Raw genomic sequence first — 57,671 nt, 5'->3', positions numbered from 1 at the left:
GTTGGAGAAAGTCTTATTCAACAAATGATTTTGGATGAGGAGGAACGGTTCCGCGTCACTCTCGATTCGGGTATGAAAGTTCTGGAATCCAAACTGCAATCGGTTCCCGAAGGCGGTGTATTGCCTGGTGAAGAAGCTTTTTTGCTCTATGACACCTATGGGTTCCCCTTGGATTTGACGGTTGACGCGGCTCTTGAGCGCGGAATTACCGTAGATCACACGGGGTTTGATGCGGCCATGAAGGAACAGCGGGAACGAGCTAGACGAGCGAGAAATCGTCGGCAAGATGCAGAACAATTACCCCATCTGGAACCCAACGAATTTGTCGGCTATCACGAGCTGACGAGTCATGATGTTCCTTTGACACATCTCTATATTGGTGCCGATTCGGTCCAGCGCCTTATGACGGGCGAATCGGGATGGGTGTTCACCCCGAAGACACCGTTCTATCCCGAAGGTGGTGGACAAGTCGCCGATACCGGTATAATTCAAGGGCCCCATGGGGTCTTGAAAGTTGAAGATGTTGTGAAATTTCAGGGAGCCATTTGGCATTTTGGCACGGTTATTGAGGGCAGCTTGACGGTTGGGGAGCGTGTCAACCTTTCTGTTGACAAACAACGCCGTGAAGGAGCCATGCGTAACCATACGGGTACCCATCTTCTTCATGCCGCATTAAGAAAAATTTTAGGCACGGGTGTTCACCAGACGGGTTCGCTTGTGGCGCCGGATCGTTTGCGGTTCGACTTTTCCTATCCGAGTCCTTTAACCCGTGAACAAAAAAATGCCATTGAAGATTTGGTCAACGGTTGGATTTTAGAAGATATTCCCGTGCAAGTCCAGGAAATGGGCAAGGACGAGGCCCTTAATCAAGGGGCGTTAGCGTTTTTTGGCGACAAGTACGGGGAAGTGGTTCGAGTAATCACAATTCCCTCCGCGAGCCAAGAACTGTGTGGGGGCACACATTGTAAGCGTACTGGGCAAATTGGATTGTTTGCCATCACCGAAGAAACTTCTGTCGGAACCGGCTCACGTCGTATCGAGGCTGTGACAGGTTTCAATGCGCTGGAAACTTTTCGGGTACAGCGCCAAACCCTGGATCAATTGACCTCGCAGCTGCATTCGGCTCCGGAGGAATTGCCGGATAAGGTCAAGGCCTTACAAGATGTCAATAAGGCATTGGAAACGGAGTTGGCCGAGCTCAAACGGAAAGAACGCTATCAACGGGGGAGCCAATTAGCCCGTGAGGCGGAAACCTATAATGGCTTGAAAGTTATTGTGCACGAAACTGATGCGAATTCTTTAGAAGAGCTGCGAGAAGTGTTAGATGGTGTTAAATCTCAAGTCTCTGGTGCGGTTTTAGCCGCGAAGCATGGTGAGCGGGCTTCATTAGTTGTATATTTAGGGAAAGACTTAGTTGCTCGCGGATTGGATGCGCGGGCTCTGGTGAAAACCTTGGCCCGCCGCATCGATGGGGGTGGCGGAGGCCGTGTCGATCTGGCCCAGGCAGGTGGCAAAGATGTGCGGGGCATTGCCTCGATGTTAGACGAGGCGCGTCATTTGCTATCGGAGAAACTTATGGCGGCTGGATAAGCAAGAGAAAGGACGTGGACTATGGGGCCGACAGATGAGACTCGCAGATTGTGGGGGCATCACGAGGCGGCCAATCAGGCTGACGCAATTTTGCGTGAAGTCTATAGTGCCCTCAAAGATAAAGGATATAATCCCATTAGCCAGCTCGTTGGTTACCTCCTGTCTGGTGATCCTGCATATATCACCAGTCATCAGGGCGCCCGGAATCTTATCCGTCGTGTGGAACGAGACGAGCTGCTAGAAGAACTGTTGCGCCAGTATGTGGCACAAGTCGAGAAGACATCCTAAATGGCTAAACGCATAATGGCATTGGACGTTGGGGATAAATGGATTGGGGTCGCTATCAGTGATGAACTGGGTTTATTGGCTTCGGCTAGACCACCGATAAAAAGGCGTTCCAAATCTTATGATCTTCAGGCCATTTTGGACTTGGTTACGACTTGGGATGTTAAAGAAATTGTGGTAGGGTTACCATTGAACATGAATGCAAGCGTCGGTCCTCAGGCCGAAAAAACTTTAAAGTTTGTTGACGCACTGAAAACTGAGGCCCCTTGCAATGTGATGACGTGGGACGAACGGCTCACCACTCAGCTCGCTGAGCGGTTGTTGATAGAACAAAACGTTCGGCGCGACAAAAGAAAACAGGTGGTGGATGGTCTGGCCGCCGCATTAATCCTGCAGGGGTATCTCGACCATAAACAACACACCAAATCAGGGGAGGACAATCACATGGATGACGACAAAAACTTGATAGGGCATGGGCCTGAGGAAGAAGACGAAATTATTACTTTGACCGATGAGGAAGGACATGAGCACGAGTTTGTAGTGGTCGATGTCATTGAAGTCGAAGAGCAAGATTACGCTATTTTATTGCCCATTGATACGGAAGAAGATGAAGAAGCCGAAGCCGTTATCTTGCGTTTAGAAAAAGATGATGATGGCGACGACATTCTTGTCGATATCGAATCAGAAGAAGAATGGGAAAAAGTTGCGCAAGCGTATGAAGAATTATTGGATGATGAAGAATAAGCATTGTCTGATGGGAGCGGTTTAACGTTGATGACCAGGCGTAAGATGCGGGGCGAGATGGTACATCGCAGCTGGCGACTGGCACAGTGGGTAGGGACGGCTTTTTTAGGAGCCGTCCTTTTCCTGGTATTGTGGATCTGGGCATCCTTACAGCCAGTTAATGCGCACGATCACCAAGCCACTTACGTGAGGATCGTACCAGGACAATCGGCGGCACAGATTGGTTTGGTCCTGTATCAAAAGAAATTGATTCGGTCCGCCTTAGCTTTTCGCCTTTTAACTCGATTCAGTCACCAGGCTCGTTCCTTGCAAAGCGGCGTATACCGGTTGTCTCCTAGCCAAAATCCCCAACAAATGTTGGCGATGATGGAAGAGGGCAAGGTCGTCACGATTCGGGTGAGCATTCCTGAGGGTTTTACCGTTCAGCAAATTGTTCACCGTTTAGTTATGCATCATATTGGAACGACCCAGAAGTTTGCGGCTTTGTTGAAAACACCGTTGCCAGGAATGCCCAAGCCCGCTGCCGGGGTTAAAGATCCTTATGAAGGATATTTATTTCCAGCTACCTACCAATTTCCTTATGGGACAACCGCAAAACAAGCCTTGACCACTATGTGGACAACCTTTACCACGCGGGCCCTGCCTCTTTATAAAAAGAGCCACTCCACGTTATCGTTATCCCAGTGGGTGACGTTGGCCTCGATTGTGCAAGTGGAAGACAAAAATCCGGGTGATGCCAGTAAAATTGCCGGCGTATTCATCAATCGCCTGAAAATCGGCATGCCGCTGCAAAGTGACGCGACAGTCCGTTACGCTATAGGACATCCTATCGCCGGATCGTTGTCCTATGCAAATCTCCAAGTCGTGTCGCCCTATAATACCTATTTGCATAAAGGACTCCCCCCGGGACCCATATCGAATCCCGGAATATTGGCATTAAAGGCTGCTCTTTATCCTGCACGGGTTCCTTATTTATATTTTATTGCATTGCCAAATGGCCACACGTTATTTGCCACAACATATCAACAGCAACTCGCCAACATCCAATACGCCAATCAACATTTTTGACTGGTATAAAATGTGAAAATATGGAAAAACTCCCTGTAGATAGATTCGAAGGGAGTTTTTATTGTGCACTGGACTCGTCGGATGTGGACGACGACCACCTCGGTTATGGCGGTTGTTGGCTTTCTAGCGTTGATATTTAGTCTGCTCTGGCGTCCCTATACGCCCTTGCCCTACAAAACGCAGGCCATTTCACCGCTGCACCCGGCTTTAAATGCCATCATGATGGATACTCAAGGGCATCTATTAACACGGATGGTTAATCAAGAAGCTCTAGTCGTTGTTCCCTCAGCATTACCTTCATGGGCTAAACATGAATTATTGAGTCGGTATCCGGAATTGCAGCATGTAGCAGATGCTTTGTGGAACGGGCAATCCACTTTCTTTCACACGGCACTTGGTTGGCATATTGACGGTTTATACCGCGTTCAAATTCAAGAAATTGAGCCCGTCCCTCAAGTCCCCGTTTCCCTTGTCATGGCCATGGCCCGCGCACACCATGCCTTGACAAATCGCCCCTGGCAGTGGACCGGTCAAGGCTTTCGCGTTCCAAGCAACATAATCCGGGTTACGCCGAGGCTACCTCTTATGCGCGCGCTGGAACCGGTTATTCCCTCAGGCGGCAGCGTTGTCATTCTCAATGGTCAGGGGCAATTGTTAGCTCAAGAATCCAACCCACTGGGCCGTGCTTTGAGTTGGCAGCCTCATCCCTTGGGCAAAACATTGATCCCTGTGTTGTTAGCAATGGCCTTGAACCATCCCCAGCTATTTCGGGGATTAACACCGCAACAAGGCCCTAGGCTTTTGAATATGATTGGCTCGCGCTGGGGAAATATAGGCATTCATCGTGCGCTTTTACAATTAGGATTTGGCCAGTCCTTGACCATTGGCGGCCAGCCAGTCACGAACCCTCCCCTACCTAAGACAACAGTCTCAGTGTTGTCGGAGGGAACAGACTTGTGGGGAACCAGCGATGAAGTGGCCCGGGCTTATTTGTTGCTCGTCGATGAGGGAAAGATGCCTGCCGTAAGTTGGTTTCTTCCGAGGAAAGGACAAGGAGGGTACCTCTCTTTGCACACTCTCGTCTCTTCTTCGATTGTCAGCCAAATTAATGGTGTCTTACCTCAAGAAGACATTGGGATGATCCATTTCAACATTTGGCGGCCCAGCAATCCCATAGCTGTCGCCTATACCTCCTCTGATCATGGGATGGTGATTGTGCTTCAAGGGACCGCGGCAAGTCAAACTGTCGCCATTGTGCAGCAAGCGGCAGCGTGGTTGAGCCAAAACAATCATTAGACGTCTTGTCTTCGTCATCATCCGATTTTAAGGTGCAATATCTGGGGGTGAACACTCCCCTGTAGAAACAAACATCGTTCTTTCCGGGAGGAGCCGTTCGTCCCAAGAGGGAAGATGTTCAGCGCATGCATGCACGTCTTCATCCAAAAGCCTTGGCCATCACCTTGCGGGCAGGACTGGATGAGACCCTAAATCATGTCACGAGCCCCTGATGAATAGAATGACGAACTTAGGGGCCTGCAAAGCTTCTGGGAGTTGCGGTGGAGTTTTGAACCAAGCGCCGACCTTTAGGCTTTGGTAGTTAACAGATGAGTACTTGTCATTTACTCGCAAGTCTTTTACAGTGAGCGTATGAAACGCATTAAGTATCATGCCGTGGTAGATTCGCATCTGCTTGAAATCTTTCAGACAGGTATCCAAACATGGTATCAGCAAGAAGGCCGGGATTTGCCGTGGCGCCATACAACCAATCCGTATCATATTTTGGTGTCAGAGATTTTGCTGCATCAAACCACCGTTAAAACGGTGGAACCAGTGTACCGGCGCTTTTTGGAGCGTTTTCCCACGGTGACGGATTTAGCCAATGCATCGTTAGCTGAGGTCAAGACCATTACCGATCCCTTGGGCTATAAAATCCGTGGACAATGGCTTCATCAAATTGCGCAAGCGGTGGTCAGCCAATTTGATGGGGTATTTCCACGCACATTAGACGAACTATTGAGCCTTCCCGGGATTGGACGCTATACCGCCGGTGCCATTATGTCTTTTGCCTTTGGCTATGATGCTCCCATTTTGGATACCAATGTCAATCGGTTAATTGGACGCTACTTTGCTATTGATTTCAAAGATTCATCAGCCGAAACTAAACACCAGTTGTGGTCAATTGCTGAAGCGATTGTCCCTCCTGGACAGGCTCGAGAATTTAATAATGCGCTCATGGATATGGGCGCCATGGTGTGTACTGCGAGAAAGCCGAAGTGTCTCATCTGCCCAGTCGCGGTAGGATGCGCCATGCTGACTGAACAGACGACACTAGCGGCGGAAGAACGCGTGCAATACCGTCTGCGCACGAAATGACGGGAAACATCCTTTCCATACTCTAATAACATTTGCCCGAATCCTGCGCCCCTTTTACAGGCGTTGTTTTGATTGGTGGGGTGCGTTTTGTGCTGTGGATGGATTTTATAGTGGCCATGCACACTCTTTTTTCGTTCCTCATATGATGGTGGGGCAAGAAGTTCGCGCCATTCAATATGGGGGAGGGTCACATATGGGCATCAGTATCGGTTTGATGGTCTTAATTGCAGCAGCGGCGGCCCAAGGAGCCATTTGGCTCGCCGGATACATCGGGGGTAATGCCTTTCCTCAGCCATTGACGGAAGCGGAAGAAAAAGAGGCACTAGAAGCCATGCAACGCGGAGACCAAGAAGCCAGGAAACGTTTGATTGAGCATAATTTAAGGCTGGTGGCGCATGTAGTAAAAAAATATGCAAATAAAGGCACTGAGTCTGACGACTTAATCAGTATTGGCTCGATTGGGCTGATAAAAGGCATAGATACGTTTAATCAAAGCAAAGGGACAAAATTGGCAACCTATTGCGCTCGGTGCATTGAGAATGAGGTTTTGATGCATCTGCGAAACCAGAAGAAACTTAAAAACGAGGTCAGTATATACAGTCCTATTGGGATTGACCGGGAAGGCAACGAAATTTTGTTGTTAGATGTGTTAGCTGGTGGGGAAGAAGTCCCAGATACGGTGGAAGTCAGCTTGATTATGCGTTCGGTAACAGATTTTGTTGAAAATTTGACCCGAAAAGAACGCATGGTGCTGGATTTGCGGTTTGCTTTAAATGGCCAAGAAAGGCGTTATACGCAGAAAGAAATTGCTGAACGGCTGGGCATTTCGCGCAGTTACGTATCCCGCATCGAAAAAAAAGCGGTCGAGAAAATTTTAGCCGCTTTGAGTCTCCCGTCGTAGATCCCATCGACTACTGCACTTGCCCTGCGCTTATTATGACAACTGGCCAAATTATCGCATGAAAAGGATTTTGTGATTCCCAAAACGCCGGCGAGTCGTGAATTCGACTCGTCGGCATTAGGAGTGAGTATGTTCTAAGCTTACGGTCGTATCAGTATAAAGTTTAAACGGCGGTAAAGCATGGCCATTGAAAATGATGAGCTCATGATCGTCTTTGATACCTGGCTGCTTTTGAATCACATAACGCGACATGTTGAGCCCAGGCGGCAGCCAATAGCTAGCGGTCATCGAGGCGGTTGTGGGCGACTGTTGAGCGGTTAGGCGGACAGGCATAGTAAGGTGATTGCCGAAGACCGTTTTATTGAGGGCGCGATTATTGTAATCCTGGGTGATGGCATTGCCGCCGGTTAAGGAAATTAATTGCGATCCATAAGGCACATAAAACCGCACCCATGATGTATAAGGAACCACTAACCAATTATCAAATATGCCTGTATTAGTCCAGGTGATGGTTGTTGTTTGAAGATACCGGGTCCCGACCTTCTGAATGCGGGATGTGACGTGATAATGCATATAGAAGTTGTCTTTGTGTCCTCCGAGATTTTCGTCGACCACTTCTAGATAGTCAGTGTGGACATGTTTGTCAACAATTCCGGCCCAATTGTGTGCTTTAGCTATATCTTCCACTTGCGGATTATTAAAATAAAAAATGATGTCTTTGTGGTTTAATGACCTAAATACACTATGTATCGTCGCCAATAAAACAGGGACGGGCGAATGAGCGAGTTTGTGAAGCACTTCATGAAACATAATGGCAATGAATTTTTTGCGGGCGGGAATCGGCAGTGGCGACCGTTCAGCCATATATTCCATTTCATAATTGGCGTTGGCTGCGGTGACTTGGAGCGAGTTATAAGTTTTCGGCATGGTTACACCGCCGATGTTTTGTAAAATGGCATCGGCTAACCAGGTGTTGACAAAAATCACGCCGTTTAAATGCGGGGCATGAGGGATGGAATTATAAAATTTATAAATTTGTTGTACACTCGTTGGGACATTGGGAGATGTGTTGGCGTCACGTAAATGCCATATGGGCGAATACAAATAGGTGTGAATAATTAAGGGCGCAGGCGGCCGGTAGCGAATTTGCGATTGCAAATTATAAATATTATGGGAATGTAAGGGTTGAAGATGGCCATTGATAAAAGTGACGTAACTGTAAGCTGTCATAAAGCCGCCAGTGGAGCGAAGTTCGCCCGTGTTTTCATATATGAGAAAATATCGTCTGGTCCCATGAGCCGGCACCATTTTGATAATCATGGGCAGAATCGTTTGAATATCTTGCAGATCGGTTGTTAGCAATTGACTTTCTTGTTGAAAATCATGCCAGCGGTGATGATTAACCAGCCAGTTCGGCATCTGCACTTTTTGAATCCACTGGTTCCACTGGACAAGACTTGGATAAAACAGATTGACGAGGCGATTGACCGTCGGCAATTGTTGAAATAAGACAGCAGCCATTTGCGAATGGGACAATGATGGATCTGCATGGTGGGGTGTCGCAAATCCTAAATGGCCTAGTAAATCATTAATCACGGGCAGCGCACGTTGGGTAGCCGTATCAGCCGTGGTTAAATTATGGCTCGATTGTTCTAAAGCAGTAAGGATAGTGTTGTGCGGATCAAGAGTTTTCCACGGCCAACACGCCCAAATCATGGTGTGATACCATGCGGTCGCGTCATTAAAATAGCTAAGACCTCTATCAATGTCTTCGGTATGATGCGTTTTTAATCCCACTGCTGTATAGAGAGCACCGACAGCAGCCGTCGCTGTGGTTCCAGCTAAGGCAAACAATGGCAATCCAGCAATAACTAAAGCCCCCACACTTCCTACAGCCACACTGATCCAAACAGGGCGTCTAATAAATTTTCCCAAGCCCGTGACAATCATCCTTTCCGTGATCTTTGGTACAAACATTATTTACCGATGCGTTTGATGATTTGGCGACTAATGATTCCCTCAACATGATGGGATCATTACGGGATTTCGTCAATGTCTCGATGATATCGTGATGCATGGAACCCGAACATTTTGGGTATTAGCTCCGTCATTGTTTTGGATAAAAAGCCAAAAACTTGCCGCAACTATTAATAAATCTAACAGATCATTGTAGTATTTCTTAGAACCTCTGCCAAACGCGCATGGTTTGAAGAGAGTTTCGAGGGCTGATGCCTTGGACACCATGGCAGGCCAATAAGTGATGAAAGTGTTGACGATGGAGATGAACTGTTCACATGTCCCATCTGGAAGACGAGCTTTATGATGTTTCACTGGTTGTGAATAATCAACTGCATATCCTGAAAGTTCCTGCAGAAGAACGTCTTCTGACCACATTACGAACCAGACTGCACATTTTTTCCGCACGTTATGGTTGTGGTACGGGACATTGTGGATCTTGTGTCGTGTTAGTTGATCATGAGCCGGTGCCCAGTTGTCTTGTCCTCACTATTCGTCAAAAAAACCGGTCGATTCAAACCGTTGAAGGATTTGAAGATGACGCCTTGATGAATCAGTTAATGGCGGCCTTTAGTGAAGAACACGCCGCTCAATGTGGATATTGCACCCCAGGACTCTTGCTCAGTGCAAAATACTTATTGGAGAGCAAAAAGGATATCACAGATCAAGATCTTCGAGCGGGTCTTTCATCACATATCTGTCGCTGCACAGGATATTACGCACCTTTACGCGCCATTGCGAAAGTGAGGGACAATAATGCGCTGGATTGAGCCTTCCACTATTGAAGAAGTGCAAACATGTTTGGCGCAACATGTTCCTATCATAGGGGGTGGTACATGGCTTCTTCAAGACGGTCATAGTCCTCAAGCTGTGTGTGATTTGACAGCATGGGCGGGGATCTTAGGGATTAAGCGCGATGAACAGAATTGGACTCTTGGCCCTAATATTACGTTAAATGCGTGGCAGCAGGCATTAGGTGTTAACCATCCGATTTCCCAAATCTTGAGTCTGATGGGATCGCCAGCATTTCGCCGGGTTGCTACAGTCATTGGTGTGATTGCCAACCCACAACCCGTAGCGGACTTATATCCCCTCTTGCGCCTATTGCAGTCTTCTGTCCGGTATATTGACACGACCCATGTTGATATCCAAAACGATGTCTTAGATTGGCCAGAAAGCGCTCAAGAGCGTGCCATAGTGGGGGTGAAGGTGCCAGAAATTCCTAAGGATTCCCGCGTTTATTTTCGTAAGTATGCCAAAGGGCGGATGACCCGCCCGCTAATCAACTTCACGGTCATCATGACGCCTCAAGGTTCTCATTGGAAAATCACGTTTATGACCTGCGGATTATCTCCATGGCCGCTACAAGGCTCGGCTTGCGGTACTTTGCGCGAAGTCGATCAAGCTATGAGGCAATGGGTATTAGACCGTGAGGGCGTCAACCGCTTTTATCAGGCTCTCATCCTGAATATGTGGCAAGACATCTATCAACAGTGGTGGAATGAGAATAATAGGGGAATCGCATTATGAGAAAATGGGCTTTGAGCACGAGACCCCGGTTTGCTCCGGATATACTGGATCTGGCCTCTGACGCCTTAGTTTGTGGCGTGATTGAAGCAGCCTCTGCTCCGTGCACGGCACACATACAAAATCTTGATTCGTTAAGACAAATGCCTGGTGTGGTAGCCATTTTGACGGCAGATGATGTGCCCGAACATCCTTTTACGACGGCGGGACAACCCGAGCCGGAGCCGTCCCCTTACGATATGAAGATTTTAAATAGCGTGCTCCGTTATCCAGGAGAGCCCATCGCGCTCATTGCCGCTCGTTCCGAAAAAGACATCAAAGCGGTACAACAATATGCCGATATTGCTTATCAACCTCTTCATGGCCCCTTTCATGAAGCAAATCCTTCGAATGTGATGAGTCAATGGGATCTTCAGAGTGAGCCCTCAAGTGAATCAGGGGGTGAACATTTTCGTACCACGGTTCGGGTGCATCGGGTAAGCCACATGCAATTAGAACCTCATGCCGCTTTGGGTTACTTTGACGAAGAAAATCGGCTGGTTATCGTGACTACCACCCAAGTTCCTTATCATGTTAGGCGGATTGTCGCCCGGGCACTCGGGTGGCCCGTATCGCGTATTGTGGTCCAAGCGACTGATGTCGGTGGGGGATTTGGCGGCAAGCAAGAAGTGATTGTGGAACCATGGGTTGCATTATTAGCTGTGTGGACCAAAAAACCCGTCAAAATGATTTTAAGCCGCCGGCAAGAGTTCACCATCACCCGCACACGGCATGCGGCCACGTTAAACGTGGAGAGCACGTGGAATCATACGACATTACAAAGCATTGATCTGAAAGCTGATGTAGAAACGGGTCCCTACGGATCGCACGGGCCCACTGTGGCCCATAATATGGGTTTAAAGTCGTTGCCCCTTTACCGGGCCACACATTACCACTTTCATGGGCAAGTGCGTTATACCCCAGGACCTGTAGCGGGAGCCTTTCGTGGCTACGGGGGACCCCAAGGAGCTATGGCTGTTGAAACCCATATCAATCAAATAGCCCATGCCAAAGGTTTATCGCCTGCTGCCCTTCGCCATGCTATTTTGGCCAAAAAAGGCGATGCTCTCGATATTTTTGCCTATGATGGGATGGTCAAACGCCAACATCATAGTGACTTGCGGGAACTGTTGGAGATGACCATGGCACGAATTCAATCGGGTCCGCCTGTGGGGGAGAACGAGGGCATTGGTCTAGCCATGAGTATGCAAGCAAGTGGAGTGCCGGGCCAAGAACTGGCTCAAGTGGTGATTCATGTGGATGAGGACGGCAGTTTGGTGGTGAAAACCGGCGCAATGGACATTGGACAGGGGTCTAAGGAAGCTCTCGCTCGCATTATTTACGGGGCATTAGATCTTCCTGTGGATTTTATCCCGATTTATTTTTCCATGGGGAAGACCGCGGATAATGGATTTGATTACGGTACTTATGCTTCGTCGACCACATATGTTACCGGTTATGCGGCCTTTAAAGCGGCGAGGATTGTGCGTCGTAAGATGCTAGCGTTGGCGCGAAGAATGTCACGGGCGTCATCAACTCCTTTAAGTCCTCTTGCCGCGTGTTGGTATCAAGTGGCGCACGCTAGTTTTTACGGGCCTTGGCGACATCCGATTATGGCTCAGGGCATTGCGGCGCCTACGGATTCTCCTGCTCCCTTTGCCATATTGGCCGTTCGTCTCAAAGTCCACGATACGGGTCAATTAGACATTCAACAAATGGTTATGGGTATCGATGTGGGCAAGCCGATCAATCCCATGGGCCTTCAGGGACAAATTGAAGGTGCTGTTGTGCAAGGGCTTGGCTATGCGCTGTGCGAGGAACTGGAATTAGATGATCAGGATGGTCATGTCCGCAATGCGTCACTTTTCGATTATGCATTGATCAGTCCTCAGGATATTCCGCCCTTAGAGATTATTATTGCTGACCATGAAGAACAGACGGTGCCCTTTGGGGGGAAATCCGCAGGTGAGGTGGCCTTAGCTCCTGTCGCTCCCGCCATTGTGGACGGAATTTTTCAGGCTAGAGGCATCTGGATGACTGAGTTACCCATCACGATGGAACGCCTGTGGTACGCCTTACAAGCCCAACATGAGACCATAACCCGTTAGAGTCCTGTCTGACCCATATCGAGGTCTCAAGATGAATACCATGAAGTAGGAATATCCCTAATAACTGGTTTAACCCGTACTGAATTTTTCCATGTCAAGGAGCGATGATGAAATGACAAGCACAGACGAAATTTTGACAATACCGGTAAAAGAGGCGACAGAAGAAGCGGTGGCTCCTTACGGTATGTTATTAGGTGAAGGAGTACATCGTCCAGGACTTCCCATTCCTTTTTATCAAGGCAGCGTGGAGGAAGGAGCCAATTTGGATTTTGTGTGCCGTGGCAAGCCAGTCATTCGTACAGCTCGGATTTCTCGGCGTGATACCGAAGTACTCTGGTTGGAATATCATACCATTTTAACGCAGGTTTTTATTGGACTCGGTTCCGCTCCCTTTGTCATGGTGCTGGGGCGCCCTGAAGAGAATGCTACAGTTCCCAATTTAGCCCAAGTTGAAGCATTTAAATTTCCACCGGGTCACGGAATCATGTTATGGCAACGGGTGTGGCACGATTTTCCCATGGCGATTCATCATCCGGTGACCATTTTTACCATGAATTCGGAGGAAGTGGTGGAAGCCTTGGCATCGCAACCGATTCCAGCAGACATGAACCGGGGTGATGTCTATAAAGTGCATGTCAAGACGCATACCGGCAAACATTTGCGGGTTGATATGTGATGGAAACGCGGATCTTTACGGGTTTTATGAATCATCCCAGCGATTTTTCCGAGCTGGAGGCGGCAATGACCCGCCATGAAATTGATCCATTTCGCATTGTCGCCATTCTGGGAAAAACCGAAGGGAACGGCGGCCGAAATGATTTCAGTCGCGACTTGGCGGTCGAGAAAAGTCGTCATGTTTTGGCCGCTTATTGGCATCAAGAGCCGGCAGTGATAGAAGACAACGTGCTGTTGTCATTTTCCGGAGGCACCGAAGGCGTTACCACACCTCATTACCGGGTCTTTGAGACACAAGGAAGCTTTCCCTCCACGCCATTATATGAGCCAAGGCTGGCCATCGGGCGGGGACGGACACGCCATTTTCGTCCGGATGAGGTGGGGACGATGACGATGGTTGAAGAAACCGCTCATACGATTCGTACGATTATGGAGAAAGCCCGAATTGATCCACACGATGTGCACTTCGTCCATGTGAAAGGGGCCATTCCTTACGAATGGCCGCCGACATCTCCCCGGAACTCCATGGCCTATTCCCGGGGTGCTTCCGCATTGGGAGTGGCTTTAGCCTTAGGCGAAGTCAATTCACAGGATTTGAGTGACGATGTGATTCTTCAGGATTTTGCATTATATAGCCGGTGTGCCAGCACCTCCAGCAAACCCGGATTGCCGTATTCCGATATCATGGTGCTGGGAAATTCGCCATGGTGGAATGGCAATTTGGTCATTGCCCACACCGTAATGCAGGATATTTTAGACGCCCAATCGGTGATTTCGTTGTTCGAGGGATTGGGGATTTCTAGCTCTCAGCTTTGCCAGGGAGACATTACTAAACGGATTCATGGCGTCTTTGCTAAGGCTGAAGCGGATCCGCGCCATAACATTCGAGGGTATCGTCATACTATGTTATCGGATGATGATATTGATGATACGCGTTATGCCCGCTGCGTCGTGAGTTCCATTTTGGCGGCAATTACGGGCAATCCTGCGGTGTACGTGTCAACTCGTGCTGAACATCATGGGCCACTAGGAGGAGGACCCGTGGCAGTGATTCTTTCGATATCCTAAGACAAATACCTACTTACATAGTAGGCATATAACGTACTACCATAAGGGATTTAATAGGGTGAGCGGATATTTTTCATAATCTCAATCAATTTTCCTACGTAAAACCCTTAAGTCCTAAAGACATGAGGTCCAGGGAAATGCCTCGGCGAGGGGATTGGCGCGGACTTTTGCCCCAGATCATTTTGTAGAGATTTCACTAAGTAGGGAAGATAGGGAAGATCGCGTGGGAATTCGCAGTAATCCGGTAGAAGGGGCGAGTTGTGGATGATTAATGATACGTTGCAAGCATTTTTCGATACGTCTTGCATATTAGAACCTGAAGGTCAGGGAGTGCTAAGCGGCACAACCTTTGCCGCCAAAGAGGCGTTTGATGTGAAAGGCTTTATCACCTCGGGCGGCAATCCCGATTGGTACCGGACGCATTCTGCGGCTTCAAAGACAGCTCGGGCGATTACTCAGCTTTTGCAGGCAGGAGCGCGTCTAGTCGGCAAGACCCACACGGATGAATTAATGTATGGATTAAATGGTGAAAATGTTCATTATGGTACCCCAGTTAATCCAAAGGCCCCTGATCGTATTCCGGGAGGATCTTCGAGTGGTTCGGCATCGGCGGTGTCGGGTAAATTAGTCGATTTTGCTATTGGAACGGATACCGGGGGGTCTGTCCGGATTCCGGCCAGTTATACGGGAATTTTTGGATTTCGTCCAACCACGGGCAGGATTTCACTCGAAGGTGTTATCCCTCTTTCTCAAACCTTTGACACGGTGGGATGTTTAGCACCCGATCCTTACCTGCTAGAAAATGTCGCCAATGTCTTGTTGGATCACTCTAAGACGCCATCAGCGCATAATTTTACACGTGCGCTGGTAGCATCTGACGGCATATCTCGTGTGGACCAAGAATTAGTGCCGGAAGTGGAAGCAAAGATTTCGCATATTGCATCGTTTTTTTATACTGTCCGGCGAGAAGTGATTGCAGAACCGGGACTCGATGTCTGGAGTCAAGCCTTTCGTATTATTCAAGGGTATGATATTTGGCAGAATTTTGGTGCCTGGATAACTGAGATTGAGCCTCATTTTGGTCCGGGTTTTCACGAACGGTTTTATTGGACCCGGACAATAACGCGAGAAGAACGCGATAAGTGGGCCCACAAGCAGAAGGAATGGCGGGAAGAACTGTGGAATCGAATGCGCGATGATACGCTCATTATTCTGCCTACAGCACCGGGAATAGCCCCATTAAAAAATACCCCTCTAAATATTCTTAATCCTTTTCGGGACCGTGTTTTGCAACTCACGTGTATTGCAGGGTTAGCGGGATTGCCTCAGGTTTCTATGCCGTTATTGATGATTCACGGAGTTCCTTTTGGCATTTCGGTGATTGCCGGCCCCGGCATGGACGAAGAATTATTGGCATGGGTGAGAGCGTGGGTCGAAGGGGAGGCATAGCATGTTAACATGTATTCGGAAAACCATGGTAGTGACCATGAATGCATCCCGCGATATTTTACCCCAGACCGACCTGTGGATAGAAGACCGGAAGATTGTGGCAATAGGTTCTTATGCACATCATCCCGACCGCGTGATTGACGGAAGGAATATGGTTGCGATCCCTGGATTGGTGCAGCCGCATATTCATTTGTGCCAAACCCTATTTCGCGGTTTGGCGGATGATCTGTCTTTGTTGGATTGGCTGGAACAACGCATCTGGCCCCTTGAAGCGGCTTTAGACGGGGATGCCATGCGGGCCTCGGCGCAATTGGGAATCGCTGAGCTGCTTGCGGGGGGCACGACAACGATTTTAGATATGGGCTCATTGCATCACACAGAACACATTTTAGACACGATGTTAAAGATGGGCATTCGCGGATATTCGGGCAAATGTCTTATGGATCGACCTAATAAATTTTTAATGCAATCTAAAGAGGATGCGATGCAAGAAAGTTATGATTTGGCTCACCGGTGGCATGGACTGGATCAAGGGCGGGTGCGTTATGCGCCCGCGCCGCGGTTTACATTATCGGCTAGCGATGCCTTGTTTGAAGAGGCCCGCACATTGGCCGATGCATTCCATACGGTGTTGCATACTCATGGTGCCGAAACCCGGGATGAAATTACTGAGGGGATAAAGCTTCACCGTCGCCCCCCTATTGCCCATTTATTCGACCAACAAATTCTGTCTCCATCTCTCGTCATTGCCCACGCGGTGTGGATGAATGCCGATGAAGAAGATATGGTGGCTACCTCACAGTCTAAACTGGTGCATTGTCCGTCGTCCAATCTAAAATTGGGGTCAGGATTTGCGCCGACGGTTCGGTGGCGTCAAAAAGAACTGACTTTTGGGATTGCAGCCGATGGAGCACCATGTAACAATCTTCTGGATGGATTTCAAGAAATGCGGACGGCAGCGCTTTTAGCGAAGCCGGTGTTTGGCCCCACCTATCTATCTGCTCCTGAAGTTTTTGCTCATGCCACCATCGAAGGCGCCCGGGTCTTAGGCTTGGAAGATGAAATTGGGTCGCTCGAAGTCGGCAAAGAAGCCGATATTGTCCTCCTTAATTTCCGTGGACCTCATCATCAATTATGGGATATGACACCCATTTACAGTCAGCTCGTTTATCAAACGCGGGCGAGTGATGTCTATCTCACCATGGTCGCGGGGAAAATTGTTTATGAAAATGGCCAGTATCCCTCCTTACGTCTTGATGAAGTCGAGATAGCGGCTAGGGAGGCACTTATCCGCGTGTTGCGGCGTGCTGAAATGGAACCCTTGTTGTCATGGATGACAACATAGCCTAGGGTCTAACTGATTCGCACCATTTTTCTGCAGACGCGGGTGCGGTGGCAATCTTTGTTGATCTCGCTCATTCAAGGCATGGAAAATCCCGCTAAGGTATCCCGCCGCAAACCCCAGGTGAGGGCCAGAGCCAACAGGGCGAGTAGGGCACCACCATAAATGAATAACGGCAAAGCACCGGTTACGGCATCGAGTGCCGCCGTTGCGGCGAATGCTAGGGGCAGTAACCCTCCGCTACCAATCTGAAGGAACGCCGACACCCGGCCCCTCATGTCGGCATTGACGGTGGCAAGAGCTCGCGATCCGATGGCGGTATTGACCAGGGCTGTCGCAATACCTAGGATGAACATTAAGAAGAGGACAAACGCAAACTGATCGACGAGCCCCATCGTCATTTGAATAATACCCATCACCGATGGACCGAACCGGATCATGGAGATGGCCCGTGCGCTGATGGGTTTTACAAGGAAAAGAACCCCTCCAATCCCCATGCCAATGCCCCAAAATGTCATGCCCAAAGCATAGCCACTGGTTCCTTCATGCAGGATTCGAAAGTATGAAGGCAAAAGGACGTCAAGGGGTGCTGAGAGCACATTCGTCGCCAACGCCAGGAATATGAGGGAGGTTAGGGATCGGTGTGAACGGATTACGGCCACGCCTTCCCCGAGCGCAGCCCGGAAGCGGATGGATGACCGGCGTTGTCCGGGTAACCTGACGACCAGGGCACAGGTGCCCGACACGCCGTATAGGCAAGCCGTTCCGAGAAAGGGAAGAAATCCATGGAAGATGACCACAAAGAAGCCGCCAATCATGGGTCCCAGAAAGATCGCAAGACGAGAGATTGATTGATAGATGCCAAGAGCGGTTGATAACTGGCTTGGCGGCACCAGATCAGCCAGAAAACTTGTGGTCGCGGGTGAGTAGAGCCCAGTGATGGCACCCAAAACGGCAGTCATCGCCAATAATACAGGAACCTGTGGGCACAAGATGAGGAGGATCGTCCCAGCCCCCAGGATAGTTGTTCGCGTCAGGTCTAAGAGGCCAAGGATCAATCCTCGTGATGCCCGATCGGCCAATACTCCTCCCAATAACAGTAACATCAGCTGTGCCACCGAATCGACAGACAGCGCCAGGCCGGCAACGGGCGGCCCGCCCAGATGCACGGTCGCGGTCCACGTGATAACCAGCAATAAACTGGTAGAACCAGCGGTGGACATGAGCTTCGACACCAGCATCAGGAATATCCGGCGATTTTTTAAGATGTCCAAGGATGATGTGCTCACCAGTTCCTCCGTTTCCAACGGGCAGTTATCACTGCCGATACCTAGGCCTACGCGACATCTCATAGTGCTGTGATGAAAGTTTGAGCGGCGACAGTATATGACAAACCATGGGTTTAAGAAGGATTAAACTCGTTAAGTTTAGAATATCATCATCACACCATATTTCGAGAAGCTATTCACCAATCAATTAGACCGACCCCTTGGTTCGTTACGGGGACCTAAGAAAAGAATCATTAAGACGGATAAAGGCTCTGTTATGATTGGGAGAAAGAGGGTATATGTCAGGCATCGCGTCAAAGTGAACCCATCTATTGCAGAACCAATTGGGCTGCCAAGAGACAAAAACATGCCAACGATGGATATGACACGTCCACACATGCCGGGATCACTTCGCGTTTGCCGAAGTGATGGGAGGCTGATATCAACAAGTCCGTGGACCGGGATCTCTTGCACGTTGAGACGCATTGGGACGCAATATTTCTGTCGACGGTCATGGGGTCGGTGACCTTGCCAAAACCGTTACATGTTTTTTGGACCTTCTTGACCGCGGGTTTTCGAACCATATTTCTTTAAATTTTCTAGCCGAGTTAATGAGAGGGGTTCACAAATCAAGATTTGGCTCCAGTATGCGAAAAGGTGCTTGAGTCCCCAAAAATTTGTCTGGATTTTGCGCCTGACAATGACTCCGGTCGGTGCGATTCATGACGATAACAGGGACTAACAGAACGTGGACTTGGTTCTTTCGTCTTAGAATTCCGTTATGTAGAAGCCGCAGTCGTTTTAAGGGGTTTTACGGCAAACACAGCGTCTCCTGAATACTGATGGCCGCCAACAGACCAATTCAAGTTAAGTTTTATGTCGCCGAAAAACTGAGGAGCATTTGATGGCCATTGAATATTAATTGCTGGATTTTTGTTATTATTGGCTAGTTTAGAGTTTGAACTTGTAGTAAACAACCTTCGCCACTGGGGTTGGGACTTTGTTTTTGTGAAGATGGTTAGGGTCGGATCGGATGCCTTGGTCCCTACGTAAATGGCTGTTATACTTAAACGAGGTATCGGTATAACTTGTACATTCCATGATGTCATATTGTGATGGCTGACCATGGTAGCATATGCGTCGGTAACAGACGCTGAATTCTTAGTTGAGGTCTTGGTTCCACATCCCGTCAAAACTCCAGTTAGCGCTATAATAGTGGTTAACGAAAATCGTATAGCTTTGGTCATCATTGTGATTCCCTCCCGTGATCCTTGGACAAGACTGATCGAACTTCAATGCTATAGAATCTATTTGACAAATCGTTTCGACTTCTTGGACCAGACTCGAGATATTTATCACAGTTATTTCTTGCGAGGGTATTATCCTCACCGCTTACGTCCGAAATCGACCGCTCAGAGCGTACTAATTGGTATGTTAGGGTTCATTACTTAGCGCTTACGAAAATACAGGTAAGACGAGACTTGAAGGAATCATATAACGCACGTTGTGGAGACTCTCAACCGCCGAATAGCTATCCATGGGATCAGACGTCACTGAGTTTTCCCCCAAAAGTCCGTTAGGTAACCGATTTTTGGTGATTTCTTGTGGCGAATGGCTCATTCCTCTTTTAATTTTGACTAAATGCCAATTGATATATAAGTCTGACATCCATTATGGCATATGATAAAATACTACATCTTACTTTACACATGTTCAATTGCTTAAGACAGCATACGGAAGTCCTCGAGGGTTCATGCGAAGCTAATCGTTTTGTGTCTCAGCGGTCATGATGTTCCCGTATGTTCTCCGCGTGCTGTCTCATGGGTAACCCGAGCGTGGTGATTTAATTCATTGATGGTGGACCCAACTTCGCGTAAGCATTGGATTCTTACTCCCATGTTAGATGAAAGCTGAGGTGTAAATTGGGGATTCTGCCCCGAAAGCGTATCCGAGAGGCAGACGTGGCCTGACCAAACCAGGTTGTTAGATTCGGTCTCTACAACACAGCATTTTCCATTGGATTTCCTAAAGATCGCTGAAAATCTATAAGGCGGTCCGAATGGGATGACTACGCCTAGTGTCCTATTACTCGATGTATTACGCACGGGGAGTGTCGACCACATCGATTTTCTGAGCCAGACGGTGGCGAGGTTCTTACAGCAATTGATGGACGCCGACGCGGCCCAGCAGATTGTCACGGATTTGCAGCACCTTCACCTTGACCGATGCCAACAACGAAATCAGTCGCGGATGGCAGAGTGTAGGCAATTGGCCAGACTATTGGATTAATTTGTACGACTACCACCTAAATGATTCAAAAAAGAACATTAACGCCTCACCGACATCAATTAATTTCGGTAACGACAGTTTTCTTTGACTTTACATGGAATCATTACGACGATGTTAACGCTCCGAATACCTAAAGGAGGCTTACTGATGCGCCGGAACCGGGGATGGGTTATGCTCGCGTTAGCTCTTCTAATCATCACAACCGCTTGTGGCCGGGGGCCAACCACCGGGATACCCGAACCATGGCCGTCGGCAAAGCATTGGATGGTAACGTATGCCCATCCCGCCAAGCAGGTTTCGTTTATTGGAGCGGCCGCGAATACCGGGACGGGATTCCAAGGTATGATGGTGTTCAACACGGATAGCTCTGTAATGTTTACGATAGGTTCTCATCAGGTACGAGTGCCTGGAGGGTCGACGGTCTACGTAACCGTCAGTCCAACGCACCAACACCCCGTTATTGCGGTTTCATACCGCAAGTTACACGGACACAAATGGTATCCCATATTCAGAATTCCGAAAACCGTCCGTAGCTCCAATGTAGGGCAGCGCCACAACTAGCCAGTAATTATGCCAGATCCCTCAATTTATTGATGAGGTCAATGGCACCTTGGCCTTCGACGCGTTGAAGGCCAATTTCCTGGCTCCATAGTGGATGATCCGTTATTTATGGCTGGGGAAGACATTCACGGATGTGGTCAATTCGACAGGTTTGAGTCTTCTGAAGCCATTGTTGCCACCACGGATTCGGTCCGTGTCACGGGCATTCATTAAGATATACATGTAATGGTACAGGTTTACCGTAAGAATCGGAGGCCATGCGGCGAAAACTCGTCCAATTTAGCCGGACAGTGGGTGAGTTATATCAAGGTTAGCAGTTTTTGGCCCTGATCTCCGACCATGTCGGATTCGCTCAAAGCCCCTCTTTACTATGCCATCTCAGATCGGTGAATCACCAACTTGCAGTGGGGATTTTTTACTATCGCTCACCTAATGGGTTTATACCACAATTCTCTTAACGCCAACCGTTTCGAAAATCACCTTATCACTGAGCAGACACTGACAATCCTGGCATTGGTTTCTGAATTTCACGTCTTTTTCCGGCACTGGTTATGACAATATACCAGGGGGCATTGACCCTGACGATCCAACACATTATCCCGTTCGTTGATGTCCCTTGCCTACTAATTATCTGAAGGATTTGACACTATGTGTGCAGCTTTTATCATCGATCTTCGGACGCTTACTTCACGGTGCCTCGACTGCAAATCGTTCCGTCACTGCTGAAGCCAATTCTCTCTCTGGCTATGGACGTTACTCACACAACGCCTTTTGCCGTGTGCTTGGGATTTAACCGAAGGAAATCCACACGGTGTGGGCAGAACCTCGGTTTAAGCATGCCTCTGACTAACCGTGCCATTAGTAACCTGAAAAAATTTTTCAATTGGTTTTGTAATGGTTATCATGTTACGAGATCTATATCTTGATCTTGCACCTACGCCTTAGGATAATGAGATGTCGCCACGGTCGGTGGGAAACGCTGCCTATGAGATCCGGTATTTGCCATGGCATAACTCGAGAGATCGCTATAACACAAGTCGGCTGGACGAACTCACCTCGCTCAAGCCGTTTGATACTTGTATGCGGCTATCACCGATTATCTCGGCTTTCAGTCTTGGAACGACGAAAACAAAGTCATGGTGCGGACTCCCTGTGGAAATCCCGATAACTAAGAACTCTCGCGGTCGGGAAAGAGATTGACGCAGACGCAGAAGTTCGCCGGATTCTCATAATGTGGGTTATCCGATTTTCAGAAGACTACGAGCTGGTATCGGGTATTGCGAGACTGCTAACGCGGGGGGCAATGAGGTCTAAAGCTTCTCTCGACGGAGAATGACCTTGCCAATACCAATACGAGGAAGATGCTTCAGGAAATCTATCCAGAAAACATAATCGTGGTTAATAGTGAGGTGGCTCAAGCATTGACGGAATGGCTTGGAGGCGCAGACTTTGGTACCATGTACGCTCTTCGCGATGTAGCCAGTCGACAACCTAGCGATGTTACCGACTGCCTGTTGTGGTTAGTGTCCCAATCGGGTCAGTCCATCACGGGAATCATTCAGGTTTTGGATGTAGGGTCTTCGCTATGAAGGAGCGTTCCAAGGAATCGACTATTAAATACTATGTTGTGATGGCCCTGCGTTCTCTTGCTGATGGAATGCGAACGGTATTAATACCAATCATGGCGGCCAACGTTACTAACGCCGATGTTGGGGTAGCTGCGGCAACAGCGGTTTTGAGGGTGCCGTGGTTAATTTTCGGCTTGCCATCTGGAGTCCTCATCGACCGTGTCCACAAACGACGGCTGTTTTTGGGCGGAGCTCTGTGTCTTTCCGCGATAAGTGGGGCAATGGGCCTTGCTATCTGCGAGGGCAAAGAAACTCTCCTAGTGGTTCTTTTCGCGGCCCTCCTTATGGGATTTTTGGACGTTATAATGGATAACTTAGCGCAAATAATGCCTCGACTTGTATTCGTTAAGGAGCGTTTATCCGAAGTTAATTCTAAAGTTTCTCTTATCCTAACGATATTTGCCTTCTTGGCGGGGCCAATTGCAGCTCCTCTATTGTTCAGGTTCTCTGGCAGCGGCACGTGGGCACTCATCGCATTATTGTACGCATTGGGTGGACTCGTTGTCATGGGATTGCCAGGAGCTTGGGTGCCAGAGGCCGACCGGCATGGATCTAACCTCTCGGGGGTATTGCAAGAATTAAGGTCCGGGATGACATGGCTTTGGCAACATGCATCAATTCGCACCTTGGCTCTCGGGTCTTTCGGACACAACTTTTTTGGCGGAGGCACTACGGCACTGCTCGTTTTGTTGGCGGAGCATACGCTTCATTTGGGAAGCACCGGTTACGGCCTATTGATCGCTGCCAGTTCCCTGGGTGCGACCCTGGCATCTAGCATCACAAGTCGTAAGTCTTCGTTTCTTCGCTCAAGGTATCTTCCAGTTGCCAACTTTATTATCGGGGCATCGGAATTGACCCTGGGATTGGTTCGTTTCGCCCCTATCGCTTTTTTGGCCATGGCCGGACAGGGGGCAGCAACCATCATATGGAACATCATAACGGTCACGATGCGTCAGCATGAGATTCCCGAGGCCCGCATAGGCACGATTAACGGAGCGTACCGGTTTATCGCATGGTCAGGAATGCCTGTTGGCGCGATAGCCGGAGGGTTTGTTGCCAGCGCATGGGGCATTACGACACCGTTTATTGTTTCAGGAATTGCCATTATGTCCCTTTCTCCGTGGCTGTACAAAGCGCTTGTTGCTCCGCTCCTTGAGTCCAGAAGTAAGGTGCTGCGGTAATGAATCAATCAGTGAACGTTCCCCGAGTATTAAATTGGTGATAGTCGAGCGGAAAAATATCCCAAGGAATGGAGCATTGCACAGTACCACGCGATCGTTATGTTGTCGACGTCCCCCTGTACAAGTACTGGCTTAGGAGGATAGCGAATCCTAGACGAGGGGGAGAGCAGATATCTTCTGCGCCATAGCTAAGCTGTCTCCGTCAGGGCTCAGGAACTATATAACTATAAATGGACGGTCGGTTACCGCAGACATAGCAGCATGGTTGGCGAGCAGCGAATTGACGCGGTTACTGGTTGGTTTGGACTTTCCCTGTCCACGGCAACATGACGATAGTTGTGTCAAGTTTGGAAGTGATTACGACGACATCACTCAACTACTGAAGATAGTAGTGGCTGACCATGGGTCACTGGGGAGCCAGGTGCGGTCCCTTGTGCGATTACGAACAATGGCCTGATATTTGGCTAAAGACAATGCTTATCATGGAATTCTCCTGCATGTGACGCCGCGTCATTGATCTAGTTAACACATCCCTCGTTTTGAGTACTTTTTTGTGAGTCATATCGCCATATTGCTGAATCCGGCGAGATATGTTAAAGTGCATTCAATTGTTAAAACCTCTTATCGAGAGCGGCGGAGGGACTGGCCCAATGAAGCCCGGCAACCCCCAGATGATTATCGTCTGGTTGGTGCTAATTCCTGAAAGACAAAGTCTTTCAAGATGAGAGGGAACGGGTATCGCCACCCCTCCCTCGATGGGAGGATTTTTTATGAACATGAGGAGGCGTTTACCTTGAGCCAACAATGGCGAAGGAATACATTATTAGTTCATGCGGGAACTCCTGCACTAGGCGACATCGAGCCTACCGCGTTACCCATTTTTCCGTCAACCAGTTATCGTTCTCGCTCAGCCCAAATGTTAGATCAACTAATGGGTGGAGAAATCGAGGGCTTTTCCTATGCCCGTCATGCTAATCCCAATGTGGAAGCTTTAGTTGATGCTATGAAGCAACTTGAACGGGCCGAGACCGGAATTGCGACGGCTTCGGGAATGGCGGCCATTGATGCGGCTGTATATGCCACTCATGTTGAACCAGGGGATACGCTCTTAGTCAGTCAAGATGTGTATGGCGCGTCGTTGAATCTGTTAAGCACCGTGTGGGGTGAAATGGGGGTGAAGGTAGTCATTGAAGACTTTACCGACCTCTCTCATTTTCAGAAACTTCTTCAGCTTCACAAGCCGCGAACGGTTTTAATGGAAACATTGTCTAATCCCTTGTTAAAAGTATTGGATATTCCGCAAATTGTTGGCTTAGTTCATAGTTTAGGTGCTCAACTTATCGTGGACAACACCTTTACCACACCGCTCATCATGCGGCCTCTAGAATGGGGGGCTGATCTTGTGGTGCATAGTGCAACTAAATATTTGGGTGGACATGGAGATGCGATGGGCGGTATTGTTCTTGGGCGAGAAGAATATCATAATCGTCTTCATCAATATTTAAAGTTGCGCGGGGCGGTATTAGGTCCTTTTGAAGCATGGTTGATTCACCGGGGACTCCGCACGCTGGGCGTTCGTTTCGAACGGCAGTGTCACAATGCCGCCAAATTGGCCCGGATTTTACAGGAATCCCAGATGTTTACCCGGGTCTTCTATCCCTTATTTGTAGATCACCCGACGCATACGGTGGCAGAACGACTGTTGCCAGCGGATTTGGGTGGGGCGGTGGTTACCCTAGACTTAGGCGGCGGTAAAGAGGACGTGTTTCGATTTTTGGACCATCTTCAACTCGTCGCTTCAGCGACAACGGTTGGGGATATCTATACCTTATGTCTGTATCCTTTAATTGCTTCACACCGGAATCAAACACCCGAAGAACGAGCCAAAATGGGGATTACGGATAGTATGGTTCGGATTTCAGTAGGATTAGAAGATCCCGAAGATATCGCTTTAGATTTGATTCAAGCGGCATCGGCCGTGCGTATTTCCGATTCGTTGGTCACACAAAAAGAATAGGCGAGATTTTCGCCTATTCTCGTTCTGTGTCAATGAAAATATCATTTCCTTCAACTTTGACCGGATATGTCCGAATGGGAGCATAAGCGGGAAAATGCTTGGCTTCGCCCGTTCGGACATCAAATTGTCCGCCATGGCGAGGACAATGAATTAAATACCCTTTCAAATCACCTTCAGCCAACGAGGCCTCGGCATGCGAACACAAATCATCTGTCGCGAAATATTGGTCTTTCACCCGATATAATGCAACATCTTCGTTATCCAATACGACCAGCAAGGGGTTTTGCTCTTTCAGGTCTTCAACCGATGCTACCCGAACCCACTTAGCCAATTAGCCAATTGCTCCTTCCATCTCAAACTTGATGAGACGATTCATCTCGACCGCAAATTCCATGGGCAGTTCGCGTGTGAAGGGTTCAATGAAACCGAGGATAATAAGGCGCGTGGCTTCCTCTTCGGTTAAACCCCGAGCTTGTAAATAGAACAGTTGTTCCTCACTGACTTTGGTGACGGTAGCTTCATGCTCCATCTCGGCCTGACTGGTTTCCACTTCACTATAGGGCAGGGTATCATTGACGGATTCGCTGTCCATAAGTAACGTGTCACATTTGACATTAGACTTGGCTCCGATAGCGGTTTTATCGAAATGCACCAGGCCCCGATAAGTTGTTTTCCCTCCATGTTGGCTGATGGACTTCGAGACAATCGTTGAAGTGGTATTGGGTGCCATGTGAATCATTTTGGCGCCCGTATCCTGGTGTTGATTGCGGCCCGCCACGGCAATGGACAAAACACTACCCCTTGCCCCTTCTCCCATTAAATATACGGAAGGGTATTTCATCGTGGCTTTGGATCCAATGTTACCATCAACCCACTCCATAGTCGCATTTCTATAGGCGACAGCGCGTTTCGTCACAAGGTTATAAACATTGGGCGCCCAGTTTTGAACTGTGGTATAGCGCATCCGTGCGCCATCCTTGACGATAATTTCCACAACAGCTGAGTGCAATGATTCCGAATTGTAACTGGGAGCGGTACAGCCCTCGACGTAATGCCCAAAGGAATCTTCATCGGCGATGATCAAGGTGCGTTCAAACTGTCCCATGTTCTCCGAGTTAATGCGGAAATATGCCTGAAGGGGAATATCGCTTTTGACCCCTTTCGGGATATAGACGAACGAGCCGCCAGACCAGACAGCCGAGTTGAGCGCGGCAAATTTGTTATCTTCGGGCGGGATGACGGTACCAAAATATTCCCGCACCAGATCCGGATATTCCCGCAATGCCGAATCCGTATCGAGGAAAATAATGCCTTTTTCCTCCAAGTCCTTGCGAATAGAGTGATAGACAACCTCTGATTCATACTGGGCAGAGACGCCTGCTAAGAATTTGCGTTCGGCTTCAGGAATGCCTAAGCGTTCAAAGGTGTCTTTAATGGCCTGTGGCACTTCGTCCCATGTACGACCTTGATTTTCCGATGGTTTAACATAATAGATGATATCGTCGAAATTGAGCTTGCTGAGATCAGCTCCCCAATTTTGCATTGGCTTTTTATAAAACACATCCAACGCATGTAGACGGAAATCTAGCATCCACTTGGGTTCTTGTTTGATCCGGGATATTTCTTCAACCGTTTCGCGGCTTAAACCCCGAGCAAACTTAAGAACCCCAACATCCCCGTCGTTAAACCCATATTGATATTCTTCGTTGACTATTGTGGGTTTACTAGCCATGAAAGTCCCTCCTTTTTGGTTTTGGTACTCAACGTTTAAACAGGTTGACCTGAAGTGTTATAGAATGGCAAGACCTTATTCACTCGATTCGGCCATAGCCTTCTCAAATGCATTGTGTGCTAAAGTTGCGCATTTGACACGGCTCGGAAATTGGGAAACACCGTGCAGAGCTTCCAAATCCCCTAAGGGAATATTAGAAGTGCCTCCGGTCACAAAATTTTTAAAATTGGAAGTCAAGGCTAAGGCTTCTTCGATAGTTTTGCCTTTAATAGCCTCGGTCATCATGGATGCAGATGCCATACTAATCGAGCAACCTTGACCACTAAAACGGATGTCTTGAATTTTTCCATCTTGAAGCAAGAGCTCTAATTGAATTTGATCGCCACAGGTGGGATTGAGCAGACCCACAACTTTTGTGGGATGATCCAAATGACCATAGTTTCGTGGCGACTGATTATGATCTAAGATGGTCTCCCGATAAATTTCATCTAAGTTCATCGCTTAAAATACCTCTTTGTCGCCTCAATGGCATCGACCAATTCATCGATATCACGATCACTATTGTACAAGTAAAAGCTCGCGCGTGCCGTGGAGCCAACATCAAGCCAATGCATGAGAGGTTGCGCACAATGATGGCCGGCACGGATGGCGATACCACGCGAATCAAATACCTGGGCAATGTCATGAGGGTGGATTCCAACAATATTAAATGCCACCAGACTGGTACGGGGATATTCTGGCCCATAGACCACGACATCACTTAAACTCGCGAGTCTCCTATAGGCCTCCTCCGCAAGCATCCGACTGTGTTCTTCAATTCGCTCCATACCGATAGCGGATAAATAGTCTACAGCGGTTCCTAAACCAATTGCCCCCGCAATATGGGGTGTCCCTCCTTCAAACTTCGCAGGCAATTCCGCCCAAGTGGCGTCATCGCGGTCCACATAGGCAATCATCTCTCCGCCAAACATAACCGGGTCTGCGGCCTCGAGTAAGGCTTCTTTACCCCACAGCACACCAATACCTGTCGGTCCTAACATCTTATGTCCGGAAAAAGCAAGAAAATCAATTCCTAATGCCTGAACGTCGGTGGGTTGATGAGGAACCGATTGGGCTCCGTCAACCACCATAATCGCCCCCACTTGATGGGCCAAGCTCGCGACGTCGGCTATGGGATTGATTGTGCCCAGAACATTGGAGACGGCGGACAATGTCACAATTCGGGTGCGTTCGGTTATCTGTTGTTTAACGGCTTCAACAGTGATTGTGCCATTGGGCTGCAATTCGATAAATTTCAGCTTGGCACCGACACGCTTGGCTAACTGTTGCCATGGGATCAGGTTAGAATGATGTTCCATGGGAGAGAGGACGATTTCATCGCCCGCTTCCAAAAACTTATCCCCCCACGCGCGGGCAATCGTATTCAGGCTTTCGGTGGTGCCACGAGTAAAAATTACTTCACGAGGAGAATTAGCATGAATAAAGCGTGCAATCTTTTCTCGGGCTTCCTCCATGGCCGTTGTGGCTTCTTCTGCGAGGGTGTGGACGCTGCGCAAAACATTGGCATTGGTCGTTTCATAATATTGCACCAACCGGTCAATAACGATTTGGGGTTTTTGTGAGGTGGCAGCCGAGTCCAAATAGATTAACCGGTGTCCATTAATTTGCCGTTTTAAAATGGGAAAATCCTCGGTAATATCGACCAACGCCGTGATCATGCGTCCAACTTCCTTTCTACCGATTCCCACACCGAGTCCCGGAGAACCGGACCGGGCAGCGCGTCGACTACTGGCGCTAAGAACCCATGAACATATAACCGGATGGCCTCACGTTCAGATAAGCCCCGCGCCATGAGATAGAACAGGGCAATTTGGTCAATGGGACCTGTACTGGCTGAATGGGCCGCGTAGACATCATTGTCATTGATCAGTAAGGATGGCACCGCATCGGCGCGGGATTCATCTGATAGCATCAAAGTCTGCTCTTTTTGTCGACCATCAGCCTGGACGGCACCATGTTCAATGTTCGTGATCCCATGAAATGCGCTGCGTCCCTGGTCTTTCATCACGCCTTTGGCGATAATCCGGCTGGTTGTGTAAGGAGCGGAATGAATAATCTCCGTATCAAAATCTTGTCGCTGATGGCCTGATCCAAAAAACACCATGGTGTGGGTGCTTTGAGCACCTTGTTCTACCAAATGGGTATGATCGCTAGCTATGGTAAGATGGCCGCCAAATTCGCCAATGCTCCAGTCCACGACCGCGTCCTTTTGGACGAGCGCAGAACGGTGCATAAAAACCTCTGCGTTGTCAGAGAGATTTTGCACGGCCCCATAATGCACCTTGGCGTCTTCCTTAGCCAAAACCTCGACGACACTGGAGAACAAGGTTTTCTCCTCAAATTCATTGGAAATATACCGCTCAATGACAGTCATTTGACTTCCTGGCTCCGCCACAATGAGGGTGCGCGGAAAAAGGCTGCGAACGTCATGACTGAACTGTCCATAATGCAGTACCAACAAGGGTTCTACCATTCGGACATGCGCTGGGACTTTAATATAAAGCCCTTGATCCCATAACGCACCATTTAAGGCTTCTGCACGACTGATCGGAGACGTCCCAATCTGTCCTAGCACCATGCTCAGGTCCTTTTCATATTTTACGGCGGCCTCTTGTAAGGGCATGACTACTATACCTTGTGATGTCCAGTCTTGGGGTATACTGCTCGCGACAAGACGGTCGTTAGCAAAGGCAACATAAGCCGGTGAAATCATCGATTGTAAGATATCATGAGGCACCGTGACGTTTGGAAACACCGCCGTCAATGGGATCTGATCCAGTTGTCGTTCTCTTAAGGGTGTTTTCTCCCGTTTGGGCCACGAGTAATCGGGCAGCTTCTCTAAATAGGATAAACGCCAATTACGAAGCCAAAGAGGCTCTTGTTGACGGTCCAAAGTGAGAGAGCGAATATCTTCAAGCCATTTCACATCGGTCGACGTATTCATTGGAGCCTCCTTACTGCACCTGATTGAGCAATTCGTTGCGAACCCACTCGTAACCCTTGACTTCCAGTTCCTCGGCTAACCGGTAGTCTCCAGTCTTGACGATATGTCCATCCATCATGATGTGCACCACATCGGGCTTGAGATAGGATAAAATGCGTTGATAATGGGTAATGAGGAGCACACCAAAATTAGGACCGGCCAACGATTGCACTCCTTTAGCCACGACTTTAATGGCGTCAATGTCCAGTCCAGAATCAATCTCATCAAGAATCGCGATACGCGGTTCTAACATGAGCATTTGCAAAATTTCGTTGCGCTTCTTTTCCCCACCGGAAAACCCCTCGTTTAAGTATCGATTGGCAAACTTGGGATCCATTTCTAAAAATTCCATAGTCCGGTCGAGTTTATCGCGAAATTCTTTTAGAGGAATTTGGTTTCCTTCACCCCGCCTGGAATTAATGGCTGTTCGAAGAAAATTGGCGGTAGTCACACCGGAAATTTCACTGGGGTACTGCATCGCCAAAAACAGTCCGGCGCGGGCGCGGGCATCTGTTTTCATGGCCAAGACGTCTTGACCATCTAAAAGCACTTCACCCTGTGTCACATGATAACGGGGATGACCCATTAAGGTTTGGGCGAGTGAAGTTTTTCCCGTGCCATTGGGACCCATAATGGCGTGAATTTCGCCCCCCTTAACTGTCAAATTGACCCCCTTCAAGATGGGCTTGTCATCAATATTTACGTGCAGATCTTTGATTTCCAGTACTGGTGCTGGCATGAGACCCCTCCTACTTCAACCGATTTCCGACTAATTTACTCAGTATTCATATTTAGTGTATTCCACTCCATATAAAAGTCAACCATTGAAAGATTTTCCGAAAACTTGACCCATGCCTTTTTGACGTGTTTAAGTAGACCTTGATAGGGGAAGGACACGGGTGGAACGAATAGGCATATATGATTGTGAATAGTGCATGGTATACTGAATGAAAATAGAGGAAAGGGGGTCAGTGGATGATAAAATTGTTGCAGCCTCGCCTTTTTCTTACCTCTATTTTCGATCTCGATTTGGCCCGTCTGCATGACCGTGGAGTGCGGGGATTGATCATGGATTTGGATAATACCCTCGTTGGTTGGAATCGACCCGACTTAAGTCAAGAGCTGAAAATGTGGTTCCAAGATGTTCGAGCGCATGGCTTTAAAATGTGTATTGTGTCCAATAATATGACCGAACGTGTCGAGCAATTTGCAGAAAAAGTTGGAGTCATGGCAATTCCGAAAGCGGCCAAACCGAGGCGGCGTTCTTTTCGTTTAGCCATGAGAAAAATGGGTACGACACGTCATAATACAGCGGTGATTGGAGACCAAGTTTTTACGGATATTTTGGGCGGAAACCGCCTGCGTTTATTCACTATCTTGGTCCATCCCATCGACACCCATGAATATTGGACGACACGCCTAGTCCGGAAATTAGAGCGATATGTCGTGAGACGCCCGCATTTTCCACAAAGTTTTTCGCACTAGGACAAGGGTCGACAGATTTTGTAACCGCTTCCCGTTAGCATATTGCTTAACGAAGGAAGAGAGGATCGAAATCTCAAATGACAAACACTGTCGGTACGATCTTACGTCACAGGGAACTTGAGGAAATTGTCCGGTTGTTGTTCGAGTCCTATTCCGTGCGTTGTGTAACAATAGAGCCCATAGCCGCCTCGACTGCGACATATCCGGTCACATGTCTTATTATTGACTGGTTTCAGTGTACATCTCGGGAACGTCAGCAAATATTACGATGGGAACAAAACACATCGCGGATGGTGATTGATCTGTCAGGGATGATGGCCCGTTCCCCATCAAGACGCATCTTTAAACCGCCTTTTGCATGGCGTGCCGTAGTAGAGACTGTGCTCCTTCACTCTGCGGGAACAGCACAGGGCCATATGATGAATTACGGATAACCTATTAAGGAATTGTGGAGATGTGACACGTTTTATGGAACTTTTCGCGGTATTCGGTCAACCCATTCATCATTCGCTCTCTCCCCAAATGCATAATGCCGCGTTCAAATATTTTGATCGTCCAGCATTTTACCTTCCTGTTGAATGCCCACCCCATGAGTTGTTGCAGCGTTTGGATGCTTTCCGTCAACTCGGTGGACGTGGAGTCAATTTGACACGCCCATTAAAGGAACTCATTGTCCCCCATTTACACTCGGCATCATCTTGGGTCGAAAAGGCCCAAGCGGCCAATGTGATTGTTTGGCAAGAGGACTCTTGGGTTGGCGATAACACCGACGTTCAGGCATTAATGGCCTATATTCCTGATACTGGCCCCCATTATTTCGGCAAAGTCGCTTGGGTTTTAGGGCAAGGAGGGGTAGCCCGGGCGAGTGTGGTGGCTTTAGAAGCCAAAGGTTATGAGGTCGTTGTTTTTGGGCGGCGTTCCTCTAATAAGTCTTCATGGCATTATCACTGGGTCGAATGGGATAACGATATGTTTCGCCATCCTCACTGCGATGTGTTTGTCAATGCAACGCCCCTTGGACAAATCGGCGAAAATCTGTGGGATGTCCGCCCGGAATTTGACCCTCATACACTTGTTGTGGATTGGGTCTACCGTCCCAACAACACGGTACTTTTGACGCAAGGGCGGGAGGCCGGGTGTCGGGTTGTGGATGGGCTCAGTTTGCTGGTGAAACAAGCGGTGCTCTCATGGCAATTGTGGTTTGGTAGTGTGGGTCCTGAAGATGTAATGACGAACGCGGTTCGCGAGTACTTTTATGGATAACTTTTGGGCTAGTATGCTCGCAGCATTTGTCATGTCCGTAGCAGCGCCTTATTGGGGCTTAACAGAAGCGGTGTCATTGCGCGCCCGAATGATGATGGCGGTTGTGATTATCTTTTTATCTGTTGCTCTGGGCTGGTATGATGGGCACTGGAATCCCCTTGATGATGGGTTTGTGGGATTATGGACGGTTGTAGCCTATGTCGATGCGAAAGAACGTATTATCCCGAACCGTTTTGTTTTACTGACCATACTCTGGGGCGTTGTGGTGACGCCATGGACTCTTCAGATCGCAATGCACGACTTAGCGACGGGATTAGGTCTTTTTGCTTTTTACTTGTTGGTCCATTTTGTGACATCCGGGGGACTTGGCATGGGCGATGTGAAATTTAGTGGGGCGCAAGGCTTTGTTTTAGGGTGGCCTCAAGGCTTATTGGCGTCGGTAGTGGGCTTATGGGCAGCCGGACTCTACTCCCTGATTTTACTCGTCGTGTTTCGGCGATCGCGCGGGCAAGCAATTGCGCTAGGTCCTTTTCTGGTATTAGGAGGATTGGCAGGTCTCGTTGGTTTATTACATTAGGCGTTTTCGTTTTACGTGTCATTAATTACGCGACATGGTATCCATTTAAATTAAAAAAACATGAGGGAAGAAAGGTGGAATATCATTTGGCATTATGGCGGTTCATGACGGCGGGAGAATCTCACGGACCGGGATTAGTTGGAATTGTCGACGGGGTTCCGTCTCAAGTTCCGGTGACGAGTGAATTAATCAATCAAGATTTGGCCCGACGTCAAAAAGGGTATGGTCGCGGGGGACGAATGGCGATCGAAAAGGATCAAGTCGAGTTTTTTGGGGGCGTGCGTCACGGTAAAACCTTAGGCAGTCCGGTGGCGTTGCTAGTCAAAAATCGGGATTTTGTGAACTGGCAGGAATCTATGGCGCCTGATGAAGGCAAACCCGATCGAATTGTGACCCGTCCTAGACCAGGACATGCCGATTTAGTTGGGGGCATCAAATATCAGCACCGGGATCTGCGTAACGTTCTCGAACGCGCGTCGGCTCGGGAAACGACTATGCGTGTCGCATTAGGAGCAGTCGCGCGCAGTTTTCTTCATGAACTGGGCATCGAAGTACGGGGACATGTCATTAGCATTGGAGACGTGCATGCGCCATATAAGGACTATACCTTAGAAGAAATCCTTGCATCAGAAAATTCACCGGTTCGTGTGGTCGATCCGTCAAGTGAAAAAGCCATGACAGACGCCATTGACCGGGCTAAAGAGGCTGGGGACACGTTAGGAGGAATTTTTGAGGTCAAGGCATTCGGCCTGCCAGTGGGACTGGGCAGTTATGTGCAATGGCACCGCCGGATTGAGGGACAATTGGCCCAGGCTCTCCTTAGCATCCCGGCCATGAAGGCTGTTGAGGTGGGAACAGGCATGGCTCAGGCTGATGTGCCCGGTTCAGCCGTCCATGACGCGATTTGGTGGGATAAGGAGCGAGGTTTTAGCCGATTAAGTAACCGTGCTGGAGGTATTGAAGGCGGTATTACGACCGGAATGCCCTTAGTCGTACGCATTGCCATGAAACCCCTTTCAACCCTGCTATCGCCTTTGGGCTCGTTTGACATTGAAAGCAAGGAACCATTTTTGGCCCAAGTCGAGCGTTCTGATGTTACGGCCGTTCCTCCGGCTGTGGTCGTGGGAGAAGCGATGGTGATGCATGTCCTTGCCAATGCCGTTTTGGAGAAGTTCGGCGGAGATAGTTTGCCCGAGATTCAGGAACGGATTCAAGCTTGGGAACGATATGTCCGGGAATACTAGACGCCATATTCTTTTAACGGGCATGATGGGGAGTGGCAAATCGACGATTGGTCAGCGATTAGCTGATGTGCTGAAGTGGCCCTTTTTTGATCTCGATGAGGAGATTGAAAAGCGTTATGCGATGACCATTGGGCAAATCTTTGGCCAGTATGGCGAAGAGATTTTTCGGCAGTGGGAAGAAGAAACACTCGAACGCATGCTGGCGCATGACGTGGCTATCGTCTTGGCGTTAGGCGGTGGAGCCTTACTGCGAGAAAAGAGTCATAGTCTGGTAAAACCTCACCATGTTATTTGGCTTGATGCACCGAGCAGCGAATTATGGCGCCGCGTCAAAGACACGGACCGGCCTTTAGTGGCGCAAGGACAAGAGGCATTTTTTCTGATGCATCAGGCCAGACAGGTTGTCTACGAAAAAGTCGCATCGTTAAAAATCGAATGCGTTGGCGATCCCAGTACAGTGGTCGCAGCCATTTTCCAAGGGTTGGGGGCAGATATTGGTGGACAAGGCAATTGTGATTGAGTCCCAAAGTTATCAAAAATCGGAGGTCATGATTGGTCATGAGACCTTATCAGCATGGCCGTGGTCATCGTGGTTACCTGAAAATGTGCCAGTAGTCATGGTCGTGGATCCGAAACTTGAAATGCGGCTGGAGCCCTTAATTTCCGCTATTGAAACAAATCGTCAGGCCCATTTGGCTGTGGTGCCAAGGACCATTGCGGAACACGACAAAACGCTGGAAACGGTGGCGGCTTTATACCGGGATTTTGGAAAAAACCGGGTGACCCGGGATACCGTTGTTGTGGCGGTAGGCGGGGGTGTCCTGACGGATTTGGTTGGCTATGTGGCGGCGACCTACCTAAGAGGATTACAGTGGATAGCTGTACCTACCACATTACTGGCCCAAGTGGACGCTGCTATTGGGGGAAAAGTGGCTGTAAATACTGAGTTCGGTAAGAATCTTGTGGGGGCCTTTCATCTGCCTTCCATTGTGGCTGTTGATACCGCAATGTTAGCCACTTTGCCGTTAACAGAGTGGCGGGCAGGGCTAGGAGAAGTCATCAAATCAGCACTGATTGCTGGTGGGCGCCTTTATGATTGGGTTCAGCAAAAACAAGAACCTTTGGGCGAACTTACTCCCTGGTGGGCATCTGTTATTGCTGAAACCGCAGCACTTAAGGCACGTGTCGTGCAGGCTGATCTTTACGAACAAAATCAACGCATGTTTTTAAACTTTGGTCATACCGCAGGACATGCTCTCGAAAACTATTTTGGTTACGGCACACTTACCCATGGAGAAGCGGTGGGACTCGGAACGCTCGTGGCCCTTCGTTTGTCCGAACGCGTGTTGGGACTCCGAAAAGAAATTCGTGAACAGGTTATGGAATGGCTTAGACAGTGGGGGCTTCCTACCAAGAGCCAGCCGTTCGATCCTGTGAAAATCTATGAGATTATGGCCCAAGACAAAAAAGCCCGAGCTTATGGGTTACAGTGGGTCTTATTAAAGGATATTGGAGATCCCGTGGTTACTCGGCAAGTAGATTCGCAACAGGTGCTGGAGGCACTAGAGGAAATTCAGTGATGATCTTTAAAAGAATTGCTTGGGGCTAATTGCGATAGAGGAATTGGCAGGGTATCATCAGTAAGGGACTTATAGGAAAGCGGTAGAAGTGGTATGTTAGGCCTAAGTTTTTATAAAGAAGAGGGGAATCGATTGAAGACAACACCACTAACCGCATGGCACAAAGAGCATGGTGCCAAAATGATGGAATTTGGCGGTTATGACATGCCTGTGGAATACCAGGGCATTATCCAAGAACATGAGGCAGTCCGTCATGCGGTCGGGATGTTTGATGTATCGCATATGGCGGAGTTTCTCATTGAAGGAGAAGAATCTCCACGGTTTTTAGATGACTTGGTGACGAATACCCCATCGCAATTGGAAAGCGGTCAAGCTTTATATACGCCAATGTGTTATCCCCATGGGGGCACGGTTGATGATTTGTTGATTTATCGCATCGCCCCCCAAAAATTCCTTATGGTTGTGAATGCCGCCAACCATGATAAAGATTGGACATGGATTGTCGAACAGGCTCAAAAGTATCCTAGTATTCAGCTTATTGATGTCTCGGAAGAAACGGCATTAATTGCGGTGCAAGGACCTCTGGCAAAAGATCTGATCCAACCTTTAACATCCACGAACTTGGACACGTTAGATTATTATCATGCAGCTTTTGATGTTCCGGTAAATAACATCAATGTCCACTTGTCCCGTACAGGATACACAGGCGAAGACGGTTTCGAACTGTATGTCAAGGCGGACCAAGCTTTAGCCTTATGGGAGAAATTTTACGAGCTAGGTGTCAAACCTGTCGGACTAGGAGCTCGCGATACCTTACGGCTGGAAGCACGATTACCCTTGTATGGGCATGAGTTGTCCGAAGACATTTCTCCACTGGAAGCAGGCCTGGGAATCTTTGTCAAGTTTGATAAGACTGATTTCATTGGTCGTGAGGCCCTTTGGAATCAAAAGACAACGGGCTTGACCAGGAAAATTGTGGGGATCACGCTTGAGGGCGGTATTGCTCGCTCGGGATATGCGGTTTCGAATGCCGAGGGAAAACCCATTGGAGTGATTACCTCAGGGAGTTATTCACCGACTTTGAAAAAACCTATTGCGTTAGCATTGGTTGAGAGTTCCTATGCAAAACCCGGACAACACTTTTCAGTCATGATCCGCAATCGGGCGGTGCCTACCCTCAGTGTCAAAACCCCATTTTATCGTCGACCGATTTGAGTGCCTTACTGAGAAACTAAGATAAATCCATTGAGGAGGAACTACCGTGAAAATCCCGGAAAACCTGAAATATACCAGAGATCACGAGTGGATTGATGACGAAGGGCGTGTCGGAATTACCGATTATGCCCAGGAATCGCTCGGGGATGTGGTTTTTGTGGAACTCCCCCAAGTGGGGCAAGTGGTTAAAACAGGAGAAGCTTTTGGCGTCGTAGAATCGGTAAAATCCGTATCGGATTTATATAGTCCAGTTGATGGCACAGTTACAGCTGTAAACGAGGCGCTCAATGAAACTCCAGAGCTCATAAACCAAGATCCCTACAACCAAGGCTGGATTATTCAAGTGGATGTTCAGGGATATGGTGAAGAATTATTAGATGCGAAGGCTTATCAGCAGCAAGTCGAAGGAGAATAAATTCATTGCGCTACATTCCTCACACTGATGATGATAAACAGGCGATGTTAAAAGCCTTAGGTTACACTTCCATTGATCCGCTATTTGAGGATATTCCCGAAGCAGCACGTCTTGGCAGGTTGCTTGATCTTCCACCAGCCTTGTCAGAATTGGAATTACAACAACATATGGCACAGTTGGCCGCTGAGAATCGGAATGTTCAACAACTAACTTCCTTTCTCGGTGCGGGATTTTATGATCGGTTTATTCCTGCCGCTGTAGGGCAATTAGCGGAACGCGGCGAATTTCTCACGGCTTATACCCCATACCAACCGGAATTGTCGCAAGGAACTCTCGCGGCAATTTTTGAGTTTCAGACCATGATAGCTGGACTCTGTGGAATGTACGCGGCGCAAGCGTCGATGTATGATGGGGCTTCTGCCGTCGGCGAAGCCGCCCTGCTTGCTTTAGCTCAAACGGGTAGAGAACATTTAGTGGTATCGCGCTATGTTCATGCCGACAGCCTTGCCGTCGTTCGTACCTATGCTCATGCCCGTGGTGCCAAGGTTATGGTTGTGGATTCGCTCGACGCGTTGGAGAAAACCTTAGCCGCATATCCTGTCGCTGGGGTCATTTGGCAATATCCTGATATTTTGGGACATTTTCGTTCGTTGCCCGATGCTATTTCGCTCGCTCACCAGTATGGTGCGTTAGCGATTGTATCTTCCGATCCGGTAGCATTAGCACTATTGAAGCCGCCGGGGGAATGGGGAGCGGATGTGGTCGTAGGAGAGGGACAACCGCTAGGAAATCACCTGAACTACGGGGGTCCCACCTTCGGTTTCTTTACCGTGACCGAAAAGCTAGTGCGGAGAATGCCTGGACGCTTAGTCGGACAAACCGTCGACCATCATGGAAATCGCGGATTTGTGTTGACATTGCAAGCTCGCGAACAACATATCCGCCGGGAAAAAGCGACCTCCAATATTTGTTCCAATCATTCTCTGAATGCTTTACAGGCCACCATTTACATGGCCTTATTAGGTCCCGACGGGCTCAAGCAAGTCGCGGAACTGTCTATGCATAAAGCGCATTATCTTGCTCAGAATTTGGAACGTATCGGAATGGTCCGAATAAATCCTGACGAGCCATTTTTATATGAATTTGTCGTAAAAGTTCCAGGCTCCGTGTCTTCTTTAAATCAGCACCTCTTAAGCAATGGAATTTTAGGCGGATTTGACTTGGGACAATGGGATCCAGCCTTTGAGGGACTTTGGCAAATTGCTGTTACGGAGAAACGTACTCAACAAGAATTAGATGCGCTGGTCGAGGAGGTAAAAAGATGGATGTCCCGGTAATTTTTGAACGTTCCGTTCCTCACCGGCAAGGCGTTAGGCTCCCGGAGTGTGATGTACCTACGGTTGACGTCGCAAAAGAACTGGGGTCGTTTTTGCGTACCTCATCGTTAAACTTACCGGAAGTGTCGGAATTGGATGTCGTTCGTCATTACACCTATTTGTCCTCCCTCAATTACGGGGTCGATACCGGATTTTATCCTTTGGGATCGTGTACCATGAAATATAACCCGAAAGTCAATGAATCGGTGGCATCCTTGCCAGGTTTTGCCGATTTGCATCCGCTTCAGCCAGATGATACGGTTCAGGGCATGTTGACAGTCATGCGTGCGTTAGAAGACGGATTAGCTGAGATTTCCGGCATGGACGCGGTGAGTCTGCAACCGGCAGCCGGGGCACATGGTGAACTGACGGGCATTCTCGTTATCCGTGCATATATAGAAGCTCAAGGACAAAAACGCACGACGATTTTGGTCCCCGATTCCGCCCATGGCACCAATCCGGCCACGGCAGCCATGGCCGGATTTAAGGTCAAGGTTGTCCCCTCTAACGCCAGAGGTGGGGTGGATGTTCAGAAACTTCGTGAGATCGTCGATGAAGAAACGGCTGGATTAATGCTCACCAATCCTAATACCTTAGGTCTTTTTGAAGAGGATATTCTGGAAATCGCGGATATTGTACACGGCGTTGGAGGCCTATTATATTATGACGGGGCTAATGCCAATGCGATTATGGGCAAAGTCCGACCGGGTGATATGGGCTTTGATGTGGTCCACCTGAATTTACACAAGACCTTCTCCACGCCTCACGGGGGAGGTGGTCCAGGAGCTGGACCTGTGGGCGTGAAAAAGGCCCTAGAACCGTTTTTGCCGTTGCCTCGCATTCAAGGTCATGAAGGACATTGGTATTGGGATTACAATCGTCCCCAGTCTATTGGCAAAGTCCGGTCGTATTATGGGAATCCGGGGATTTTAATCCGGGCCTATGCCTATCTCAGAAGTCATGGCGCCGAGGGATTAAAAAATGTGTCTGAAACCGCCGTGTTAAATGCCAATTACCTTTTGCACTTGTTGAAAGAACGCTACCAAACACCCTTTAACAGGCCGGTCAAACATGAATTTGTGTTGTCTTTGACCCCACAAAAAAAGCGGGGGGCTCGGGCGCTCGATGTCGCCAAGCGGCTTATTGACTATGGAGTCTATCCGCCGACAGTTTATTTCCCATTAGTTGTGGAAGAAGCGATGATGGTAGAACCGACGGAAACGGAAAGCAAAGAAACATTGGACCGTTTTGCCGCATCAATGATCCAAATTGATGATGAAATTGATACCAATCCAAGCCTCTTACATGAGGCACCCCATCATACCATTGTGAGCCGGTTGGACGAAGCCCAAGCTGCCCGTCATCCTGTCTTGACATATTTCCAAAAAGATGCGTAGTTAAGAGCTTCAGGAGAATGGTGCGCTCTTTCAACACAAGAATGGGTTCTTTATTATCTGAAAGGTTCGATCATATTTTTCGAGGAGGGATTTTGTGATGGCGCGCCATGATTTAGATGTGTTAGCGCAAGTTGATCCAGAAGTCTATGAAGCGATTATTCATGAAGAAGAACGACAATCTAACCATCTTGAGTTAATTGCATCGGAAAACTGGACCTCAAAGGCCGTTCGTCAAGCTGTCGGATCGGTGATGACGGATAAATATGCAGAAGGGTATCCCGGTCACCGCTATTATGGTGGTTGTGAATATATGGATGTCGTTGAACGGTTAGCGCAAGAACGTGTCAAAAAGTTGTTTGCGGCGGAACATGCGAATGTTCAACCCCATGCTGGTGCTCCCGCCAATTTAGCAGTATATTTCACCGCATTAAAACCGGGCGACCGCGTTCTAGGCATGAATCTTAGTCACGGGGGACATTTAACGCATGGAAGTCCGGTGAATTTTTCCGGAAAACTCTACCAGGTTGAAAGCTACGGTGTTGATCAGGAGACAGAACGTCTCGACATGGATCAGGTTCGGGAGATTGCTAAGGCTTTTCAACCCCACATGATTGTGGCGGGCGCATCGGCGTATCCTCGTATTTTGGATTTCAAGGCTTTTCGGGATATCGCTAACGAGGTGGGGGCTCTGCTCATGGTCGACATGGCCCATATTGCAGGCTTAGTCGCTGCAGGACTTCATCCGAGTCCTGTTGGATTCGCAGATTTCGTGACGTCGACTACCCACAAAACATTGCGAGGCCCGCGTGGAGGATTTATTTTAACGAATGAAGCCTGGGGAAAGAAAATTGACAAGACCATTTTTCCTGGGTTGCAAGGTGGTCCCTTGATGAATCTGATTGCGGGGAAAGCGGTGGCGTTTGGCGAAGCATTAACGCCGAGTTTTCGCCAGTACCAGGTGCAGGTGGTAGAAAATGCTCATCGTTTGGCCGAGCAATTAATGGACCGTGGTTTACGTTTAGTGTCTGGTGGCACGGATAATCATTTGATGTTGGTCGATACCAAACACAGCGGCATTACCGGGCTTGAAGCACAAGAACGTCTGGCTCAAGTGGGTATTACGGTGAACAAAAATACGATTCCCTTTGAAACCGAGAAACCTACCGTCACCTCAGGGATTCGTTTGGGCACGCCGCAAATTACGACCAGGGGATTTAAAGCCGAACAAATTGATGCGTTGGCTGATATTATCGTGCAAACCATTCAGGCCCCACATGATTTTAACCCAGAACCCTTAAGGCGACGGGTGGAAGCTCTGGCTCATGAATTTCCGCTTCCCGGGTTGGATGACTAATGAAAATTGCAATTGTTAATGGTCCTAATCTGGGCATTCTGGGCAGACGTCAACCGCAAATTTACGGCAACCGTAGCTGGGATGACATTTTTCAACGTCTTCAACAGCGTTTTCCAAGGTGTACGTTGGTGTATTTTCAGTCCAATCACGAAGGTCAGGTTATTGATTATTTAGAAAGCCTGGAAGAGCAAGGAATCGAGGCCTTGATTATTAATCCCGGAGCCTGGACACACCAGAGTTATGCGATTCGGGATGCCTTAGCTGCTTTGTCCATGCCTATTGTGGAAGTGCACATCAGTAATATCTATGCGCGAGAAGATTTTCGCGCCCATTCGCTCACTGCACCCGTTGTGACAGCTCAATTAAGCGGATTTGGAACCGAAGGTTACCGGCTAGCTGTGGCCTATTTGTGCGAGGAACAGCTGTAACACAAACGAGTGCCTGGCGTTCACTGGCCTTAGGCTCAGGGTGTGAAGATTAGTGACAGAGGGGAAGAAGGAAAGGGCATGTCTCGTGCAACGCGTGTGTGGCAAAAAACTCAGGATTTAGATGCTCTCGTGATCTGTTCCCCTCAAAACCGCTATTATTTAAGTGGTTTTACAGGATCCGCCGGATGTGTGCTCATTGACGGGGAACACCGCTATTTATTAACTGATTCACGCTATGTGTTGCAAGCTCGGCAAGAGGCACCAGACTTTGAAATTATCGAAACCCGGAAGCCATTTGACTCCGTCGCCTCTTTGGCCCGAGTGCACGAATACAAACGCATCGGGATTGAAGCCCAACATACCACGGTTAAGACCTATGATGAGATTCAACAACATTTTCCCGACATAACGTGGGTTCCAACGACGGGGTTAGTGGAGCTTGAGCGGCGTGTCAAAGATGAGACAGAGCTGCAATGTTTGCGACAGGCTGCTCGCATTGCTGATGAAGCCTTGGCCGTAGTGCTGAGTCAGATTCGACCAGGAATCTCTGAACAAGATTTGGCCATCCTCTTAGAAACAGCTATGCGACAAAAAGGATCGGAAGGGCTGTCGTTTCCCACCATTGTGGCCTCGGGACCAAGAGGTGCTTTACCGCATGCGAAGCCGTCTGAACGGCAACTGCAAGCAGATGAATGGGTCACAATTGACTTTGGCGCCGTTTACCTGGGATATCATTCGGATGAGACGGTTACGATACCAGTAACCAATCAGGCGCGGTCTCGGCAATTACAAGCAATCTATGATATTGTATATCAGGCTCAAAAAGCGGGAATTGCAGTTGTCAAACCAGGAATTTTGGCGTCAAAGGTTGATGAAGTGGTCCGTCGCGTTATTATAGAAGCGGGGTTTGGTGAGTACTTCGGACACGGAACCGGTCATGGTGTGGGTTTGGATGTTCACGAGGACCCGTTTTTAGGCCCTAAACCGGAGCATGATGTGGTTTTGGAAGCAGGAATGGTGATTACCGTAGAGCCCGGCATTTATCTTCCCGATATTGGTGGGGTGCGATTAGAAGATATGCTGGTTGTAACCCAGGAGGGCTCAGTAAGGCTCACTTCATGGGATAAACGTTTAAATTAAATCTATTCTAGTGATGATGTCAGATGGGAATGGGAGTGGATAACGGGTGATTTCTTCTAACGATTTTCGTAATGGTGTAACCATTGAACTCGATGGCGTTTTGTACCAAGTCATTGAATTTCAGCATGTGAAGCCAGGCAAGGGTTCGGCTTTCGTCCGTACTAAGCTCAAGAATTTGCAAACCGGTGGTGTCGTAGACCGGACATTTAACGCCGGAGAACGCGTCCCGAGTGCCCGGGTCGAAAAACGGGAGATGCAATTCTTATATAGCAGTGGAGACGATTATACCTTTATGGATACCGAAACCTTTGAACAACTGACCTTACACAGTGCTGATATTGGCGATGGGGTACGTTTTCTCAAAGAAAATATGACCTGTTATGTCATTTTATACAAAGGTAGCAGTATTGGTGTCGACTTGCCCAATAGTGTGGATTTGAAAATTGTTGAGACAGAACCTGGCTTTAAAGGCGATACCGCAACGGGTGGCACGAAACCGGCCAAGCTGGAGACCGGAGCTATTGTCAAAGTTCCCTTATTTGTTGAACAAGGCGAAGTCATTACTGTCGATACGCGTACGGGGCAATATTTAGGACGCGCTTAACACTCATAACGGCTGAAAGACTGGGACGATTCCCAGTCTTTTTTTATGCATGAAACCCGTCCAAAAGGGAGAAAGTATAGGACGTAATGGCTAAGGAGGTGTGATGAATGGCAGATCTTCGACGCAAAGTTTCGCATCTAGTGGGCTTGGCTGAACGATATGATGTGGGTTCACGAAGTCGTGAGGGAAAAATCATTGAGGAAATGATTGATGTTTTGAGGGATTTGGCCCTGGATGTCGAGGAAGTGTCCGTGAACCAGGCGGAAATGGAAGACTTTCTTGACGAATTGGACGAAGACCTTCTTGATGTCGAAGAAGAAGTGTACGGCGATAGCGACGTCGATGAGGATGACACCATGACTTTCGACGATGACGACGACGATACCCTTCTCGATGACGCATTTCTTGATGATGACGATCTCGATGAACCTTCTTATATTGCGCTGGAATGTCCCGTGTGTCATAAGGAATCGTCTTATAACGAAGCATTATTCGAAAGAGACGGCATACAGCTGTCCTGTCCGCATTGCGGCAATGTGATTTATGATAGCGACGAAGACTGCATCATCATGGAACAATCCGACGATGATGATGACGAAGACGATTATACGTCCTACCGTTAAATCATTAGCCTTACCGGGATAATGGTAACATTGTCTTGGCCCGCAACTTTAAGGGTTGCGGGCATTTTATCTGATGGGAAAACTCCGTCGTTCAGGGCGGAGTTCAGTGCTGACCCCTTAGGGGTCCATCCGGGCCTGCAAAGGTATTGCCCAATGATGGAGAAGGGGCTCCACCAACCGATTTAGCAAAATCACTCGGCGACCAGAGATTCCCGCGCCATAACGCCCGCCCAATGCATGGATAGGACTGCTGACAGACCCGTATCTACACAAATCGCCGGGCATCATACGGAGCCGGAACCCAATCCTGCCAACGCTCATGCAAGCAGCGCTTGTGATTAAACTGGATCCACTCGGTCGTTACCGTGTATCCCTGGAGCCATATCTCAAAAACCTGATTCCGCTAACATTCTGCTTTGAGCACACTGTTGTCATCGTGCCCGCCAAGGCTAAGACGTTGCCCGGACCAGTCTAGCCAACCGACAGGGTGGGAGAGTATCCTCTTGGCATCCACTGGGGGGCTCCTTCACTTCGGTTAAAGAGGCCCGGGCGCTTTTTAGAAAATCCTGGTCAATGGCTATCGCTAAATCTTTTTCACCTAAGAGTGGCTTCCATGGGTGATTTCGATGGGGGCTTGTTGTCAAGCGTTCTTTAAGGCCCGGTTTTCCTCCGGGTCCTGTTGGGTAGCAGTCTGCATCCCTTAGGGCGGAGAGGTTCAATTGGTTAGCATAACTTGTCTATCCCCTCCATAGATATCAAACAACTGGGACAGAGTTCCAGTTGTAGACAGGAGTGAGGGTAATGGAACCTTGGGGCTATCTTCCAAATCCATGGAGAGATGCAATTTTCCAGCTTTCTTCAGATAAACTGGACAATTTGGAAGAAGTGCGGTTTCGGCTGGATCGCCCTGTTTATTGTTATGGTCCCTATTGGGTTGAACCATTAAAAATAGGAGAACAGGTATTAATTGGAGGCCAGCGTGACCTCGAGTATATCGTAGGCGTTATTGCCCAACATTCTCTCTACGCGCGAACTGAAGAATTGCGGCACGGTTATTTGACTCTGCCGGGGGGACATCGGGTGGGAATTGCCGGTAAAGCAATCTGGGAAGACGGCAAAATTATCACGATGGGAGATGTGACGGGGTTAAATTTTCGAAAAGCACGGCATGTTGAAGGACTAGCCGATGCGCTGTACAACATCTGTGCTCGCAAGCAGCTGGATCTCGAATCGTTTCTTATTGCGGGGCCTCCCCGGACTGGGAAAACCACTTTATTGCGGGATTGTGCACGATTTTTTAGTGACCAGGGTGAGCGAGTGACGATAGTGGATGAACGCTCGGAACTGGCGGGCTATCATGATGGTCACTACGGATTTGCTTTGGGCTTGCATCTTGATGTCTTAGATGGATGGCCTAAGGCGGAAGGGCTGAATGTGGCCATTAGAACGCTCGGTCCTGACCGGGTCATTGTGGATGAAATTGGCACCCACGAAGATTTGCTGGCGGTTAGGCATGCCCTTCATGCTGGTGTCAAAGTGGTGGCGAGTGTCCATGCCCAAACCTATGACGATTTAGCTCGCCCAGGTTATGGGGAACTGTCGTTGGGAAATCTGTTTGATGCCGTTGTGTTCCTACACAAAGGAGAGACGCCCGGCATGATTCATGAAATTTGGCACCATCAAAAGCAAATCTGGAAGGGTCCGTCATGAAACTGGTTGGGGCGATTTGGATTATTGCCGCCGCATGGTGGATAGGACGATTGTTGGCAAAACCCTATCGTCAACGGATTGTCTGTCTGGAGCAAGGCCTAGGACTTTTAGACCAGTTGCGGGCTGAAATTGGTTGGCATCACCGTGTTCTCACAGAGGCTTTTAAACGCGCTAGTTGCTCCTATTCCGCATGGAAGCCGATGGCCGATTATCTTTCGCAACAAATCGATCAGCACGAGACCGATTTTACGACGGCCTTTCATCATGCGCTTGACCGGGTTCTTGGATTGTGGACCAAGGATCGTGATATCTGGGAGAACTTGGGACAAGTGCTCGGAAAATCTGCGGTGGACTATCAATTGGAACACCTTCAATCGGCCCATCACGAATTGGCACGACAATTAACCGATGCGCGTACTCAGGGGTTAAAAACGGCGCGAATGATGGAAGCATTGGTCTCATTGACCGGCGTGGCCATCGTAATCGTTCTCATCTGAACGAACGGGGTGAAGATATGACGAACAATATTGATTTAATCGTGCGTCTGGCAGGCATCGGCATTCTGGTCACAGTGGCTTACAGCGTGTTGGAACGCCTAGACCGGAAGGAATGGGGACAACTGGTCGCCTTGGCAGGAGTTGCTGTGGGATTCCTTCTGGTTTTACGCGAGGTGCAGCAACTGTTCAACGCCGTGCGCACCATGTTCAACCTGTAGAAGGAGGAGGTGCCGTGCACACCATACTCAAATTGGTATCTTTGGGACTTATCGGCACCGTTTTCTTGGTGATCATCCGGGAAGAACGCGGAGATATTGGAGTGATTCTGCGGCTGGCCATAGGAGTTGCTCTTCTCCTGCTCCTGGTCTCTCCCTTGGCGCAAGTGTTATCCGGCATATTGCAGTTAGTCGATCAGGTCAAAATCCGCGGAGTGTATTTAGGTTTATTACTACGGGTGATTGGCATTGCTTATGTGGCAACATTTGCAGCGCATATTGCCAATGATTCTGGAGAAGCGGGAATTGGCTGGCGCATTGAAGTGGGGGCCAAAATCGTCATTTTAGCTCTGGCATTACCGTTAATTAGTGCCATCTTACACACGGTGTTGAAAATGATTCCGTCATGAGGAGTGGGGAAATGCTAAAGCGCTTTTGGATTTGGATCGTGGCGGTGGGGATGATTGCGGGATTATCTCCGGCTGTTTATGCCCAAGGAATTGATACGCTCGTACAACACCAAGCGGAAAGCGTCAATACCCAGTCGCTAGATCATCAAATCTCACAGCTCGTCAATCCCTATCCTCAAATTCATATTCCTACCGTCCAGGAAATGGCTTCAGACCTGCTGCATCACAAGAATCCCTTTCCGTTGAAGACCTTGTTGTCAGCCATGGGGCAGGCTATTGCTGGAGATTTAGCGCAAGAAGGCCGGGTGTTAGGGGTCATTTTTCTTCTTTCGGTGTTGGCAGCGATTTTAGCAAGGTTGACTCAATCCATTGATGGAGCGGGACGAATTGCTGAGTTGTCAGAAATGGTGGTGGTTTCCGCGCTCATTCTGATAGCATTGCACGCCTTTGGGGTGGCATTGTCTATGGTGCATCACCTGTTGACGGATGTGGTGCATCTTATGGAATCTTTAATTCCCCTGCTAGTGGTATTGATGGCAGGCAGTGGGGCGGTGGCATCGGCCGGCATTTTTCACCCCGTGATGATGCTAACCGTCAATTTGGTGGCCGTCTTAACCCGGTCGTGGGTGCTGCCATTAGTACTGCTTGCGACCATTGTGGATTTGGTTGGCCACTGGCTCCCCAACTTTTCCCTAAAAAATTTGGCCTTGTTGCTGCGTCAAACCGGGCTGACCTTATTGGGCGGGTTAATGACGTTGTTTTTGGGGGTGATGGCGGTAGAAGGGTCGGCGGGCTCAGTGGCGGATGGCGTCACATTGCGTACAGGGAAATTTCTGGCTAATACCTTTGTGCCGGTGGTTGGAAAAGCGTTTTCTGATGCCATGGAAGCGGTTTTAGGATCCTCGATGTTGCTTAAAAATGCGGTTTCGGTTGTCGGGGCTTTAACCATCATTGTCCTCGTCGCATTTCCCTTGATCAAACTCTTCATAATGATGGTGCTCTATCGTTTGGGGGCTGCGGCAACAGAACCCTTAGGCGTTAGCGGAGTTAATAAGACCTTAGAAACGATGGCCACGGCGGCGGGATGGTTGCTGGCAATTACCGGCTCCGTGGCGCTCATGTTCTTTTTGATGATTACGGTTGTGGTGACCGCATCCAATGGAGTGGGGCTGTAATGATGGCTTTAATTGGGCACTGGGTGAAGTCGCTGATTATCATCGTATTGCTGGGCAACCTTGCGGAATTTATTCTTCCCAAGGGCGATTTGAAAAAATATGCTGGGCTCATCGTGGGTTTGGTTTTGTTGTTAGCCATGGTTTCTCCCATTTGGACTCTGATGCACCAATTACAACATTCTAGTGCGTCTAGCGCGTTGTTGGGACCGGGAACAGGTACTAATTTTACTGCGCTAGTGCAACAAGAACAGCTGGCCCAAGCCGAAGCAATGGTAATGAGTTATCCCCAGGTCATCTCCTGCCAACTGACCAGGAGCGCTCCCGGACACTATCAGGCCCTGGTGAAAACCAATGCAACCATTGCCGAACACACGCTTTCGCAGTATGTCCAAGATGCTTTAGCGATAACAACCGGCGAGAGTGCCTCCTCCCTTCACGTCCAGGTCATTGTTGTGAATCCGGCACTAAAGCGCACCGTTACGCAAATCAAACCATAAATGCGGACCACTACACGGGTCATAAGGGGAAGATTGCAATGTCCAACAATTTTCAGGAATGGTGGAAAAAAATTTCGGCGCAGGACCGGCCCCAATTATACCGTCTGATAGGAATCGGGCTATTAGGAGTGTTGTTATTAGGATTTGGCAGTTTTGGTCCTTCTGTTCCGTCCCCGCCCCATTCATCGGTGCCCGTGACAAGTAAAGGACCTTTAATGGCTCAAGAACAAGAAGTATCGTCACAACTCCGTCAAATTTTGGAGGCCATTCCCCAAGTTCACCAGGTTTCCGTGGCTGTGACATTAAGTCGCAGTATGACGTCACAATATGCCTCATCGAATGCGAGCGGTCAGGGGTCCTCTCCGGTAGTCTTGACAACCAATTCCGGGGAGACGGTCGTACCCCTCGATGAAATTGGTCCGGCTGTGGAAGGTGTGGTTGTGGTCAGCCCGTCGGCTCACAATCCGTTAATTCGCGCGGAGCTGGCCCAAGCCGTCGAAACTTTATTACAAGTGCAACCTTATCAAGTGCTCATTTTGCCATCGACCTAAGCCTAGGCAATACGAAATTCATGATTGAGAGGAGAGAATACCATGAATCGTCCCCAAATTGTCCGATTTGCTGCATTTGTTACCGTGTTAGCGGTGTTGTTGGGATATGTGGTCTATCACAGGACGTCCCCCAATGCCACGGCGTACACGACTGTCTCACCGCAAAAACAGCAAGCCCAGAGTGTTACAAATTTGGAAAATTATTTTGTGAATTACCGCATGCACCGAGACCGCGTGATGACCGAAGAAATTGCCACGTTGAAAGCCTTGATCAGTAATCCCTCGATATCGCAGTCAGCCAAAGATGAAGCCACGGCGACCATGGTCCGGGATACGCAAGAATTAAAAGAAGAAACCCAAGCCGAAGGTCTGTTGTCCGCTCGCGGGTTTCCCTTGAGTGCTGTGACTATCACTCAAAATAAAGCAGTCGTCGTAATCGGAGCCTCTAATCTCGATTCCGAGCAAATTGGGCGGATCGCTGATACTATTACTGAAGTCACGAGTTTGCCGCCTCAAGATGTGGTGATCCTTCCGAAATCCTAACATGAGCAAAAAGGAGCGCGTAAGGCGCTCCTTTTCAATTATGTTCAATCGCGATAACAAATGGGTTAAAACGTTAAGACCTTATAGCCTTCTAAAATCTTATGAGCGACTTCTTCGCCACCCCGCACCACTTTGGCTTCAAACATTTGATCCATGGTTAACCCGAGATTTTCTAAAGAATTTTCACATACAGCAATTTCAATTCCAGCTTCTTTCATGGCTTGAAGTTGTTGACCAAATTGCGGAGAATTCTTTTGATTGGAACGGAGAATTTCAATACCAGGGCCGAGTGCCAAAAATTCGACAGGCATTTGCCCAAATTTGCGCATCATCAAGGTCATTTGCAAGACAGCATTGGCCCGGACAAAAGCTTCTTTGCCGGTTGTTAGGACCACAAGGGTTGGTTGCTTGTTTTCCATCATGCGACTCCTCCTTTTTGTAGATCATTGTGAACAATTTCAGCATACCACAAATTGGTCCTTATCATGTTTCAGATTATGAATACCGTGTTTTCAACAAATGATAAGGTAAGGCAGAACACCAAACATGGAAATAGAAACAAAAAAGGCATGGAGTGGGCATAGGCAAAAGTCTAGACAATCCTGAATGATTGTGGTCTAGTAATGAAAGAGAATCGGAGGTGTCATCTTGTTTAACAAAATTTTAGTCGCAAACCGGGGCGAAATAGCCATCCGGGTAATGCGTGCTGCTCGGGAACTCGGCATTAAGACGGTTGCGGTGTATTCGGATGCCGACAAAGAGGCCACGCATGTCAAATACGCGGATGAAGCTTTTCCTATTGGACCGGCTCCATCCAATTTAAGTTACTTACATATCCCAAATATTATTAACGCGGCAGTACAAACAGGAGCGGAGGCCATCCATCCCGGTTACGGATTTTTGTCCGAGAATCATCATTTTGCTGCCGTGTGCCAGACATGGGGCATTAAATTCATTGGGCCACCGGCCGATGCGATTGAGAAAATGGGAATCAAAGCCCAAGCCCGGCAAATGATGATGGAAGCAGGTGTTCCTGTGGTTCCGGGAACGGCAGGCACGGTGGAAAATATTGACGAGGCGAAGCGGATTGCCGAAGAAATTGGTTATCCTGTTATGGTGAAGGCGTCATTCGGCGGCGGGGGCCGGGGAATACGGGTTGTCGAATCGCCAAATGAATTGGAAGAAGCGTTGGAACGCGCCAGCCGGGAGGCAAAATCCGCCTTTGGGCAGGGAGATGTGTATATCGAAAAATACTTGCGGCAACCCCGTCATATTGAGATTCAAGTGCTCGCCGACAATTATGGGCATGTTGTGACATTGGGTGAACGTGAGTCGTCACTGCAGCGGCGACGGCAGAAAGTTTTGGAAGAAGCGCCTTCGGTAGCCATGACCCCAGAATTGCGGGCCAAAATGAGTGAAGCTGCCGTTCGGGCCGCCCAAGCCGTGAACTATACGAGTGCGGGAACATTAGAATTCTTATTGGATGAAAATGGGCAATTTTACTTTATGGAGATGAATACGCGGGTCCAAGTGGAACATGCCTGTACTGAAATGATCACGGGCATAGATATTGTAAAAGAACAAATTCGTGTGGCCGCGGGACTACCATTGTCGATCACGCAAGATGATGTGGAACTCCGGGGATGGGCTATTGAATGCCGTATTAATGCTGAAGACCCGGCTAATCAATTTCGACCTAGTCCCGGCAAGGTGACCGTTTGGCAGGAACCGGGCGGACCCTGGGTGCGCGTGGATTCGGGGGCGGAACCCGGCTATCAAGTTCAACCGTTTTATGATTCGCTGTTAGCCAAAATTGTGACGTGGGGACGGACTCGTGACGAAGCGATTGAACGCATGCGACGGGCGCTCGGCGAATTCCATATCGAAGGTGTGAAGACGACTTTGGACTTACACAAACAACTCATGGACGATGAGGAATTCTGTGCCGGCCGCATTCATACCAATTTCTTGGCTGAACGCATCAAGGGCGCGTAAATCCCAGGCGACATGCATCCAGAAAATATCTTAATCACTGGTCTTAATGCCAGTCACGGGAGGGGAGGATCTATTATGGCAGACACGTCTCAAGAAATTAAAACCGTACCCAGTGTGCGGATTGCCAATGAAGTGATTGCAGTGATTGCCGGGATTGCTGCTTCAGAGGTTGACGGCGTAGCGGCAATGAGCGGGGGACTTACCGGTGGCATAACCGAAATGCTGGGGAAAAAAGCCGCCAGTCGCGGCGTCAAACTGGAAGTGAAGGATAACCGGGTCAGTCTTGATCTGTACGTGGTGGTACAATATGGCGCAAAAATTCCAGAAGTTGCGTCGCGTATTCAAGATCGGGTAAAAGAACAAGTGGAATTGATGACCGGACTCACCGTTTCCGATGTGAATATTCATGTCCAAGGAGTCTCCTTCACATCCACCGAAGACGAATCCTCGGGAAGCCAAACAAGTTCAGAATCCTAAGCGGTTCATAAAGGGGGAGAGGTAATGGCCCGACATCATGCACGGGAAATGGCTTTACGCGTATTATTTGAGCATGATTTAGCCCATACCGAGCCAGCGGTCTTGGTGGCACGTCTTCAAGGGCAAGATCCTGATGACCGGCAATTTGCGGAATCTATCGTGCATGGTGTGTTAATGCATCAAAATCAGATTGATGAAATCATTGCCCAAGCCTCTGTGGATTGGCGCATTCAACGCATGCCGACGATTGACCGAAATGTTCTGCGAATTGCTGTTTATGAGCTTTTATATGAGCCTAAGACTCCTATTTCCGTCATTATTGCAGAGGCTTTAGAATTAGCCGGTGCCTATAGCACAGATGAGGCCAAACGGTTTGTCAATGGCGTCTTATCCACCGCAGCTAAAACCGTCCGACCTCAAGGAGATGTCGATCGACCATTGGTTGATGAGAAGGCGCCCAAGGAGAATCCACAGATTAAGGATGACCCAGTCAATTCGTGATTGTGTTATTGGTTTTGATACCAGTGCATATACCACCTCGGTTGCGGCAGTGACGAGGGATCTTGTTATCTTTCAGCAACGGCAACTGCTGAAAGTACCACCATCTCAACGGGGATTGCGTCCCCAAGAGGCGGTTTTTGAACATGTGCAAAATATGCCGGCTCTCATTGAGAATTTAGTGCAAGCCATCTCGGCGTATTCTATTCGCGGCATCTGTGTTTCTGAAAAACCCAGACCGCTGCCCACGTCTTATCTGCCGCCCTTTAGTGTAGGCTTGAGCTTTGCCCGCTCACTGGCTTATGTGTATGGAGTGCCTTTATCGTTGTCCACCCATCAAGAAGGACACATCCAAGCGGCCTTGTGGAGCATCGGCCATGAGGAGTGGACGTGTTTCTCGGCGCTGCATATTTCGGGGGGCACTACGGAATTGTTGCAAATTCGTCGACAAGATCCGGGTCATTTTGTGATTCAACGCATTGGGGGCACCGATGATCTCTACGCGGGCCAACTCGTGGATCGCGTGGGCGTCATGCTGGGTCTGCCCTTTCCAGCGGGACCCCACCTGCAAGCCTTGGCTCGACACGCCACCGATCCTCTCATGTTGACGGTGCCCCGGGTTTGGCATGATGGCACGGAATGGAAAACCAGTTTTTCCGGTCCGGAAACTCAAGCGCGCCGAGCCTATGAGCAAGGCGCCGCAGGAGCCAATATCGCACGAGGAGTGGAACTGGTGTTAGCACGTACTCTGGCTCGGTTGATTGAACGCGCCGTTAATATTTGGCCGTTGGTTGTGGTAGGTGGAGTGGCTGCCAATGAAACCCTTCGCCAAGAACTTATTCGACATACCTCTCATCCCCAGGAAATTTTCTTTGCGAGTCCTGACTTAAGTCGGGACAATGCGGTGGGCATTGCCCGCATTGGCTACCAGCTCTTTAACAGTTAAATAATCGCAATACCCACGATGGGAATACGTCATGACATGGGCCTGCGGCATCCTTGCCAAAACCAAAACAGGATTTTTCATTTGCGGGAATGAAAGGATATCATCTAGGTAATCAAGACATCGCGGCATGACAGGAAGAACACATAGAGAGGACGAAATGATGATGGCAACTGCTGAGCTCTTAGATGGGAAAAAGACTGCTCAGATTATCCGCGAAGAGCTAGCCAAGAAGATTGAGGAGCATTATGAACGCACGACTCTGAGACCGGGATTAGCCGTCGTACTGGTTGGTGATGATCCCGCTTCCAAAATTTACGTGCGAAACAAGCACCGGGCGAGTACACAAGTCGGTATGGACTCTCGTCAAGTCATTCTCCCAGCGCATTCCACAACAAGCCAGGTTTTGGAAACCATTGAAATGTTAAACCAAGATCCCAGTATCCATGGGATTTTATTGCAGCTGCCTGTGCCTCGGCATATTGATGCCCAAGTTATTCTCCGCCACTTAGATCCACGCAAAGATGTCGATGGTCTCACGCCGACTAATATGGGGCGGCTCATGGCAGGTCAAAGCGGGTTAAGACCCTGTACACCTCTTGGAATCATTGAGTTATTAGACCGATACCATGTGCCATTAGAGGGCGAACGCGTGGCCGTTATTGGCCGTTCGCAATTAGTTGGACGTCCTTTGGCACTCATGTTCGTCGAACGCAACGCGACGGTCACTATTGTGCATTCCAAGACACCTAATGCGTGGGAGATTACAAGGGAAGCGGATATTGTGGTAGCCGCAGTAGGACATGCTCATTTGGTGCAGCCTAACTGGATTAAACCGGGTGCTACGGTGATTGACGTGGGGATTAACCGCACTGAGAGCGGTATTGTTGGAGATGTGGAGTTTGATTCGGTTTCCGCTATAGCTTCACGGATTACCCCTGTGCCCGGAGGGATTGGTCCAATGACCATAGCTATGCTACTAAGCAATACCTGGCAAGCGTTTCAGGAAACGGTTGGGTCATGACAGAAGGTGTGTTGAGTGTCCACGAACTTGTGCAAGGTATTAGACGGCTCGTGGAAAACGTTCCGGAATGGCAGCGTCTGTGGGTTCAAGGGGAATTATCCGGGGTTAAACATCATAGTTCGGGGCACTGGTATTTTATATTAAAAGATGATCAGGCTCAAATCCGGGGAGTGATGTTTCGGCGCGATGCTGTCTCCCTGACGAAGCCCTTGGTTGACGGCATGTCCGTCTTGGTCTTTGGGCGCGTCGGTGTCTTTGAACGAGATGGACAAACCCAATTGTATGCCAGTATGATTCAAGATTTGGGAGCGGGAGCCCAGTTTCAAAAGCTCGAGGCATTAAAACAAAAGCTCTATCAAGAAGGATTGTTTTCTCGTCCCAAACGTCCCATTCCCAAATTACCGCGAGCCATCGGTGTTATTACCTCGGGAACGGGAGCGGCGAGGTATGATATTGAAACCGTAATTAGCCGCCGTTTTCCGGGAATGCCGGTATGGTTATTTCCCGTCCTTGTCCAAGGCCAAGACGCGCCCAGGGCCATTGTAGAAGCCTTGCAAAAGGCTTTTCGCACACCAATTAGTGTACTCATTATTGGCCGGGGAGGGGGTTCAAAAGAAGATTTAATGGCCTTTAATGATGAAATGGTTGTGCGCACCGTGGCTAGATCGCCGATTCCCGTGATTTCTGCGGTGGGTCATGAAATTGATACCACCCTGGTAGATTTGGTGGCCGATTTGCGAGCGCCAACACCATCTGCGGCCGCTGAATTAGCGGTGCCGGAGAAGGTCCGTCTTATGGAATGGATTGATCAGCTTAATGACAGGGTGTACGCGGCCTTAAGCCGCCGTTTGCAATGGGAACGCACACGTATTGAGGGATGGACTACTCACGGCATTCTGGCCGACAGCTCCCGGCTTATCATCACACGCCGCGACCTTTTAGATCGATTGGATGAACGCCGCGACAGGGCTTTTGAGCGGCTGGTTCAGTCATTACGATTGCATGTGGAAAAATTGGCAGCGTCTTTAGCCGCAATGAATCCCTCGGCCGTATTGCGCCGTGGTTATACTTATGTGTTAGATGAATCTGGTAATACAATTGGCAGAGAAGATGTTCGTCAAGGACAGCGATATGAGGTACACTGGTATAATGGGAGCTATTGGATGAGATCTGAGACACCGGGGAAAGAGGAAGATGCGTGATTGAGGAAAACGAACTTGACCAATTTGAAAATATCATAATCCGGCTCGAAGAAATTGTCCGTCAGCTGGAGGGAGGCAGGCTGTCTCTCAAAGAAAGCCTGGTCATGTATCAAGAAGCCAGAGTTCTTAGTGAGAAAGCTAACCTCTTGCTCAATCAAGCTGAAAGCTTACTGAAACCAAAGGCTGAGGCATAACGTGGACATAGGAAAATGGCTTGAAGAAACCCGGGCGATCATCGAACAGTGGATTCGCGAAGATCATATTGCCCGGCAAGCAGCACCCGGAACCGTCGAAGAAGTTATGCGCTATTCACTGCTTGCGGGGGGAAA

General features: G+C 48.8%; 62 protein-coding genes and 1 riboswitch (2 of these 63 cut by a window edge). Of the genes, 52 read left to right on the top strand and 10 right to left on the bottom strand.

What is annotated here, in order from left to right:
- The 7 genes from alaS to sigK all read left to right on the top strand — a co-directional run.
- Positions 1–1,590: the 3' portion of an alanine--tRNA ligase gene (gene alaS / locus AOA63_RS08365; RefSeq protein ID WP_053959267.1), read on the top strand. Its footprint begins 1,029 nt before the window's first position; 1,590 of the gene's 2,619 nt are visible here — the last part of the coding sequence; its start codon lies off the left edge, out of view; it ends in the stop codon at positions 1,588–1,590.
- A 21-nt stretch (positions 1,591–1,611) separates the two neighbouring features.
- Complete coding sequence (locus AOA63_RS08360; protein WP_020373344.1) at positions 1,612–1,878, top strand: IreB family regulatory phosphoprotein; 267 nt, start codon at positions 1,612–1,614, stop codon at positions 1,876–1,878.
- Entirely contained in the window at positions 1,879–2,619 is a 741-nt protein-coding gene (ruvX, locus tag AOA63_RS08355) for a Holliday junction resolvase RuvX (RefSeq protein ID WP_053959266.1), read from the top strand. It abuts the gene before it with no gap.
- Positions 2,620–2,649: 30 nt separating this feature from the next.
- Positions 2,650–3,687, top strand: coding sequence for an endolytic transglycosylase MltG (gene mltG, locus AOA63_RS08350; protein WP_242848299.1), 1,038 nt, complete (start codon positions 2,650–2,652; stop codon positions 3,685–3,687).
- A 63-nt stretch (positions 3,688–3,750) separates the two neighbouring features.
- The gene (locus tag AOA63_RS08345) at positions 3,751–4,983 is read left to right on the top strand and encodes a hypothetical protein (RefSeq protein ID WP_053959264.1); all 1,233 of its coding nucleotides are present in this window, start codon (positions 3,751–3,753) and stop codon (positions 4,981–4,983) included.
- A gap of 351 nt (positions 4,984–5,334) precedes the next feature.
- The gene (locus tag AOA63_RS08340) at positions 5,335–6,060 is read left to right on the top strand and encodes an A/G-specific adenine glycosylase (RefSeq protein ID WP_053959263.1); all 726 of its coding nucleotides are present in this window, start codon (positions 5,335–5,337) and stop codon (positions 6,058–6,060) included.
- A 193-nt stretch (positions 6,061–6,253) separates the two neighbouring features.
- The gene (sigK, locus tag AOA63_RS08335) at positions 6,254–6,961 is read left to right on the top strand and encodes an RNA polymerase sporulation sigma factor SigK (protein WP_053960659.1); all 708 of its coding nucleotides are present in this window, start codon (positions 6,254–6,256) and stop codon (positions 6,959–6,961) included.
- Positions 6,962–7,078: 117 nt separating this feature from the next.
- On the opposite strand, the gene AOA63_RS08330 is transcribed toward sigK, so the two are convergent.
- Entirely contained in the window at positions 7,079–8,860 is a 1,782-nt protein-coding gene (locus AOA63_RS08330) for a DUF4012 domain-containing protein (RefSeq protein WP_206742820.1), read from the bottom strand.
- 395 nt (positions 8,861–9,255) lie between these two features.
- Here AOA63_RS08330 and AOA63_RS08325 point away from each other — a divergent pair, with 395 nt between their 5' ends.
- From AOA63_RS08325 to AOA63_RS08295, 7 genes are all read left to right on the top strand, one after another.
- Positions 9,256–9,747: a (2Fe-2S)-binding protein gene (locus AOA63_RS08325; RefSeq protein ID WP_053959261.1), complete on the top strand. Its 492-nt coding sequence runs from the start codon at positions 9,256–9,258 to the stop codon at positions 9,745–9,747.
- Entirely contained in the window at positions 9,734–10,507 is a 774-nt protein-coding gene (locus tag AOA63_RS08320; RefSeq protein ID WP_053959260.1) for an FAD binding domain-containing protein, read from the top strand. Before AOA63_RS08325 ends, AOA63_RS08320 begins: the two co-directional genes overlap by 14 nt.
- Positions 10,504–12,651, top strand: a complete 2,148-nt coding sequence (locus AOA63_RS08315; RefSeq protein WP_053959259.1) for a xanthine dehydrogenase family protein molybdopterin-binding subunit — start codon at positions 10,504–10,506, stop codon at positions 12,649–12,651. Before AOA63_RS08320 ends, AOA63_RS08315 begins: the two co-directional genes overlap by 4 nt.
- A 112-nt stretch (positions 12,652–12,763) precedes the next feature.
- Positions 12,764–13,327: an ureidoglycolate lyase gene (locus AOA63_RS08310; RefSeq protein ID WP_053959258.1), complete on the top strand. Its 564-nt coding sequence runs from the start codon at positions 12,764–12,766 to the stop codon at positions 13,325–13,327.
- Complete coding sequence (locus AOA63_RS08305; protein WP_053959257.1) at positions 13,327–14,394, top strand: ring-opening amidohydrolase; 1,068 nt, start codon at positions 13,327–13,329, stop codon at positions 14,392–14,394. The genes AOA63_RS08310 and AOA63_RS08305 overlap by 1 nt, the downstream gene beginning before the upstream one ends.
- Positions 14,395–14,658: 264 nt before the next feature.
- Positions 14,659–15,843: an amidase gene (locus AOA63_RS08300; RefSeq protein ID WP_171822658.1), complete on the top strand. Its 1,185-nt coding sequence runs from the start codon at positions 14,659–14,661 to the stop codon at positions 15,841–15,843.
- A gap of 1 nt (position 15,844) precedes the next feature.
- Positions 15,845–17,188, top strand: a complete 1,344-nt coding sequence (locus AOA63_RS08295; protein ID WP_053959256.1) for an amidohydrolase family protein — start codon at positions 15,845–15,847, stop codon at positions 17,186–17,188.
- 74 nt (positions 17,189–17,262) lie between these two features.
- On the opposite strand, the gene AOA63_RS08290 is transcribed toward AOA63_RS08295, so the two are convergent.
- Both AOA63_RS08290 and AOA63_RS08285 read right to left on the bottom strand, forming a co-directional pair.
- Positions 17,263–18,474, bottom strand: a complete 1,212-nt coding sequence (locus AOA63_RS08290; RefSeq protein ID WP_053959255.1) for an MFS transporter — start codon at positions 18,472–18,474, stop codon at positions 17,263–17,265.
- Positions 18,475–19,232: 758 nt separating this feature from the next.
- Entirely contained in the window at positions 19,233–19,703 is a 471-nt protein-coding gene (locus AOA63_RS08285; protein ID WP_053959254.1) for a hypothetical protein, read from the bottom strand.
- 814 nt (positions 19,704–20,517) lie between these two features.
- On the opposite strand from AOA63_RS08285, the gene AOA63_RS08280 reads away from it, so the two are divergent.
- The 6 genes from AOA63_RS08280 to AOA63_RS08260 all read left to right on the top strand — a co-directional run bounded on the left by AOA63_RS08280 (position 20,518) and on the right by AOA63_RS08260 (position 26,129).
- Positions 20,518–20,742, top strand: coding sequence for a hypothetical protein (locus tag AOA63_RS08280; RefSeq protein WP_053959253.1), 225 nt, complete (start codon positions 20,518–20,520; stop codon positions 20,740–20,742).
- Between the two features lie 147 nt (positions 20,743–20,889).
- Positions 20,890–21,303: a hypothetical protein gene (locus tag AOA63_RS08275; RefSeq protein WP_053959252.1), complete on the top strand. Its 414-nt coding sequence runs from the start codon at positions 20,890–20,892 to the stop codon at positions 21,301–21,303.
- Positions 21,304–21,393: 90 nt separating this feature from the next.
- Positions 21,394–21,516, top strand: coding sequence for a hypothetical protein (locus AOA63_RS20360; RefSeq protein ID WP_278276967.1), 123 nt, complete (start codon positions 21,394–21,396; stop codon positions 21,514–21,516).
- 1,181 nt (positions 21,517–22,697) lie between these two features.
- Positions 22,698–22,892 (top strand): hypothetical protein, encoded by a 195-nt coding sequence (locus AOA63_RS08270; protein WP_139061529.1) that lies wholly within the window; start codon positions 22,698–22,700, stop codon positions 22,890–22,892.
- Entirely contained in the window at positions 22,889–24,112 is a 1,224-nt protein-coding gene (locus AOA63_RS08265; protein ID WP_053959250.1) for an MFS transporter, read from the top strand. Before AOA63_RS08270 ends, AOA63_RS08265 begins: the two co-directional genes overlap by 4 nt.
- A 618-nt stretch (positions 24,113–24,730) precedes the next feature.
- Positions 24,731–24,840: riboswitch (SAM riboswitch) on the top strand.
- A gap of 65 nt (positions 24,841–24,905) precedes the next feature.
- Entirely contained in the window at positions 24,906–26,129 is a 1,224-nt protein-coding gene (locus tag AOA63_RS08260; protein WP_053959249.1) for a trans-sulfuration enzyme family protein, read from the top strand.
- 13 nt (positions 26,130–26,142) lie between these two features.
- Here AOA63_RS08260 and AOA63_RS08255 read toward each other — a convergent pair whose 3' ends face one another.
- The 6 genes from AOA63_RS08255 to sufC all read right to left on the bottom strand — a co-directional run bounded on the left by AOA63_RS08255 (position 26,143) and on the right by sufC (position 31,643).
- Positions 26,143–26,460, bottom strand: coding sequence for a non-heme iron oxygenase ferredoxin subunit (locus AOA63_RS08255; RefSeq protein WP_053959248.1), 318 nt, complete (start codon positions 26,458–26,460; stop codon positions 26,143–26,145).
- Positions 26,461–27,861 (bottom strand): Fe-S cluster assembly protein SufB, encoded by a 1,401-nt coding sequence (sufB, locus tag AOA63_RS08250; RefSeq protein ID WP_053959247.1) that lies wholly within the window; start codon positions 27,859–27,861, stop codon positions 26,461–26,463. It abuts the gene before it with no gap.
- 75 nt (positions 27,862–27,936) lie between these two features.
- Complete coding sequence (sufU, locus tag AOA63_RS08245) at positions 27,937–28,359, bottom strand: Fe-S cluster assembly sulfur transfer protein SufU (RefSeq protein ID WP_053959246.1); 423 nt, start codon at positions 28,357–28,359, stop codon at positions 27,937–27,939.
- Complete coding sequence (locus AOA63_RS08240; protein ID WP_053959245.1) at positions 28,356–29,579, bottom strand: cysteine desulfurase; 1,224 nt, start codon at positions 29,577–29,579, stop codon at positions 28,356–28,358. Before AOA63_RS08240 ends, sufU begins: the two co-directional genes overlap by 4 nt.
- Positions 29,576–30,865 carry a Fe-S cluster assembly protein SufD gene (gene sufD, locus AOA63_RS08235; RefSeq protein ID WP_053959244.1) on the bottom strand — a complete coding sequence of 430 codons (1,290 nt, stop codon included), beginning with the start codon at positions 30,863–30,865 and terminating at the stop codon, positions 29,576–29,578. Before sufD ends, AOA63_RS08240 begins: the two co-directional genes overlap by 4 nt.
- A 10-nt stretch (positions 30,866–30,875) precedes the next feature.
- A complete protein-coding gene (gene sufC / locus AOA63_RS08230) occupies positions 30,876–31,643 on the bottom strand; it encodes a Fe-S cluster assembly ATPase SufC (protein ID WP_053959243.1) in 768 nt (255 codons plus the stop codon).
- Between the two features lie 236 nt (positions 31,644–31,879).
- Here sufC and AOA63_RS08225 point away from each other — a divergent pair, with 236 nt between their 5' ends.
- The 24 genes from AOA63_RS08225 to AOA63_RS08115 all read left to right on the top strand — a co-directional run bounded on the left by AOA63_RS08225 (position 31,880) and on the right by AOA63_RS08115 (position 51,203).
- Entirely contained in the window at positions 31,880–32,389 is a 510-nt protein-coding gene (locus AOA63_RS08225) for a YqeG family HAD IIIA-type phosphatase (RefSeq protein ID WP_053959242.1), read from the top strand.
- Between the two features lie 155 nt (positions 32,390–32,544).
- Positions 32,545–32,823, top strand: coding sequence for a hypothetical protein (locus AOA63_RS19325; protein WP_139061527.1), 279 nt, complete (start codon positions 32,545–32,547; stop codon positions 32,821–32,823).
- 34 nt (positions 32,824–32,857) lie between these two features.
- On the top strand, positions 32,858–33,652 hold the full coding sequence (locus AOA63_RS08220; RefSeq protein ID WP_053959241.1) for a shikimate dehydrogenase family protein: 795 nt from the start codon (positions 32,858–32,860) through the stop codon (positions 33,650–33,652).
- Positions 33,645–34,229 (top strand): prepilin peptidase, encoded by a 585-nt coding sequence (locus AOA63_RS08215; protein WP_053959240.1) that lies wholly within the window; start codon positions 33,645–33,647, stop codon positions 34,227–34,229. Before AOA63_RS08220 ends, AOA63_RS08215 begins: the two co-directional genes overlap by 8 nt.
- A gap of 74 nt (positions 34,230–34,303) precedes the next feature.
- Complete coding sequence (aroC, locus tag AOA63_RS08210) at positions 34,304–35,473, top strand: chorismate synthase (RefSeq protein WP_278276965.1); 1,170 nt, start codon at positions 34,304–34,306, stop codon at positions 35,471–35,473.
- Complete coding sequence (locus AOA63_RS08205; RefSeq protein WP_053959239.1) at positions 35,457–35,993, top strand: shikimate kinase; 537 nt, start codon at positions 35,457–35,459, stop codon at positions 35,991–35,993. The genes aroC and AOA63_RS08205 overlap by 17 nt, the downstream gene beginning before the upstream one ends.
- Positions 35,971–37,053 (top strand): 3-dehydroquinate synthase, encoded by a 1,083-nt coding sequence (gene aroB, locus AOA63_RS08200; RefSeq protein ID WP_053959238.1) that lies wholly within the window; start codon positions 35,971–35,973, stop codon positions 37,051–37,053. Before AOA63_RS08205 ends, aroB begins: the two co-directional genes overlap by 23 nt.
- 132 nt (positions 37,054–37,185) lie before the next feature.
- Positions 37,186–38,268, top strand: coding sequence for a glycine cleavage system aminomethyltransferase GcvT (gcvT, locus tag AOA63_RS08195; RefSeq protein WP_053960656.1), 1,083 nt, complete (start codon positions 37,186–37,188; stop codon positions 38,266–38,268).
- A gap of 46 nt (positions 38,269–38,314) precedes the next feature.
- On the top strand, positions 38,315–38,683 hold the full coding sequence (gene gcvH / locus AOA63_RS08190) for a glycine cleavage system protein GcvH (RefSeq protein WP_053959237.1): 369 nt from the start codon (positions 38,315–38,317) through the stop codon (positions 38,681–38,683).
- Between the two features lie 5 nt (positions 38,684–38,688).
- Positions 38,689–40,020 carry an aminomethyl-transferring glycine dehydrogenase subunit GcvPA gene (gene gcvPA, locus AOA63_RS08185; RefSeq protein ID WP_053959236.1) on the top strand — a complete coding sequence of 444 codons (1,332 nt, stop codon included), beginning with the start codon at positions 38,689–38,691 and terminating at the stop codon, positions 40,018–40,020.
- Positions 40,005–41,456: an aminomethyl-transferring glycine dehydrogenase subunit GcvPB gene (gene gcvPB, locus AOA63_RS08180; RefSeq protein WP_053959235.1), complete on the top strand. Its 1,452-nt coding sequence runs from the start codon at positions 40,005–40,007 to the stop codon at positions 41,454–41,456. Before gcvPA ends, gcvPB begins: the two co-directional genes overlap by 16 nt.
- Positions 41,457–41,553: 97 nt before the next feature.
- The gene (glyA, locus tag AOA63_RS08175) at positions 41,554–42,810 is read left to right on the top strand and encodes a serine hydroxymethyltransferase (RefSeq protein WP_053959234.1); all 1,257 of its coding nucleotides are present in this window, start codon (positions 41,554–41,556) and stop codon (positions 42,808–42,810) included.
- Positions 42,810–43,238, top strand: coding sequence for a type II 3-dehydroquinate dehydratase (locus AOA63_RS08170; RefSeq protein ID WP_053959233.1), 429 nt, complete (start codon positions 42,810–42,812; stop codon positions 43,236–43,238). The genes glyA and AOA63_RS08170 overlap by 1 nt, the downstream gene beginning before the upstream one ends.
- 78 nt (positions 43,239–43,316) lie before the next feature.
- Positions 43,317–44,378, top strand: coding sequence for a M24 family metallopeptidase (locus AOA63_RS08165; RefSeq protein ID WP_053959232.1), 1,062 nt, complete (start codon positions 43,317–43,319; stop codon positions 44,376–44,378).
- Positions 44,379–44,424: 46 nt separating this feature from the next.
- Positions 44,425–44,982, top strand: coding sequence for an elongation factor P (gene efp, locus AOA63_RS08160; protein ID WP_020373306.1), 558 nt, complete (start codon positions 44,425–44,427; stop codon positions 44,980–44,982).
- Positions 44,983–45,089: 107 nt separating this feature from the next.
- Entirely contained in the window at positions 45,090–45,605 is a 516-nt protein-coding gene (locus AOA63_RS08155) for a CD1247 N-terminal domain-containing protein (protein WP_053959231.1), read from the top strand.
- An 801-nt stretch (positions 45,606–46,406) separates the two neighbouring features.
- Positions 46,407–47,315 carry an ATPase, T2SS/T4P/T4SS family gene (locus AOA63_RS08150; protein ID WP_053959230.1) on the top strand — a complete coding sequence of 303 codons (909 nt, stop codon included), beginning with the start codon at positions 46,407–46,409 and terminating at the stop codon, positions 47,313–47,315.
- Complete coding sequence (locus AOA63_RS08145) at positions 47,312–47,812, top strand: stage III sporulation protein AB (protein ID WP_053959229.1); 501 nt, start codon at positions 47,312–47,314, stop codon at positions 47,810–47,812. Before AOA63_RS08150 ends, AOA63_RS08145 begins: the two co-directional genes overlap by 4 nt.
- A gap of 17 nt (positions 47,813–47,829) precedes the next feature.
- The gene (spoIIIAC, locus tag AOA63_RS08140) at positions 47,830–48,030 is read left to right on the top strand and encodes a stage III sporulation protein AC (protein WP_020373302.1); all 201 of its coding nucleotides are present in this window, start codon (positions 47,830–47,832) and stop codon (positions 48,028–48,030) included.
- 14 nt (positions 48,031–48,044) lie between these two features.
- Positions 48,045–48,437 (top strand): stage III sporulation AC/AD family protein, encoded by a 393-nt coding sequence (locus tag AOA63_RS08135; protein WP_053959228.1) that lies wholly within the window; start codon positions 48,045–48,047, stop codon positions 48,435–48,437.
- An 11-nt stretch (positions 48,438–48,448) separates the two neighbouring features.
- Positions 48,449–49,612: a stage III sporulation protein AE gene (spoIIIAE, locus tag AOA63_RS08130; protein WP_053959227.1), complete on the top strand. Its 1,164-nt coding sequence runs from the start codon at positions 48,449–48,451 to the stop codon at positions 49,610–49,612.
- A complete protein-coding gene (locus AOA63_RS08125; RefSeq protein WP_053959226.1) occupies positions 49,612–50,109 on the top strand; it encodes a stage III sporulation protein AF in 498 nt (165 codons plus the stop codon). The genes spoIIIAE and AOA63_RS08125 overlap by 1 nt, the downstream gene beginning before the upstream one ends.
- 38 nt (positions 50,110–50,147) lie before the next feature.
- Positions 50,148–50,660: a hypothetical protein gene (locus AOA63_RS08120; protein WP_053959225.1), complete on the top strand. Its 513-nt coding sequence runs from the start codon at positions 50,148–50,150 to the stop codon at positions 50,658–50,660.
- A gap of 42 nt (positions 50,661–50,702) precedes the next feature.
- Entirely contained in the window at positions 50,703–51,203 is a 501-nt protein-coding gene (locus AOA63_RS08115; RefSeq protein WP_053959224.1) for a SpoIIIAH-like family protein, read from the top strand.
- Positions 51,204–51,268: 65 nt separating this feature from the next.
- Here the strand turns inward: AOA63_RS08115 and AOA63_RS08110 are convergent, their stop codons facing one another.
- Positions 51,269–51,625, bottom strand: a complete 357-nt coding sequence (locus AOA63_RS08110) for a DsrE family protein (RefSeq protein ID WP_020373296.1) — start codon at positions 51,623–51,625, stop codon at positions 51,269–51,271.
- A 226-nt stretch (positions 51,626–51,851) separates the two neighbouring features.
- On the opposite strand from AOA63_RS08110, the gene accC reads away from it, so the two are divergent.
- The 8 genes from accC to AOA63_RS08070 form a co-directional block, all read left to right on the top strand.
- Complete coding sequence (accC, locus tag AOA63_RS08105) at positions 51,852–53,198, top strand: acetyl-CoA carboxylase biotin carboxylase subunit (protein ID WP_053959223.1); 1,347 nt, start codon at positions 51,852–51,854, stop codon at positions 53,196–53,198.
- A gap of 75 nt (positions 53,199–53,273) precedes the next feature.
- Positions 53,274–53,675 carry an Asp23/Gls24 family envelope stress response protein gene (locus tag AOA63_RS08100; protein ID WP_053959222.1) on the top strand — a complete coding sequence of 134 codons (402 nt, stop codon included), beginning with the start codon at positions 53,274–53,276 and terminating at the stop codon, positions 53,673–53,675.
- A 24-nt stretch (positions 53,676–53,699) separates the two neighbouring features.
- The gene (gene nusB / locus AOA63_RS08095) at positions 53,700–54,176 is read left to right on the top strand and encodes a transcription antitermination factor NusB (protein WP_053959221.1); all 477 of its coding nucleotides are present in this window, start codon (positions 53,700–53,702) and stop codon (positions 54,174–54,176) included.
- Positions 54,157–55,119: a hypothetical protein gene (locus tag AOA63_RS08090; protein WP_053959220.1), complete on the top strand. Its 963-nt coding sequence runs from the start codon at positions 54,157–54,159 to the stop codon at positions 55,117–55,119. Before nusB ends, AOA63_RS08090 begins: the two co-directional genes overlap by 20 nt.
- Positions 55,120–55,276: 157 nt before the next feature.
- Positions 55,277–56,140, top strand: a complete 864-nt coding sequence (folD, locus tag AOA63_RS08085) for a bifunctional methylenetetrahydrofolate dehydrogenase/methenyltetrahydrofolate cyclohydrolase FolD (protein WP_053959219.1) — start codon at positions 55,277–55,279, stop codon at positions 56,138–56,140.
- Positions 56,137–57,342, top strand: a complete 1,206-nt coding sequence (xseA, locus tag AOA63_RS08080) for an exodeoxyribonuclease VII large subunit (protein ID WP_053959218.1) — start codon at positions 56,137–56,139, stop codon at positions 57,340–57,342. Before folD ends, xseA begins: the two co-directional genes overlap by 4 nt.
- Positions 57,339–57,536 carry an exodeoxyribonuclease VII small subunit gene (gene xseB, locus AOA63_RS08075; RefSeq protein WP_053959217.1) on the top strand — a complete coding sequence of 66 codons (198 nt, stop codon included), beginning with the start codon at positions 57,339–57,341 and terminating at the stop codon, positions 57,534–57,536. The genes xseA and xseB overlap by 4 nt, the downstream gene beginning before the upstream one ends.
- 1 nt (position 57,537) lies before the next feature.
- On the top strand, positions 57,538–57,671 hold the 5' portion of the coding sequence (locus tag AOA63_RS08070; protein WP_053959216.1) for a polyprenyl synthetase family protein. It continues 742 nt past the right edge of the window; 134 of the gene's 876 nt are visible here — the first part of the coding sequence; the start codon lies at positions 57,538–57,540; the stop codon falls past the right edge of the window.

Origin of the sequence: Sulfobacillus thermosulfidooxidans, from assembly GCF_001280565.1 — a bacterium.
Taxonomy (GTDB): domain Bacteria; phylum Bacillota; class Sulfobacillia; order Sulfobacillales; family Sulfobacillaceae; genus Sulfobacillus; species Sulfobacillus thermosulfidooxidans_A.
This window is presented reverse-complemented; position numbering and strand designations above follow the sequence as displayed.

Coding starts and splice junctions, on each gene's coding strand:
- AOA63_RS08360 (WP_020373344.1), top strand. CDS start 1,612: ATGGGGCCGACAGATGAGACTCGCAGATTGTGGGGGCATCACGAGGCG.
- ruvX (WP_053959266.1), top strand. CDS start 1,879: ATGGCTAAACGCATAATGGCATTGGACGTTGGGGATAAATGGATTGGG.
- mltG (WP_242848299.1), top strand. CDS start 2,650: ATGACCAGGCGTAAGATGCGGGGCGAGATGGTACATCGCAGCTGGCGA.
- AOA63_RS08340 (WP_053959263.1), top strand. CDS start 5,335: ATGAAACGCATTAAGTATCATGCCGTGGTAGATTCGCATCTGCTTGAA.
- sigK (WP_053960659.1), top strand. CDS start 6,254: ATGGGCATCAGTATCGGTTTGATGGTCTTAATTGCAGCAGCGGCGGCC.
- AOA63_RS08325 (WP_053959261.1), top strand. CDS start 9,256: ATGTCCCATCTGGAAGACGAGCTTTATGATGTTTCACTGGTTGTGAAT.
- AOA63_RS08320 (WP_053959260.1), top strand. CDS start 9,734: ATGCGCTGGATTGAGCCTTCCACTATTGAAGAAGTGCAAACATGTTTG.
- AOA63_RS08315 (WP_053959259.1), top strand. CDS start 10,504: ATGAGAAAATGGGCTTTGAGCACGAGACCCCGGTTTGCTCCGGATATA.
- AOA63_RS08310 (WP_053959258.1), top strand. CDS start 12,764: ATGACAAGCACAGACGAAATTTTGACAATACCGGTAAAAGAGGCGACA.
- AOA63_RS08305 (WP_053959257.1), top strand. CDS start 13,327: ATGGAAACGCGGATCTTTACGGGTTTTATGAATCATCCCAGCGATTTT.
- AOA63_RS08300 (WP_171822658.1), top strand. CDS start 14,659: ATGATTAATGATACGTTGCAAGCATTTTTCGATACGTCTTGCATATTA.
- AOA63_RS08295 (WP_053959256.1), top strand. CDS start 15,845: ATGTTAACATGTATTCGGAAAACCATGGTAGTGACCATGAATGCATCC.
- AOA63_RS08285 (WP_053959254.1), bottom strand. CDS start 19,703: ATGATGACCAAAGCTATACGATTTTCGTTAACCACTATTATAGCGCTA.
- AOA63_RS08280 (WP_053959253.1), top strand. CDS start 20,518: ATGACTACGCCTAGTGTCCTATTACTCGATGTATTACGCACGGGGAGT.
- AOA63_RS08275 (WP_053959252.1), top strand. CDS start 20,890: ATGCGCCGGAACCGGGGATGGGTTATGCTCGCGTTAGCTCTTCTAATC.
- AOA63_RS08265 (WP_053959250.1), top strand. CDS start 22,889: ATGAAGGAGCGTTCCAAGGAATCGACTATTAAATACTATGTTGTGATG.
- sufB (WP_053959247.1), bottom strand. CDS start 27,861: ATGGCTAGTAAACCCACAATAGTCAACGAAGAATATCAATATGGGTTT.
- sufU (WP_053959246.1), bottom strand. CDS start 28,359: ATGAACTTAGATGAAATTTATCGGGAGACCATCTTAGATCATAATCAG.
- AOA63_RS08240 (WP_053959245.1), bottom strand. CDS start 29,579: ATGATCACGGCGTTGGTCGATATTACCGAGGATTTTCCCATTTTAAAA.
- sufD (WP_053959244.1), bottom strand. CDS start 30,865: ATGAATACGTCGACCGATGTGAAATGGCTTGAAGATATTCGCTCTCTC.
- sufC (WP_053959243.1), bottom strand. CDS start 31,643: ATGCCAGCACCAGTACTGGAAATCAAAGATCTGCACGTAAATATTGAT.
- AOA63_RS08225 (WP_053959242.1), top strand. CDS start 31,880: ATGATAAAATTGTTGCAGCCTCGCCTTTTTCTTACCTCTATTTTCGAT.
- AOA63_RS08220 (WP_053959241.1), top strand. CDS start 32,858: ATGGAACTTTTCGCGGTATTCGGTCAACCCATTCATCATTCGCTCTCT.
- AOA63_RS08215 (WP_053959240.1), top strand. CDS start 33,645: ATGGATAACTTTTGGGCTAGTATGCTCGCAGCATTTGTCATGTCCGTA.
- AOA63_RS08205 (WP_053959239.1), top strand. CDS start 35,457: ATGTCCGGGAATACTAGACGCCATATTCTTTTAACGGGCATGATGGGG.
- gcvPB (WP_053959235.1), top strand. CDS start 40,005: ATGGATGTCCCGGTAATTTTTGAACGTTCCGTTCCTCACCGGCAAGGC.
- glyA (WP_053959234.1), top strand. CDS start 41,554: ATGGCGCGCCATGATTTAGATGTGTTAGCGCAAGTTGATCCAGAAGTC.
- AOA63_RS08170 (WP_053959233.1), top strand. CDS start 42,810: ATGAAAATTGCAATTGTTAATGGTCCTAATCTGGGCATTCTGGGCAGA.
- AOA63_RS08165 (WP_053959232.1), top strand. CDS start 43,317: ATGTCTCGTGCAACGCGTGTGTGGCAAAAAACTCAGGATTTAGATGCT.
- AOA63_RS08155 (WP_053959231.1), top strand. CDS start 45,090: ATGGCAGATCTTCGACGCAAAGTTTCGCATCTAGTGGGCTTGGCTGAA.
- AOA63_RS08150 (WP_053959230.1), top strand. CDS start 46,407: ATGGAACCTTGGGGCTATCTTCCAAATCCATGGAGAGATGCAATTTTC.
- AOA63_RS08145 (WP_053959229.1), top strand. CDS start 47,312: ATGAAACTGGTTGGGGCGATTTGGATTATTGCCGCCGCATGGTGGATA.
- spoIIIAC (WP_020373302.1), top strand. CDS start 47,830: ATGACGAACAATATTGATTTAATCGTGCGTCTGGCAGGCATCGGCATT.
- spoIIIAE (WP_053959227.1), top strand. CDS start 48,449: ATGCTAAAGCGCTTTTGGATTTGGATCGTGGCGGTGGGGATGATTGCG.
- AOA63_RS08125 (WP_053959226.1), top strand. CDS start 49,612: ATGATGGCTTTAATTGGGCACTGGGTGAAGTCGCTGATTATCATCGTA.
- AOA63_RS08120 (WP_053959225.1), top strand. CDS start 50,148: ATGTCCAACAATTTTCAGGAATGGTGGAAAAAAATTTCGGCGCAGGAC.
- AOA63_RS08115 (WP_053959224.1), top strand. CDS start 50,703: ATGAATCGTCCCCAAATTGTCCGATTTGCTGCATTTGTTACCGTGTTA.
- AOA63_RS08110 (WP_020373296.1), bottom strand. CDS start 51,625: ATGATGGAAAACAAGCAACCAACCCTTGTGGTCCTAACAACCGGCAAA.
- AOA63_RS08100 (WP_053959222.1), top strand. CDS start 53,274: ATGGCAGACACGTCTCAAGAAATTAAAACCGTACCCAGTGTGCGGATT.
- nusB (WP_053959221.1), top strand. CDS start 53,700: ATGGCCCGACATCATGCACGGGAAATGGCTTTACGCGTATTATTTGAG.
- AOA63_RS08090 (WP_053959220.1), top strand. CDS start 54,157: ATGACCCAGTCAATTCGTGATTGTGTTATTGGTTTTGATACCAGTGCA.
- folD (WP_053959219.1), top strand. CDS start 55,277: ATGATGATGGCAACTGCTGAGCTCTTAGATGGGAAAAAGACTGCTCAG.
- xseA (WP_053959218.1), top strand. CDS start 56,137: ATGACAGAAGGTGTGTTGAGTGTCCACGAACTTGTGCAAGGTATTAGA.